We start from the raw sequence: 57671 nt of genomic DNA on the forward strand, positions 1-57671 counted from the left end.
CGTCCACCGTCGTACCATCGGCCAAGTCCCCGAAATCCTCCCACCATACCACATCGGTATCGCTTTGGTCAGATTCTACGGTCCAAGTGAAATTCGTGATTAGGGGTAAAGACCCTGGTTTAGAAACTGTAACCACAACCGTGTATACACCATTTCCGTTTATACCACCAGAAGAGGCTCCAATGTCAATAGTACCGAATATTAGTCCATTTGTAGGCTCTATACTTATTCCGCTAGGTTGACCTTCTATTGCATAGTTAAAGTTAACTGCGGGATTGCCACCGGTGGCGGCAACCCCAAAACTACCCACAGTATCTTCCTCAAAGTTGAACTGATTTACAATAGGATCAACCTCAACCGGCGGAAATTGTGGGGCATCACTATTAAGTTGTAACCATTGGGTAGTGGGTACCAAATCTGAAGTACCATTGATCCCACCGCCCGAAATAAAAAGTCTATTCCCAAAAGCTTGTGCTACGGCGGACTGTCTAGGGTTATGGAGGGTACAGATGTTTGACCATTGATTTGTCGAAGGGTCATATTGGGTTACATCGTCACTGAAAACACCATTTTCTTCTTGCCCACCTACAATGATTATCCGCCCATCGAATACTGTAGTGCCTGGTTCAAAATGGGAACGCACCGCGGGAAGATCAGCGACAGGGGTCCATGTATCCGTGGCACTATCATAGGCTTCCACCGTGGTAACCGGTTCCCTAGGGTTTAAATGTCCAATCTGTCCTCCTATAGCATATACAATACCATTCACGGTCTCAGCGCTATGATGGTTTCTTGGCACCAACATAGGAGCCGCCGTAGCCCAACCTGCCCCAAGGTTTGTGACGTCCAATGTAAAATGATTTCCTATAACAGTTTCGACATCATCCTCTAAACCTCCAAAGAAATGAATGATGTTCCCATTAAGTGTTGCCTCCCCAGAGGCTACGGCCATAGGTAGGTCCGGCCCTAGACTCCAGGTATCGGTAGCAATATCATAGATATGCACCCTCTCTGATATAACGGTATTTGAGGAAAGGTTTCCCACGATACCGCCAATCAACCATATCTGATTTTCGGCAACAACACTACCCATATGGGTTAGTGGTTCCGGTAAATCGGCTCCAACTGTCCATGTATCATTAGAAATATCATAGATTTCAAGATGGTCATTGGCGTTAATGCCTGCTGACCATCCTCCCATAACATAAATCTTATCATCAAGAATCTCACTTCTGGCTTGAAAGCGACTGAAATTCGCATCTGCCGCATTATTCAGCAAACAGAGAGACCCCCCCATTATCGTCCATGTAAAAGAAACCTCATCCGGTAAAGACCCTGCTTTTGCAACCGTTACGGTGACGTTGTATATTCCATCTCCATTAGTTCCCCCAACGGAGGCTCCTGAATCAATGATACCAGATATTTCTCCCGTGACTGAATCAATTCCAATTCCCTCAGGTTGACCAGCAATACTAAAAATAAAATTTGCTGATGGATCTCCACCAGAGGCCATCGCTGTAAGCCCCGAGACGATACCACCCATCTCGTTGAATTGATTGGCTATTGGACTTGCGGTGATGATGGGAAAATCAGAAGGCGAACTGGTGTATAATTCCAAAGCGGATAGCTTGGGTTGGTCTACACCATCTGGGCCCAAGGCATCAAAATACAGATTCAGCTCCCCATCTGTGATCGAGACCAAAAAACTTCTAGTCACTTGGCTCTCTGCGCCTACCTCTGCAAAAATATCGTAATCATCCAAAATGAGAGATCCTTCAGCTGTAACATCAAAGATTCTGCTTCCCACACCGCCGGAACCACCTCCATTAGCACCAAAATAGATTTCGGCAAAATGGAGTACCACCTCATACTCTCCATTGGGCACTACAAAATCATAGGAAAACTCCTCCGGGGGATTGGAACTTCGTTCCGTTTGATAAAGTGGTGAGACACTTGCGTTGGTATTGGCAAACCCATTACCCCCTGTAAAGTTGGAGTCTGCAGAAAATACTATTCCATTTAGTGTTACTTGAGGGCCACCAGCATTGATCCTCAATAAAGGCTCTCTAGAAGGAGGGGATGATACTCCGTCAATAGTAAGGTCAATATTCAAGAAACCGGAATTGTTGTATTGAATCTGCAACGTGATCGGGCTGCTTGGAAGACCGTTGTATGAAACCGCTAATTCATGGGTTGATCCAGGAAGTAAAAGTTGATTGACTAAATTTCCATTCGGGAAACTAAAGTTCTCCGAACCCGTACCCAAAACCTGAACTGAATTTATGATAACCCCAGTGTTTCCATCAGCAACTTGTATGTTTATGGCCTCCTGTGAACCTGTTGCATTAAAATTCAAAGTACTCGGGCTTTGAACAACACTTGGAACCAAAGGGTCCCCTACAGGATTTGCCCCACCTAAACACTCCAAGTTATGTTGAAATCCTCCTGCGGGAGCCAAATCCGAACCGGCAGTGATAAAAACCCCATCGCCAGAGACAATGGCTTGGGAAGCCCTTCTACCGAAATTCGTATCTTGTAATCGACGCCATGTTTCAGATACAGGATCAAACTCTTCAGATATAGTAGTAACCGCATCTTCTATAAATTCCCCGTCAACAATTTGATCTCTAACCGAGCCACCTACAGCAATAATGCGATTATTGAACATAGCCAACATCGCTCCAATTCTTGGGGTTGGCATATTTTGGGCAGCATCTAAGGTAGACCATGTCTGCGTGGTAAAATTATACACATCAACCTGGGCGATTGCCGGGGCAAATATTTGAGTGCCTCCAGATTGACGCCCCCCCATGACATATAGATTGTCATCCATAACAATTGCCTGAAAATGATCCCTTGCAATAGGAGCATCCTCTAAAGGGGTCCATGTTCCTGTTTGGGGATCATATTCATCAAACCACGGCACATACCCTCCATTATGACCATTTGTGTTCCCTCCTACAATATAGAATCTACCGTCATAAACCACCACACCTGCTGCCCCTCTACGTCTATTTTCTGGGATTTCCGGGCCTTGGATCCATTCTTCATTGGCTGGGTCAAAAATCCAGATATGTTCCGTAGCGATATCATTTGGAAAATTATCCCCTGTCAAGGAAGCCAATATCCAAATCAAACCGTTGTACTCCACACATTGAAAGTGGTTCAACAAAACTGGTGCGGATTCTGGCAAGGTACTCCATGAGTTTGTGGTGTAGTCATATACATCAACATTGGCACTTTCCCTTCCTCCTATGAGGTAAAATCGGTTTCCTGCCTGTACAAATCCGTTTTCATGTCGTGCCGAATAGTTTTCTTGGTCATCTTTGTCAACCCACGCCAAATTGGCGTTATCCGTTTCACCGGTATCTTCTAAATTCACATTCAAAAAATCCCAGGTACCTTCTACTTCCACCCCAGGAGCGTTTGAAGTCCCTATGAGTCCCACGGCTAAATCCAATGTGGTGTTTTGTAAGGCGGTAAGGATTGCACCTTCTGCCATAATCGTACCCAATGTTTGGCGGCCGTTGCCATCCAGGTTATACTCCAAGATGATCTGGCCAGTTTGAGGATTCACCACAAAAAAGAACACGACATTACCCGTGGGACGTTCTCCTGCATCCATTGCAAGGCTAATCGGTGCCCTAGGTATATCACCTATCTCTTGTTGCGCAAAGATGCCACTTGGTGTCAGTACGAACTTGATGTAATTGCGCTGCGTACCGTCCCCGATGAACAATCCCAATTCCCCATTTGGTGCCATGGAATTGCCATACAATTGAAGCGGTTGATTAAAATTCCCAATGGAACCTGATACCGTAAATATTCCTGTACTACTATCGACTTGGATGCCGTATTGAAACCCTTTTTCTTGGGTGTTTGCCAATCCTAAGGCCGTACCTGAAGTCATTTGCATGGTCATCGCTCCGATAGCTCCACCCAAAATATCATTGGGATTAGGGTCATTCGTATCATCACGCCGGTCAAGATAATCCAACCAATTGGCTCCAGATGCACCATTATTCATAAGCCCCGTCATTCCTAAGCCTAAAAATCCGCCTAAATGGGTATCGGAGAAAAGGCTATTGAAAACGGGAAGAGTGAAGGCATCACTACCACTTGTAGTTGGGTCGCCCAACTGAAAAGGGTCTTCTGCATCAGGGATACCATCTGCATCGTCGTCAGGATCGTTAAAATCTGAAACCAATTGCCCGCCTACAGAAAAATCAAAGTCGTTGGGTCGTGCGCCCCCGTTACATATATCCGTACCATTATCCAACTCATCTTGATTTGTGTAGCCATCATTATCATTGTCAGCTTGTGGATCATAATTAACATCACCTTGGACCAAACATTCCACAAAGTCTTGGGGTTCTAAAACGCTGATGGACCCCCCAAGCATACCAACCCATATAGTGCCTGGAAAAATATCCGTATCGCTATTGCAACTTACCCCAAGGGCATTACCCCCTAGACCTGAAGCAAAATTTGGTGTAAATTCTGCTGACAGACCGTTCTCATCTAACTGTACCCGCCGTAGAAGGCCATTATTCACCCCTGCAATCAAGTCTCCCTGCATGGCACCGTTAAAATTAGAGGCTGTGTATTCATCTATCCCATTCGTATTGGTACCCCAAATTACCACAGGTTTATCCGTCGGACCGTCTGGATTGGAAAGTCTTGGACCTCGCCAGTCGCCCTCAACCGTGTTCGCAAGGGCTAATGGTACCGGAGGCCAATCTGCGGGGAGACCTATGTTTGGGTCCGTTGTCGACCCAAGAGTACTGCCATCTGGGTCGTACAACTCTGTACGGAATACGGCATTGGCCGTACCAAACTGGTCTGGTGCGGTAAAAAGACCTGCTCCAGAGGGATTGGCACGTATTGGATTAGGGTGGCCCGCATAAAAACTTCCAAACAGATAGTTTTGGATATCAGTGGTAATCAGTTCCAGATGGTCTTCATTATTTATCTGTTCACTACCTGAAGCTGATGAGCTACCAGGTTCTGAGGGGTCATAAAAATTTGTGGCATTGCCGCCCCCTTCGTTGGTGGGAAAACCGCCCCAACCTCCATTGGCACCATTGTCGGTAACGTAGACCGCCCCACTTTGGGTTACTACTAAATCATAGGCGTTGCGATACCCCGGTGAAAAAATCTGTACAGGCCCCCCGATGACTAGCTTTGCTTGATTTAATCCATCGTTGCCTCCCCAGGGGTCATTTATATCAATAGGGGAATAGTTCGCATCTTGTGGGTCTTCAGATGCAGGATTGCCCAAAATATCTATGTTGGGTCTTGTTGGGTCGTCCAACGTGGGTAGGTCGTAAATATAAGCTCTACCATTGTCATTTAATATCGGCATTTCTTCCAATGCTGTCAAATCTATTGAAAGTACTGCAGCAGATAGGGCATACTCCGTTAAAAAAGCGAAATTTACCGAGGGTGCTCCGGCGTTTGCATTACCTCCCTGTGCGACAATGAGATATTCCCGGCCGTTTATGGTTGTAAATTCCAATCCGTTGTTAGCATGATTTTCCTCAGAACGTGGAAGCCCCCTAACAATATCAACGGTATCCCAACCACTACCATTCCAAGTTAATCGTGTAATCACCCCAGAGTTGGTGTCTAAATCCACATCCCCGTTTCCACCATTGAATCCGCCACCGATTCTAAAGTCACTAGAGTTTACGTAGATAATGGGTTGTTCTGAAGTACCCGCTACCGTAAGCCCCGTAGTCTCGCGCTCCACGCCCGCAAAGGAAGTACCGTCATCGTTGTGGTTGGCAATCGACTGAATACCGTCCAGTACCTCGATAGCAGTTACCTCATAGTCCGTCGCACTGTTGCGTGTAACCGTCAAAATCTTGATCAAACCAGGGTATTCAGCGACATAAAGCCTTCCATCCGGACCAAACATCAAAGAGGTCACTCCATTGGAAACATCCCCTAAACCGTTAAAATCAAGCTGGGTCTGTGTGAAACTTTGAGAAAATACCTTTGAAGAAAATAAAAGAATCAGTGCCTGAAAAACTAAAATCCCCCGGAAGTAATTTTTTTTCATATCAATACTTTGTTTAGGTTCTTTGGGGGAGTTACGAAGATAAAATCCCTTACAAGATTGGGAAACATAGGATAAATCTATTAGACAAATAGCCATTAAAATCGGTGAATGTCATGTTGCCCAACAATTCTTATGGCCAATGATTTAGATACCTTGTTACAAATCATTAAATCGTAAAAATCTATTTTTACATCAGATTGTGAAGAGGTTTTTTTAGTCCTCTGTTGAAAATCTTTTTTCAAACCTTATTTTTATCCCAAATTTTTTTATGTTAAGCTTTTTTTCAAATAAGGGGTACCTTGTTGATGTCCTAGCCGGACTTGTTGATATACACAATCATATATTGCCGGGAATCGATGATGGTGCCAAGACCCCTAATGATTCATTGGAACTTATAAAAGGGTTTGGTGAGTTTGGTGTCACAAATTTTTTATGTACACCTCACATTATGCATAATTACTACCCTAATACCCCTGGCACTATACAGAGCTCTTTCGAAATCTTGGAAAAAGCACTTGAAAAAAAAGACATAGGTGGTGTATCTATTTATCCAGCGGCAGAGCATATGATTGATGATAATTTCGAACAATTATTACATAAAGATGAGGTTATGCCCCTGAAAATGTATCATCTGTTAATCGAAATGTCTTTTTTACAGCCCCCAATAAATTTTAAAATAGCGTTGGATAAAATTATTTCCAAAGGACTCTTTCCTATATTGGCACACCCTGAACGCTATATATTTTTGAAGAGTAATTCAAGCCGATTTTTAAGTTATAAAAAAAAAGGTGTCTTATTTCAGGTCAACCTTTTGTCATTGGCCAATTATTATGGAAAGGACGTAAAATTAAAAGCAATCAAGCTCATGGAAAACGATCTCATTGATTTTGTGGGAAGCGATGTACATAATATACAACAGCTTAATTTTCTTAAAGAGGCAACTGTCACAAAAAAGACGGCAAAAAGACTTGATATAATCATCAATAGAACCATTGAACAGTTCTATTAATAAATCTTAAGTAAGAATAGGTATAAAAAAAGGGAAAAATGTACATTTTTCCCTTTCCCATTATAAGAAATATTTTGGGTTTAATTCTTTACCAAAAGCTCAATGCCAATAGGATCGCCTTGGTTCATTTCTATTGTTATGTAATAAAGTCCATCCCTCAGGCTTGATATTGGAATAGTATATTGTTCACCGTCGAAAATTTCAAGCGGATCAAATGAGCCTAAAAGCCTTCCTGTAGAGTCGTGCAGTTTAATCCTGATAGCCATGTTCCCGATTGGCAGGTTCACGACTTGAAGGGTCGCAAAATTTGATGCCGGATTGGGTGCAACAATAGCAGCCATTTCCACCCCTAATGTTGTATTATCCATTACTTCGATAGTTATTGATGCAGAATCTGACAACCCCTGTCCATCTTGAACTGTAAGTGTTACTTGATACGATCCCGAAACTTCAAAAGTATAGGTTGGATTTGCCTCAGTAGATAAATTACCGTCACCAAAATCCCATGAATAACTTACAATACCGACATCATCAGTTGAGCCAATACCTGTGAAAGTGACTTCTAATGGTGCGTTACCACTAATTGGTGTGGCTTCCACCATGGCAACAGGCGCTTGATTGCCACTCGATTCCGTAACCTGAATAGTAACTTCATCAGAATCAACAAGCCCTTCCCCATCAGTAACCAGAAGTTCGACAGTATACATTCCTGGTGAATTGAAAATATGGGTAGGATCAGCCTCCGTGCTGGTTCCACCATCACCGAAATCCCATAAATAGCTTATTATACCCACATCGTCCGTCGAGTTACTTCCTGTGAAGTTAACTTCCAATGGAGCATCTCCATTAATCGGCGTGGCCTCGGCCGTAGCGACTGGGGCTTGATTGCCCCCCGGTTCAGTAACTTGAATGATTACCGTTGCCATATCCGTCAATCCTTCATTATCCGCCACCGTCAATATTACATTATACGTACCTACAGTGTCAAACGTATAAGTAGGATCGGCTTCGTTTGAGACACTGCCGTCGCCAAAATCCCATGCATAGGATATTACGGCAGAATCATCGGTTGAGTTGCTACCCATAAAGCTAACCTCTAATGGAGCATTCCCATTAAGTGGTGTAGCCTCAGCAATTGCGACAGGCGCTTCATTAGGCAGTGGTTCATCGACTGTAATCGTAATGATATCGGTACCCATGAGCCCTTCTTCATCCACTACGGTCAAGGACACATTATAAACACCCGGAATTTCAAAAGTGTACACTGGGTTAATTTCTTCGGATGTTATGCCGTTCTGAAAATCCCAAAAATAGCTGACAATACCCGAATCATCTGTTGAGCCAGTAGCATCAAAAATCACTGGTAATGGGGCTTCACCTTGGGTTGGGTTCGCAGTCGCAAGGGCCGTAGGAGGTTGATTTCCGGTACCTGACACCGTAATGGTAACGGTATCCATATCAGTCAAACCTTCTCCATCGGTAACTATCAATTGAACACTATAAACCCCTGGAGCATCGAAGATGTAAATAGGACTTTCTTCCGTAGAGGTACCACCATCAGCAAAATTCCAAAAGTAAGATGCCACGGCAACATCATCCGTCGAGTTACTTCCTGTGAAGTTAACCTCAAGCGGTGAGTTACCGTTCAATGGTGTCGCTTCAGCAATGGCCATTGGGGGTAGATTGGGCTGATTTACCGTTATAGTCACTTCATCTGTATCTATAAGTCCTTCTTCATCGGTTACCATGAGCGTGGCTACATAAGTACCTGGTACCATATAAGTATAGGTAAGATCCGCTTCGGTTGAGGTACCTCCATCACCAAAGTTCCACATATACTCTAGAAAACCAACATCATCAGTAGAGTTACTTCCCGTAAAAGACACGTCTAAGGGGGCATCACCGCTGATTGGTGTCGCTTCGGCAACAGCTACTGGAGGTAGATTGGAACTATTCACCGTTATGGTCACCACGTCTGTGCTTACAAGCCCTTCGATATCAGTAACACTAAGAACCACATCGTAAATGCCAGGTTCACTAAAGATATAAGTAGGGCTGACTTCGGTCGATGTTCCTCCATCAATAAAATCCCAAGTATAATCCATAATCATAATGTCATCGGTAGAAGCATTACCATCAAAGACAACTTCAAGCGGGGCGGTTCCCTCGACAATATTGGCAGATGCCACAGCAGTTGGGGGTATGCCCGTCCCTTCTACGGTAATTGTGATACTCTTTGTATCTGAGTTGCCATCTATATCGCCTACGGTCAAATCGACACTGAAGGTACCGATTGTATTGAACGTATGACTTGGATCGGCATTGGTAGAAGTCGTTCCGTCTTTAAAATTCCATAGATAACTTGTGACCCCGACATCATCCAAAGAATTGCTTCCCGTAAAATCTACCGTCAATGGAACGACACCATTTATAACATTGGCTTCAGGTACGGCTATTAGATCTCCTGGCTCGCCTACATACCATACAAAATCAATGGTCTCGTCATTTGGCGGATCACCATCATCCGTAACCATAACAGATACGTTGTACGGGCTATTTTCCGCCGCACCTGGTCCATTAGTATCCCCATTCCTCTGGGATTCGGCTGCATCCGTGAGATTATCGGTATTATAATTGAACCCATAAGTATCTACTTTATACAACGCCAAGCGATCTATTGCGTGGCCCAAAGAACGTTCTGAAATCTCCATTGTATACGTTCCCGGATTCACGAACCATACATATATGGAGTGTGGATCGAAATCACTAGTACGTGCCTGCCAATCATATACTTGGGAGTTTCCCCCACTCCTATATATTTTAAAAAAACCGTTCGAACTATTGCCGATGGGTTCCGTACCTAAATCTTGATTTATAGGAGTGTTTGACCCATCTAGTTCAGCAGTTTCCAAACCAATAGTCTCGCGTCCACTATCTCCGGGGAATACTAAATCCGTTGTATTATTGGACTGTAGTAAGTTAATGATATCCAATTCGCTACCTGGGTTGCCAAGGCTTTCGTCAATTCCGAAAAACCAAACGTCGTCATTATTAGGAAATTTAAGCCAGTTATCATTTTCATCAGTGGAACTTGTTCCGCTATAAAAACTTCTCCAATTAACCCGGTACACTCCTGGTGTACTTATTGTGATATCATAAGACAAGGTGGTACCATTTTGATTTCCAAAGCTATTGGTATTTGCGATAATACCGGTTTCACCATTCAGATTTGTAATATCCCAGCCCGTTGTATCCGTTGACTCCGCTTCTATGATGACCAAACCGTTTTCTTCTTGAAAAGGTTCATCCATACCACCTTCAATGATTCCATCATCAATCACGCCAGATATGATACCGGTATTTGGATCAATTAAAAGATCGGGAGGTAAACCACTAGCGCTGTAAGAGGTAACATTAGCACTGGTAGCCTCAATCTGCAAAGATACTGAATCTCCCTCATAACTGTATTGGTCACCAGGATTGGAAACCCCAAATGTTACGTTAGGATTATTGGTGAGTGCAATACTAACGGAGCTTGAGTTGTTGAAATTGATGGTTAAAATAGCCGTTTTGTCCGCTTCATTGCCCGTCAGGGAAACATTAAGGGTGTGCATTGAGCCAGCATTTAGCAAGCTATTGGTCAACTCACCAGATTCGATGGAAAAATCATCGGCATCGGCCCCTGTCAATTCCATTGACCTAATAAAAATACCCGTATTACCATCAGTAACATTGATATCGACATCTACTGCCGTATTATTATCAATAACCACCGTATTTGGCACAGCCAAAATACTTGCTACACTCGGGGTACCAAAAGGATTATCATCGCCTAAAAACTCCATGTTTTTTTGGTTACCACCACCCCTATTGTCTGCACCTGCCAGAATATGAATCCCAGGCCCCGAGACAATAGCCTGGGTACCATGACGCTCAAAATTCATATCGGGCAAACGCTCCCAAGACTGGGTCGTCGGATTATATTGTTCCGTAATTTTAAGGGCATCATCCGTATTGACCCCGTACACCAATTCATTTTGGACTTCCCCACCAATGACCACTAGTTTATCATCAAAATTAACAGCGGCTGCACCACCTCTAGGTGTAGGAATATTTTGATCAATGGGTAGCGTACTCCAACTTTCCGTACCAAAGTCATAAACATCTACTTCGGCAATGGTAGGTTTCCAGACACCACCAGTACCACCTGATAGCCTACCGCCTGCCGCATACAGCTTGTCACCAATGAGCACGGCTGCAAAATGATCTCTGGCATTTGGGGCATCGGCCAATGGGGTCCAAATACCCGTTGCAGGGTCATACTCATCAAACCAATTGACAAAGCCACCATCATGCCCATTAGTACTACCTGCAACTATGTAGAATTTATCATTGTAAACTACCAATCCGGCAGAGCCTCTTTGCCTACTTACTGGAATTGCCGGTCCCTGAATCCACTCTTGGTTGGCAGGGTCGAACATCCAAATAAATTCCGCAGGGGTCTCTGATGGAAAATTATTGGTTTTCAACGCTCCGATTACCCATATCAGACCTTGATACTCCGTTGCCTGAAAATGGTTAAACTCAAAGGGGGCCGAATCGACCAATGACATCCAAGAATTTGATGTGTAATCGTAAACATCAATGGTCTGGGCATTCTCACGCCCCCCCATCAAATAAAATTTATCCCCAGCTTGTACGAAAGAATTCTCATGCCTCGCAGTGTAATCCTCATTTTCGTCTTTATCGGTCCACAAGAATTCTGAGGTTATGGTCCAAGTGAATGATTTAGTGGACGGAGCTGACATCGGTTTAAATGCCGTAACCACCACTGAATGAACCCCATCGTTATTCGATCCACCCGTCGCCGCTGTTATATCTATCGTTCCGGAAATTTGACCTGTAACCGCATCAATAGAGATGCCGTCGGGTTGACCAGTCATGTAATAGGTAATTTCATCAGTTGCATTTCCACCAATGGCAGATACCGTAAAGTCCAATACATTGTTTACTTCATTGGTCTGATCTTCGATATTATCGAGAACTAGTGGATTTGATGGATCGTCAACGAAGATTTCAATTGCATTGACCAAGGGATTTTCAATTTCGTGGGCAAAAGAAATGTTCAACTCACCATCAGCCACGGATACCGGGTACGAAAGCATACCTCCTATTTGATGACCAAATCGTTCAATTATATCCAAATCATTTTCTACGATGGCCCCTTCAAGCAAAATATCAAAAACACGATCTCCTATTTCATCGGCCCCGTCAAAGCTATTCCCTACATAGAGATGAACCATATAGTCGCCATTTTCCAACGGAACCACATATTCCATTTCAGGATCCGTGGCTTCATCATAACGTTCTTCCGCAAAAATAGTATCGAATGTGGCCGCATCGATATAAGCAGGTATCGAAATATGTCTGTTTTCAAAAATTATTCCACCAAAATCTTCTATCAATCCTGTATTGACTGAATAATTATTTCCTGATTCTGCACCTTCCAGGGCATTATCCTCCCAATTGGGCCCTGCATCCGATGTTAAAATAGCACTACCCCCTGCATTGATTCTGTAGGCAAAAGGCTCTACTACATTCCATATGAAAGTGGTCGTCACTTGGTCACTCGTCAGCCCATCACTATCATCGACGGTGATGCTTACGGTGTAGGGGCTATCCGTAAAAGCGGATTCGTCAATGGTACCCCCGATTTGACCATTTGTGGGCTCAATAAATAACCCAAGAGGCAATCCAACCGCCGAAAACTGTAGATTTCCGTCACCACCTACTACCTGAACACCGAGGCTTCCATCCAATTGTTCCCCTGCATTATTAATCTGATTGGCCAAGGGATATACATATAACGGCGTTTCAGTATCAGGAGCATCCAAAATTTCTATACCATTCACTAACGGATTTTCGATAATACCATGTAAGAATTGAATGTCCAATGAGCCATCAGTGACGTTCAAAATATGCGAAATCACGGTACCGACATTATTTCCATAGGTGCCCGACAGATCAATATTGCTCAATAAGGGAAGGGTTAAGCCCTCTATATTGACATCGAAAATACGGTCACCAGCATTGGCTGTTCCCGAAAATCCGTTACCCATATAGAGGCGGATCTCATAATTACCTGGTTGTGGAACAGGAAACGAATATGAAATATTGGGATCACCCGGTTCATTATCAAATCGCTCGGATTCAAAAATCAAAAATGGAGTTGTCGAAGCATCCACAGAACTATCCGTACTGGAAATATCCCCGGAAAAAGATAGGTTATTACCCGGCGATGTAAGATATTGCGAATTATTGCCTGTAGAGTCTTCTTCCCAAGGAATATCCCCATCTATGGCAACGACCTCTCCCCCGCCAGAATTAACCCGGTATAAAACCAAAAAGCCATCGGTGACATCGACCGAAAACGTATCTTCGACAAAAAGTCCGTCTCCGTCAGTGGCCCTTATTGTAATCGTTGTTGATTCAACGGTAGAAGGATATGTCAGTGTTAATAAATTACTTGCAATATTCGCTCCAATGGCCGTATTTGTATTACTTTCTACCGTGTAGGTCAAGTTTTCAACGCCATTGTCGTCATTAAAATAATTGTTCAGGTCAATATCCTCATTTTGCGTATTGACTATTCGGGCTAAATCAGGAATCTCTTGTGCTACTATGGGCACTTCGCCTAAAACATTTAAAAAATCCCATGAACCCTCCAATTCTTTACCTGGTGTATTAGAGGTGCCAATAAAGCCGACCGCCAAGTCTAAACTACTGGTCTGAATGGCCTGTAACACGGTTCCGGTCGCATTCATAGACCCCATGGGAACCCGTGAATTCGTATCTAATTGATATTCCAACTCAACGACACCCGTGATAGGGTCTATTATAAAATAAAAGCGAATAGTAGCTGTTGGCCTATTGGCAACCGGAATATTTGCTTGAACAGGAGTGCCCGGAACATCATTAATTTCCTGTAAGGCCGTAAAACCGTCCGTGGTAACCACGAACTTAATGTAATTGCTTTGGGTTCCGTCGCCTATAAAAATGCCCAACTCACCATTGGTAACCCCATCTGTGTTTTCATATAAACGCAATGGTCCGGTAAAACCGTTCATACCTGCTATTACGGTAAATTTACCCGTTGTATTATCTACCTGTACACCATATTGATACCCTTTTTCTTGGCTATTGGCCATACCAAGTGCCGTCCCTTCGGTCATGTATGAAGTCATAATACCTGGGGCTCCGCCAAGAACATCGTTCGGATAGGGACCGACATTTGGAACATCCAACCAATCCATCCAATTCCTACCCGTATCCCCATTGTTCATAAGACCGGTCATACCCAGACCAAATATACCCCCAAGACCTTGTTGGTTATTAAATAAATCATTGAAAATCGGTAAGGTAAAGGCATCGCTACCGCCATTTGTCGGATTACCTAGTTGAAACGGATCATTGGCATCAGGTATATTATCATTGTCATCGTCGTCGTCGTTTAAATCTGAGATTAAGGGTATTCCGCCAGCCGCCTTATCAAAATCACTGGGTTGGGAACCTCCATTACAGACTCCGGTATCATTATCCTCCTCGTCTTGATTAAGATATCCGTCAGAATCACCATCAGCAGAAGAGTCATATCCTACATCACCTGGTTCCAAACATTCTAAAAAGTCTTGTGGTTCATATACCAAAATAGTTCCCCCTCCAGGATTTTGGGAACTTGTTCCGCCCAGCGTCCCAATCCAAATGGTACCAGCAAAGACTTCATCATCACCATTACAGGTTATGCCTAAGGCATCACCACTTATACCACTTAAAAAGGTTTGGTCTAAAGATTGTAAAGTACCGTCATTTTCTAACTGAACCCTTCTAATATTACCGCCGTTATGCCCTGCCAATAAATCACCTTGCATGGCACCGCCAAAGTTGGAAGCCGTATATTCATCAATACCATTAGTATTGGTTCCCCAAATAGCAATTGGATCGTCATCGGGACCGTCAGGATTTGCAACTGTTGGTCCTCGCCAATCCCCCTCTACCAGATTGGCCATCTGAACAGGAGGCCAGTTGGCAGGGAGGCCAATTGCTGGATCCATTGTAGATCCAGGTATCGAACCGTCAGGATCATAAATCAGTGTCCTGAAAACCTGCGAAGTTCCATTATCGGTATACAAACCGGCACCTGTGGGGTTTGCCCTAGTTGGGTTTGGATGCCCTCCATAATAAGAATTGAACGTATAGTTTTGGATATCCGTCGTAATCAATTGCAAATGATCTTTATTGTCAATTTGCTCACCATTGGACGGTGACTGACTTCCTGGTTCACTGGGTAAATAGTTATTGGTGGCAGAACCGCTACCTTCATTCTCAGGGAAACCACCCCATCCGCCATTAGCTCCATTATCCGTTACATATAGTGCGCCGCTTTCGGTCAAAACGAGGTCATATGCGTTTCTATATCCAGGTGATAGTATTTGCACTGGGCCGTTTGGATCGACTATGGCCTGGTTCAACCCATCGTTCCCCCCCCATGGGTCATTAACATCCACCCCGTTATAGCCTGGGGAGTCAGAATCCGTTATACCATTTACATTAGGTCTGGTAGGGTCATCCAATGTAGGTAGGTCGTAGATATAATTTCGTCCATTATCATTTTGAATGGGTAAGGCCTCAATTTCTGATAGGTTAATGGCCAAAACCGCACTGGAGAGCGCATATTCACAAGTAAATACAAAGTTGGTAGAAGGGCTTCCTGCATTGGTATGCCCCCCTTGGGCGACAATAAGATAATCATCACCTCCTATAGTAGTAAATTCAAGTCCATTGGTAGCATGGTTTTCCTCAGACCTTGGAAGTCCACGTACTATGTCCACTACATCCCATGAGCTGCCATTCCATGTAAAGCGGGTAATAACCCCAGAATTCGTATCCAAATTCACATCACCATTTCCCCCACCGGTGCCAGCACCAATACGAAAATCACTGGAAGCTACATAAACAACAGGGTTTGTAAGTGTACCCACTACGGTCATACCAGTGGTTTCCCTTTCTATACTAGAAAAGAAAGTACCATCATCATTATGGTCTGCCATGGTTTGGATACCATCAAGTTCTTCATAATTTGTTACGACGTAATCTGTGGGTCCATTTCGTTGAATGGTAAGAATCTTGATCAAACCTGGGTACTCCGCTACATATAACCTGCCATCAGGACCATACATTAATGAAGTAATTCCGTTTGAGACATCACCAAGCCCATCAAAATTCAACTCACTTTGGGCAAAATTCTGGGCAACTGTTTTGGAACAAATCATGAATACCAAAAATAGCGCGCATGACAGCAATCGATTGGGGTAATTTTTTTTCATAGTAACAAATAAGTTCAGCAATTTTTTGTACACCAAATGGAGCGGACGTACGCGCAAAAATACTTCAATGTGGGTTCAAGAGAATGGTCGGAAGCCTATTATTCGTTCAATTCAAATTCTTTATCGATAAAATACCAAGACCTAGGTAAAGTGGCCATATAGGCTCAAAAAACAAAGAATTCAACTACAAGATTTGAAGACTATTGAAAACAAAACCAACCTGTGCAATGTTATTTTGGGTTGTGGTGTTAAAATTCCCACCACTTTTTAACTACCTGACCATAGCCGTAATCATACTTGCCTCTATAGCCAAAATTGTTCAACTTCACGTTATTTACCACGAAGGATAGTCTTTTTATTTTACCCTCTTTATGTAATTTCATGGGGAATTCCAATGCCTTGATTTCGTTAACATTAGCGCGGGTAACATAGATAAATTGATCCGCATGTTCACTAATCAGAAGAGTGTCTGGAACTATTATTAATAGAAGTGTATCAACAAATATGAAGTCTTGTTATTTTCTAGCATGTACAAGCAATACATCAACACTTTGACCCATCAACTACCCGATAGGATTCGGAGGCACCGTACTATCAAAAAATATATCAATTGGATTGTTCATCAAAAGCAAAAAAATCTCTTTAAGTTCAGGCTATCACCGAACAAAAAATAGGTCAACCCTTAATCAGCTTGGACTCAGTCAACTTATCCACATTTTTCGCTGTGCAAGGCTTAAATAATTTGGGGTTTCGAATACTGGTCCCTAAAGGAAATCCTTTTTTCAGTATTGGCATGTGTTCTCAGAAAAATCAATGAAACACGGGTCTTTACATCACCGGACAACAGAGATAATGAATATTGGTTTTGCCAAATATTACTTTAATTTTTAAGAAAACAGTTAAGATTGGTCTTCAATGTTTTTAAAGATTGAACCAATAAGGTATGTCAATCAATTTTAACAGAAGTATCTTCTTTTTTAAATTTTGGTCATTTTGCCAAAACAGGAATATCACCTCTTAACTTTACCGAATTAATCTTATTGCCGATTTAAGGTGCAAATAATTGGATTAAACTTATAAAAAACTGGAAATCATTCCTTGTAGGAATATTATCGAAATAGGAAGTACGCTAAAAATCCACAAAAAAAGGGTCGAACCCTAAAAAGTCCGACCCTTGGTTTTTTCAACTAATATATTTAGCCAGATAGTATCTTTAATTTATTGAAAATCAACCTGATTCATATATTCTTCAATATTTTCATAACCATCACCATCAAAATCTCCCCGATAGCTTTGGTCTAAATTTCCAAATTGTTGTATTTCCCATGTATCGGACATACCATCGTTATCAGTATCATAATCAGCTGGTCGGGTATTGGATGGTATGCTCGGCAAGACCCAGTTTGAAGCCACTTTTGGATTGTAGTCCCTATTATCGCGCAGAATGGAAAGCATTTTCATATCAAAAGAATCTCGATATTCTTGAACTTCTCCGTCATCGTCAAGATACTTGTAAGCGCCAACATTCCCCTTAAGTACTAGCCTATTGAAAGCATCTTGTGCCGTAGTTTCAGTCCAAGGATTAGGTACTGTGGATGGGAATTGTGTAGCTGCTAAATGCACAGGGTCAGCAATCCTATCCCTATCTGGATTATCTATCCAAAGAATTGTATTGTCCTCCGAATCATTGCCTTTGAGATTAATTATCCCTGAATTGTATCCGTTTATTTTAATAGATCCATTATACACGTTTCTTCGTGTAAATACTTGTGGTACATCATTGGATTCAAGACCTCCAATCCATGAGTATACGCCATTGGTTCTTTGATAGTAATTACCCAGGTGGTTCAATCGAATATCATGGTAAACCCTACTGGATTTGAACTGACCATCGTGAAGCACGTTATTGACTACTTCCCCAAACCCATCAAAGGCCATATTGGGGGCACGTGAAGTTGATATTAGTACGTTATTCAAGTAACTAATATTATCAATCAGTTTTTCGGGATTGTTCGGCCGGTCGGGATTTACTTCTGTGTAAAGCCCTGTATTTCCATCAGCAAAGAGCCCATATTGGAAGGTTTGTCCCTTATTGGTACAAGGGCAATTTGGAGCCGTGACGTGTTCTTGTCTAACCGCAGAACCTGCAATTTTATCTGGTGCAAAACTGCCAGAGACATGATCAAGCATCAAATCGTTGACTGCTGTGAAGTGAAATGCCCACGTCTTGCGATCGTCCTTTGTCGAGAGTACACCATCTCTATTCAAAATAGGGCGTGACCTTAAATAACGTATAATAATATTGCCTTGATCGGGATTAAAGCCCCCTATTCTGAAAGTTCCTCCTGTCAATGTAATACCACCCCGAGGTGCAGATTGCCCAAAAACCGTTTTCCCACGAACATATATTCCCTGTCCATTTCCTTTGGGCCAATTACGAGTTCCTCCAACTCCAATATCAATATTTCCGCTCACATTGAATACAATATACCCTACATCATGAAGCGTTAAAGCATCTTGAAGACCGCCAGTATAATAGGCATCATTACCACTGCTTTCAGGATGTAATGTCGCAGCAACGGAGTCATCAAGGGTATCGACTATGTATAGAATTTTACCTCTTCCTCCCGTTGCATTGGAACCCCCACCAAAAGCCGTAGGAAATGCTTTCAATGGTCCAGAATTGGACGGTTCGCTTTCTTCATCTGTTGGCTCTGTGGGATCCTCAGAAACTTCGTCGCCATCCTCTACTTCACCCGAATCCGTTTGCTCCTCAATTACCTCTAAGAATAAATCAGAATCCTTGGCACATGATGTGGTCATTAATAATGATAGTATTAAGCAAAAAACCATAAATTTGAAAAAGAAGGGATTTTGGGGCACCATTTTTCTGTAGATTAAGATAAAAAAGATTTTACTAACATTTGGGATGTAAAATTAGAAAAATCCCAGGATAATCGTTTAAAACCTATATTTTTTCGATGAAATGCACTTCATTTGAAGATTTTTGGGTAATAGTGGCACGAATTGCAGTCAAGAAGTTTTCCAAAGGTTGAGAATTTAGAAATGGTTCCGTAGTTTTTTCTGACACGTGTATACTCAAGTCTAGAGTTGAAAATTACTTATCCAACATATAATAAAATGTATATAGCACGTTATTAATGAGGTAAAATGCAAAGCAAGTGGGTAATGCATTCGGTGGTATAAGAATTGATACAGTGTTAGGTTCAATTAATTAATACCATTGTTTAAAACCTGATATCAGGAATATAATATCGAGATAATTTTATGAAGGAAAGACAAACTATCATCTATATCATATCAAATCAACGATCAGGATCTACACTAATAGAGAATGTCCTTTCTAAGTCTTCCCAAATTGTTTCAGTTGGGGAAGCAGCTCTTTTGAGCGGCCATATTCATAAAACCGGACCGGGTAGTAATTGGGATTGGAATTGTTCTTGTGGTGAAAGTCTACTAGAATGTGATTTTTGGAATAGAGTTTATAAAAAAATGGGGATTTCAAATCCGCTAGAAATCTCCAATACCATGATTACGGCTCCTCGAGGACAAGATAAGCATGCACAAAAATTAAAGAACGATAAGGTAAAATCCTTGATGAATAGGGTTTATAACGCTGTCTTTGAAACTTCAAACTGTAATGTCTTGGTTGATTCTTCTAAGTTTGCATTTCATGGCACTTCACTTTACAAAGATTCTCTTTTTAATTTTAAAATTATCTATTTGAGAAGGGATTTAAGGGCGGTATCAATTTCAAAACAGAAGTGGTGGAAAAGATACGGTGGGGAGGATAAAAGTCTTTTAAGGTTCCTATTGTCAAATTATTTACATAGAATGAGATATTCATCAATACTTCGAAGTGTAAAGAAAGAAGATGTTTATTTCATGAAGTACGAAGAATTTTTTGAGAATCCTCAGAAGATTTTGGACGAAATGTCAGGCTTTTTCGGCTTTGACGTATTTGAGATGCCAGAATATATGGAACTGAATAATGATCATACTATAGCGGGCACTCCTAACCGATTTGAGAAAAGAAAAATCAAATATGATGACAAATGGCGTAGTACCGCTAAAAAACACCCCCTATTCAATACTTTAGGTTACATACTTAACAAAGTCGGATGAGTCTTAGTGGCAAAATCAAGCACGCGGGTAAATGGCAATCATTTTCCGTATTGTCCTTAAGCGTTTTACAGATTCTTTACTTTTCCGTCATGACCAGGATTTTATTAAAAGAAGACTATGGTCTTATGGCTATTATAAATGCAATAATTGGCGTTGGGAACATTTTTATACAGGGCGGGATGGGTTCTGCCCTAATACAAAAAAAGGAAATAAATAACAGGCATATTAATGGCGCCTTGCAAACAAGCATGCTTTTAGCAGTCATATTGTATGCCATTTTTTATATTACGGCTCCATATATTGCTTCAGTTTACAATGACCTCAGATTAGATCATCTAATTAAAGTATCGTCCTTAAACATCATATTACTTGCGTTGAGTAATATTTCAGTCAATTTACTTTTTAAATATTATCACTTTAAAAACGCCGCGATTGTCCAGATAATCGCAAGTATAATCGGTTATGGCACTGGTATTTATTTGGCTATGAATGATTATGGAGTATGGTCGCTTGTTATTGCTACCCTAATCACCTCCTTACTAAGTGCTATTGCCATGTTTTATTTGGCTCCTATAAAAATCAGTCTGAACGTACATTATAAAGAAGCCCGTGAGTTGTTTGGTTTTGGTTCAGGTATGATGTTATTGACATTTAGCAATTTTTTATCGAATAGGGGGCTTAATCTGATTTTCGGAAAAATCTTTGCACAGGATATATTAGGTATCTATGAAAGAACCTCTAGGGTAAAGGATATTCCCAGTCAATTTCTAGCAAAGATTATAAATCAGGTTATGTTTCCGGTAATGTCCGAAATTCAGGATGAAAAGGAACGGTCGATTAGAATTTACAAGTTTGGGTTGGGATTAAGTAATTCTATTATGATTCCCACAACGGTTTTACTCGTTTTTTTTTCAGCTGAAATTGTCCAAATTCTAATGGGGACAAAGTGGTCAGAGGCCGTAACACCTCTGCAAATTATGTTGCTAGTTTTGACTTTCAGTAATTCGGGAAAAATGACGGATACGGTTATTAGGGCCCAGGGTTTAATTTATAAAAACGTTACTCGCAAGTACATTTTCGTGGTAATCATACTAGTTCTTTCCGGTGCATTAGGTTATCTATACGGAATCAATGGAGCTGCCATCGGAATTGTTATCAGCCATTTTATAAACTATGTGATGATGATCGTTTTAGTTAAAAATGTTTTCAAGGGAACGATTAAGGAATATTTTTTCAAACCCTTTATAGCAGGCCTAAAGTTAGGCATCTATCTTGGGGTCTTGATTTTTGGATATAATCATTTATTCAACTTATGGGGTAAAACCGACGTCATTATGTTTATTGTATTTATGGCAGTTCTGTTGCTACTGTGTGCCATTTTGGTAAAGTTTAAACCAACTGTATTTGGGGAATATTTAGAAACGACAATCAGAAATACATTGAACATAAGGTAATACTGTTGTTTTAAATATAGTAGGGTTATAAATATTTTGAGTTTTAAATATGGAAGAGCAATCACCAATTAATTTCTGGGGCATAGGAGCTCAAAAAGCAGGAACTTCCTGGTTATATTACAATTTAACCAAAACACCGGGTTTCGTGATTCCCCCTGTAAAAGAAATGCATTATTTTGATAGAGATACGAAATATCCGTCGCCAAATACTCTATCCAAAACCCGGGCCAGAGATAGAATTACCAGTTTCGCGTACTTAAAAAAGGCCGCAAGGTCCATTACATCAACAATTGTTAAAGGGAAATTTAAGAATCTCCCTTTTACACTTAAATGGTTTTTCTCGGATTATAGCGATGAATGGTATATTTCAGTCTTTGCACCTTTAAAGGGAATAAAAGGTGAGATAACTCCCAGTTATTCAATGCTTAACAAGCAGGATATATCTAGAATGCATGCGATGGCTCCTGACGCAAAGTTAATTTTGATGCTCAGAAACCCTATTGATAGGGCATGGTCTCATTTTAGACATACTAAAAAAGGTATTAAAGGATTTAAACTTGAAAATGTCAATGAGGATGACATCATAGCTTTTATGCAAAGTGAAGGACAAGAACTAAGGTCGGATTATGTACGTACCATCAGCAACTTTACCAGTGTTTTTCCTAAAGAGAAGCTATTGATTGGTTTCTTTGATGCCATAATGGATTCTCCAGAGCAATTGCTTAAGGAAGTAGTACACTTCCTTTCATCCAAAAACGAATTTGAAGAAGAATTGAAAAAATCACGGAATACTAACGATTCGGCAATAAATAAGGTGGTGAACAAATCAATAGAACTTGATTGTCCCCCCACGGTTTTGACCTTTTTAAAGGAAAAGTATCATGATATGAGTTTAGATCTTGCCAACCTATATGGAGGCTATTTTAATAAATGGTATTTTGAAACCTATAATAAAACTTCTGAAAACGAAGACAATAGACTATTCCCAACTATTATCATTCCATAACAGTTAATCATGAGCAACTATGAATTAGCAATATTATTGTGTGAAATTTGGCCATCCCAATGACAACTAGGTATTTACAGAGACGTTATGATTTACTGATTTTAGTATTATGATACATCATAACATACAATAAAACTTTTCAAACTGGGTGATATTGTTTAAAAACGAAGTTACATCTTGTAAGGTTGATTTGAAACCTGAAAGATTATCAGGGGTTTAAGGCCATTTTGTTAGTCCTAAAATTTAGTAACGACCGTCGTCTTTTGATGGATTTTTTTTGGCATCCATATATTGAATGCATTCAAAATAGGAGAAAAAATCCAATCAACTTCTTTATTTGTAAAGATAACCATCGATTTGTTTTCGCTAAAAACAAATCAGTCTAAAATTGGTACCATTTCTTCTTTTTACCACCGTAACCATACCCGTATTTTCCTCCGTAACCCAAATTGGAATACTTTACACCATTAACGATAAATGACAGCCCTTTTAATTTTCCTTCCTTTTGCAATTGGATTGGGAATTGAACAACATTTTCCTCTGTAATACCTGCTCTAGTGACATACAAGGTTTGATCGGCATTTTTACTAATTAGCAAAGTATCGGAAACCAGCATTAAGGGAGCCGTATCCACGATGATATAGTCATATTTTCGCTTCACATATTCGAAAAATTCATCTACTCTTTCATTCATTAACAATTCTGTAGGGTTTGGTGGGATTCTCCCAGCAAACGCAATGTCAATGATTTGATCATTAGCCAGAATTGATGTAATAATCTCCTTGGGAGTCAAATCGCTAGTAGAAAGAAATTCTGTTAACCCTTTATTCTTAGCATTCATTTGGGATTTAGCCAATTTATCTACATTCTTACCATTGTAAAACTCATAGACTTTTGGATTCCTGATATCGGCGCCAACGAGAAGAACTTTCTTCTTGGCGTTGGCATAAATCATGGCTAAATTAAATGAAACCAAGGTCTTTCCTTCACCTGGAACACTTGAGGTGACAAAAATGGAATTGCCAAATTCCCTCCCATTTGATTTTAAAATATAATCCAAATTTGTTCGAAGAATTCTGAGGGATTCGGCCAATACGGTACGTTCATCCATTTTAATTAAGGTTTCTTCTTTTCTTGAAATCTTTGGCAGTTCAGCTAGAACAGGAACATCTCCGGTTAATTTTTCTAGATTGGTTTTATTGTGAATCTTATTATCAAATACCTCATTAACATAAATTATCGAAAATGGTAATAATAGTCCAAATACAATGGATGCCAATAAAACAATCTTTTTTTTTGGCGATACCGGAATTTTACTGACCAAATAGGCATCATCGATGATTTTAGATTTCGGTGATGCAGAAGCAAAGGTAATTTGTGACTCCTCCCTTTTTTGCAACAGATATAAGTATAGGGATTCTGTAGTCTGTTGCTGTCTACTTATATCCCTGAGGGCACGCTCATTTTTCGGTGCAGAATAAATCTTCGAATTAATTCGTGAGAGTTGACCGCTAAGACTATTAACCCTAAGACTGAGATTGTTTTCCATACCATTTAAACTGGATAACATACTTTTCTTTAATCCATCCAGTTGCTGATCAAGATTAACAATTATAGGATTCTTTTCATTGGAACTCTCCAACAATCTCTTTCTCTCAAGGGCAAGATTATTGTATTGGGCGGTAGTACTTGAAATAGTAGCATCAGACAAACCAACATTCGCAGGAAGTAGTTCGTAGCCTTCTTCATTCTGCACTATGTCTTTCATTGATGACGCAATCTCTAATTGTACCGTTGCATTTTGCAATTCCTGCTGATTGGTAGCACCGATATTTAAATTTACATTGGTTTGTGCAGTAATATCGGCAATACCACGTCCTGATTTGAAGTCTTCTGCATTCTGATCTACCTCAGAAAGGTTTCCATAAATATCTGCAATGCGGTCATTAATAAAGTTAGCCGTACGGTCTGCAATAGCTTTTTTATCATTAACTGCATTTTGGTTGTATCGCTCAATTAACGAATTAATTATGTCTTTACCCCTTGACTTAATGGCATCCTCTAGGGAAATAGTTATAATGTTAGAAATATCCCCTGAATTCACTAAAGTAATCGCATTTTGATAAAATTCTGCCATAACGGAGGGAGAGATTACAGTGACTTTGTATTCCTTTTCATAGTTCTTTGGGAAATTATCTTGGGTTGGAGTTATTATGATTTCTCCAACTACAGAACTAATTTTCTCACCAAACGAATGGCTATTGCCATAATCCCCACTTTCGGTGCCATACAGAAACGATGTTTTATTGATTGGTTTCAAATAGAAACTCACATCATCCAAAGAATTTATTAAGGTATCGGGGGCTAAAAAATTAATATTGAAAGGTGGTTTATCATACAATTCCGAATCACGAATATTTCCTAGTGCCCTAATTTTAATATTTAAATCCAGTTTCTCAACAACACTTATCATATTCGAACGAGACAAAAAGACTTCCATTTCATCCATGACCTTTGCTTCTCCCGAACCGGATAAAATTCCTAGGTCTTTAAACGGGTTAAGAGAAGGGCCTGAAGACTCTTCGTCCAAAATTCTAATCTTAGCTTTAGTCGCATATTTAGGTACGGTATAACGAATATAAATTAGACCCAAACAAACACAGAGAAAAACACTTACAAAAAACCAGACCTTATTTTTGAGATATGGTTTCAACAACAGGTTAAAGTCAACCCCGGTATTAACGTAGCTTTTAACATCCATAGATATCGATAATGTTCTAAATTTAGGGCTAGTTTCTAGTTATGATTATCACAGTAGATGTTATCAGAACTGAGATCAGAGAAACGTATAATCCTGCCCTGGCATCGATTGAAGTTTCTTTTATTCCAGATTTATTGGGCTCTACATAAACCACGTCATTTTGGGTTAGATAATAAACTGGTGATTTAATCATATCCTTAGAAGTTAAATCAATTCGGGAATAGACCTTAGTACCATTAAAGTCCCGAATAACCAATACATTTTCGCGGACACCCCTAATGGTCAAATCACCGGCAAATCCTAAAGCCTCTAAAATGGTAACCTGTTCTCCACCAACCGGGTATGTACCAGGATTATTAACTGCACCCAGTATCGTAACCGTAAAATTTCTAAGTCTAATGTTTATAATTGGATCTTTTAAATATTCGGATAGTTGATTACGTAATAATTGGCGTAAATCTTCTGGAGACAGTCCCTCGACTTTTAGTTTACCGATAACAGGAAAATCTATCTCCCCACCTTGATCGACCAAATAGTCCACTTGCTCTGCTTGAAAGCCCCCTTCCGCACGTCCTCTGAAAAGGTTGAACGGTTCACTTGCTTCAGGATTAAGGGAAGATACGTGAATTGATATTAAATCATCAACTTTAAACTTTGGGACAAAGGCGTTGTCATTGACTAAGGTTTCAAAATTTCCGGTGTCCTGAAAGTAAACTACCTCTTTTCTAGAAGCACATGAAGAGAGTAGAATCAATAAACATATGACCATCATCCTTTCGAATAGCATCAAATTATTTTTTTTCATGAAATAAGAGATGTTAAAAATTTAATTAAACGTGCTGTGGGCTTCACCTGCCGCAATTTTGCCTTCAAGTTCAAAAGTAGTGTTTTCTTTCTTATCCAATTTGCAAAACTCAGAGTTGTTCGATATAAATTCTGGAACAATATCCTTCATTAGCTGTACCGTATTGTTACCAAAAAACATATTAGCTACGCAAAGCTCGTCAACAAGAGATTTAAGTTTGTCATATTCCATTTCTCGAGCCTTACTAATTTTTATTTTTTTATGATAGGTAGGAAGTGTATTCTCTCCATTTGCCAATAACTCTTCGTACAATTTTTCTCCTGGTCTTAAACCTGTAATAACAATATCTATATCTTCTGGATAAAGCAGACCGGACAATTTTATCATATTTTTTGCCAAATCAAAAATCTTAACCGACTCACCCATATCAAAAATGAAAATTTCACCACCGACACCCATCGAACCTGCCTCTAGAACCAGTTGGGACGCTTCGGGAATGGTCATAAAATAGCGAGTAATATCCTTATGGGTAAGCGTAAGCGGTCCACCGTTTTCGATTTGTCTTCTAAATAATGGGATAACCGATCCATTGGAACCCAGAACATTGCCAAATCTAGTAATAATGTAACGCGTAGCACTATGTTGCTGTAGGCAGCTCACATAAATCTCAGCTATTCGCTTACTAGCACCCATTATATTTGTTGGGTTTACCGCCTTATCAGTAGAAACCAATACAAATTTATCTACCTCATGTTCGGTTGATAAATCGGCAATGTTTTTTGTACCCACAATATTTATTCTAATTGCCTCATATGAATTTTGCTCCATTAATGGTACATGCTTATATGCCGCTGCATGGAACACCATATTTGGTTTGTATTCCTCAAAAAGAATATTCATTCTTTTTTTATCCCTGACATCCCCAACAATGGGGATAAAGTTGTGAAACCCCTTTTGTTTTAACTCTTGTTGCAGGTCATACAGGGCTGATTCGGCCTGGTCGATAATGATTAATGTCTTATACTTGAAATTGCATATTTGTCTAACCAATTCACTACCTATCGAACCCGCTCCTCCTGTTACCAAAACAGTTTTGTTATGCATTTCCTTTTCTATATTCAAATTATCAAGGTCAATAGGTGCTCGATTTAATAAATCCTCAATTTGAACATTCTTTATTTGTGAAACCTTGAATTCCCCATTGATCCAATCCTGAACCGGCGGCGCGATTTTAACTTGTACGGGTAGATCCACTAATCCTTCAACCAACTTTCTAAGTTCATTATTGTTGATTTTATGAATTGCAACAATGATTTCCGATATATTACATTTATCGATTAGGTATTCCGTTAAATCCTCTCTTGAATGCACGGGGAGCCCATTGATTCTCTTTCCCCTTTTTTTCTTGTCATCATCAATAAACCCAACAACTTTGAAGTTTGTGGCCGTATGATTGGTAAGGGCATTATACGTTATAATACCCGATTCCCCAGCGCCATATACAAGTACATTCTTAAAAACCTTGAACCTTGTGACCATACCGTGATACAGATTTTTAAAAATATATCTAGACGTTGTCAAACCGACAAAACTGATCAAACTATGGATAATAATTATTGAAAGCGGTATGGTAAACCCATTTAAATAAGAAAATTGCCTATTAAGGATAACAATGAAAATAACCAAAATACTTGAAATGCATATCGCATTGAAAATATTGTAAATGTCCTTAATTCCCGTATGTCTTATAAACCCCTTGTAGGATCCGGTAGTCACAAAAGCCAACATGGCCATCACAACAACCACGGGTAATTGCATCAAAAGTTTAGATACATCAAAATTAAAAGAGAGATTGAATCTAATAATGTATGAGAGTATAAAGGAAAATGCGATTACCAAGGTGTCAATGGCAAAAACCAACCACTTCGACGCATATCTATGTGAATTTCGCAAAATGTATTCTTTCAACATTGATTTAATGTTTTTAAGATTAAGGATGTTATTCTGTCTAAATCTTCCTCAAGTAAATTAGATCCACTAGGTAAACAAAGACCTCTAAGGAATAAATCGGATGAAGTTCCGTCGGTGTAAGACTTAAAGTTTTTAAAAACTGGTTGTTCATGCATAGGTTTCCACAGCGGGCGTGACTCTATATCTTCTAGCTGCAGTTCAAGCCTAATCTTTTCCCGTATCTTAAAAGAAGGAGTAAGGATACAGGTCAACCAACGATTACTTGAAAAGCCTTGAGGCTCGTCTAAAAAATTGACTGTGCTGAGTTCTCCTAATCGTTTTTTATAGTAGGCATAGTTGTACCTTCTAGCTGCCACCCTATCATTCAAAACTTCCATCTGACCACGGCCAATACCAGCAATTACATTACTCATTCTATAATTATGACCTACATGGGTATGCTCATAATGGGGCGCATCGTCTCGAGCCTGTGTTGCCAAGAAAACCGCCTTTTTCCTTATTTCAATGTCTTTAGTGAGAAGTGCCCCACCGCCGGAAGTCGTTATAATTTTATTTCCGTTGAAAGATAATATTCCTATATCACCCAAGCTCCCACATTTTTTTCCATTGACAGAACTCCCAAGGGCTTCGGCACTATCCTCAATCACTGGAATTCCATATTTATTAGAAATTTCAGCCACCTCTGCATGCTTATAGGGCATCCCATATAAATGAACCGCCACAATGGCTTTTGGTGGTTTTCCATTCTTGATGCCATTCAAAATAGCTTCCTCCAACAATTCGGGAGAGATATTCCAAGTATCCTTTTCACTATCAACAAAGACGGGATTAGCCCCTAAATATGTGATTGGATTTGCACTTGCAGAAAAGGTAAAACTCTGACAAATAACGTCATCACCATGTACAACTCCTAAAAGTTTTAATGCCAAATGAATGGCCGCAGTACCTGAACTGAGTGCCGCAGTGTGAACTGCACCTTCAAAATATCGTGATATTGCCTCTTCGAAGCCATCAACATTAGGGCCCAATGGAGCTATCCAATTGGTGTTGAACGCTTCATTTACGTATTCTTGTTCTGTTCCTCCCATATGGGGGGAAGACAACCATATTTTGGTCTTTGTAATCAAAGTCTTTGACAAAATTTAGATTATTCAGTGTTCAAATGTAATCATATCAAAGGCTGAGAAAGTTATATTTCGTTAAAGGAGTAAAATTATCGATTAAATGATGATTACAAGCATGAACTGTATTAACAAATTTAAACCGTGTGTCAATGAACGAAGTTAAGGTGTCGTACAGCTTTTTTTCAAGGCAATAATGCGTAGTTTTTAAAGTTATTATAACCTTTGCAAAAAGAAACCTAAATCCACAAATGAAAAAAATCCATAAAATTTGCTGTATTGGGGCAGGTTATGTAGGGGGGCCTACTATGGCCGTCATTGCCAGCCAATGTCCCGAAATCGACGTTACCGTAGTTGATATCAACCAATCAAGAATTGATGCTTGGAACCAACAAGACCTAGACAAATTGCCAGTTTACGAACCTGGACTCAAGGAAATCGTAGAGAAAACGCGTGGAACAAATTTATTTTTCTCTACAGAAGTCGATGCAGCTATAGACGCTGCCGAGATGATCTTTATTTCGGTAAACACACCAACGAAAACGTACGGAAAAGGCAAAGGACAAGCGGCCGATTTAAAATATATAGAACTTTGCGCCAGAAATATTGCGAAAGTAGCGAAAACGGATAAAATCGTCGTAGAAAAGTCTACTTTGCCTGTAAGAACGGCAGAAGCGGTAAAAAGTATATTGGATAACACTGGAAATGGAGTGAATTTTGAAATATTATCCAATCCTGAATTCCTTGCGGAAGGGACCGCAATCGATGATTTGTTAAAAGCAGATCGTGTACTTATCGGTGGAGATGACACCCCTAGTGGATTGGAGGCCAAGGCGACCCTAAGTTGGGTGTATGAACATTGGTTAGAAAAAGACAGGATTTTACAAACCAATGTATGGTCTTCGGAACTATCTAAACTGGTTGCGAATGCTTTTTTAGCACAACGGGTTTCTTCCATAAATTCCATTTCTGCGCTTTGTGAAAAAACGGATGCAAATGTGGCCGAGGTTTCAAGGGCTATAGGAAAAGACTCTAGAATCGGGCCTAAATTCTTGAGTTCTTCAGTAGGTTTTGGGGGTTCTTGCTTTCAAAAAGACATTTTGAATTTGGTATATATTGCAAAATCCTTTGGTTTACCCGAAGTTGCAGACTATTGGGAGCAAGTAATCATCATGAATGATTACCAAAAAAGACGTTTTGCAGAAAATATCATTGCTACGCTATACAATACGGTGTCGGGTAAAAAAATTGCTTTCTACGGTTGGGCCTTCAAAAAGGATACCAATGATACGAGGGAATCGGCCGCAATCTATGTGGCAGACGCCTTATTGGATGAACAGGCCGAAATTGTGGTTTATGATCCCAAAGTATCCGCTGAAGTGATTTATAACGATCTAGATTATCTTAATACTAGAAGTCCTGAAGAAAACAGGCGCCTTTTGAAAGTAGTCAGCAATCCTATGGAAGCTGCCAAAGACGCCCATGCCATTGCCATATTGACGGAATGGGAAGAATTCAAAACCTACGATTGGAAAAAGATACATGAGCATATGCTCAAACCCGCTTTTCTCTTTGATGGAAGAAGAATCTTGGATAAGCAGGAGATGGACGCATTTGGATTTAAATTTTATAAAATAGGAGAAGCGTGAAAGTTCTTATAACGGGTGCAGCCGGTTTCATAGGATATCATTTGAGCAAAAAGCTTATTGCCGAAGGGCATGAGGTTTTTGGCTTGGATAACATCAACGATTATTACGACCCAAAGCTGAAATTTGACAGACTTAAGGATTTGGGTATTTCCCAAGAAGATTCCCAGGAGTTTCATAGAACTGTCACCAGTGGCACCTATGGAAACAAGATGCGATTTGTTCGAATGGACCTTGAAGATAGGGAAGCACTGCCCCGTATTTTTCAAAAAGAAAAATTCGAGGTTGTTTGCAACCTTGCCGCACAGGCAGGAGTGCGCTACAGCCTTGAAAATCCTGAGTCCTATGTTGACAGCAATGTTGTAGGTTTCCTGAATATTCTGGAATGTTGCCGGCATCATGAGGTCAAACATTTGGTTTACGCCAGTAGTTCCAGTGTATACGGATTAAATGAAAAAGTTCCTTTTTCCGTTCAAGACAATGTGGACCAACCTATTAGCTTATATGCAGCAAGTAAAAAAAGTAATGAGCTTATGGCCCATACCTATAGTCATCTATACGGTTTTGCCACAACCGGATTACGCTTTTTTACGGTTTATGGCCCATGGGGTAGGCCAGATATGGCACTATTCCTATTTACCAAAGCCATTTTAAATGACCAACCTATCAATGTCTTTAACAATGGTGAACTAGAACGGGATTTCACCTATGTAGATGATATTGTTGAAGGGGTGTATCGGATTATTGATCAAAAGACCAACGAAGACAAGGCAAAATATCGCCTTTATAACATCGGTAACAATAATTCCGTGAAGCTCATGGATTTTATAGATGCCATTGAAGGCAGCTTGGGGATAGAAGCCAAAAAAAATATGTTGCCCATGCAACCAGGTGACGTAATTAGAACCTGGGCGGATGTGAATGATTTGATTACTGACTATGGTTACAGTCCAAATACTCCTGTAAAGGAAGGTATAGCAAATTTCATATATTGGTATAAAAATTATTATTCCAAAGCTTAAGGTTTAAGCTAGTTAAAGGTGAAAGTCAGTTTTAGTAACTTTTAAGCGGGTGAGGTTTTTATGCACTAAAAAATAGATTTTTTTAATTATACCTATCGCACGTGTTCGTTGAGGCTGTTATTATTTTATTTGGGATTAAATCAATTTGGTTTTATTTGGAACCTATCCTAATCTTTTATATCCCCGTTATTTTCCCTGTCACCTACAACCGAAATATTATATTTTGAGATGACCATTAAAAGATGATAAGACAGCTTCTGAAGTCCTTACCAAATAGCCTTTAAAAAAGACTTGGCAAAGTTCTGGTACTAAGAAAATATATTTAACTTTTACCATAAAAGGAAAAGTGATGGAAAACCGTTTAATTTTAGTGATTTTAAATCATATCACATTATGAAATTGAAATTCATAATTATTGCCATTTTATTGGCGGTTGATGGTGTCTTTATCCGATTTAAGATAGGTGGCATCAGTTATGATCGGCTACTGGAATTTATATTTTTCTTTATTTTATTCAAAGATTTCATTTTTGAATTAAAAATAAACGCATTTCTCAGAAAGTGGTGTAGAATAATACTTCTTTTGGCCTCTATTCAACTTTTGTTTAAGCTATATCTATCAATTATTGGGGAAATAGAATTTCAATTTGTCTATACTCCCTTAATAAAGAGTTTTTCTTTCATTGTTTTTTCGTTCTTATTTTTAATTCTAGCTAAAAAAGGAGTTAAGTACTTGAATATTATCGTTCTAATTCACTTTTTGATTCTCGCATTTGCATTTTTACAACATCCTTTTTCTCCAATCGCGGATCAAATGCTAGAGATAAAAAAATTACTTTATGTAAGTGCGGAATCAGATCGAATAGCCCAAGATTTGATAAGGGAAGAAGCCAAAATTACTGGCGGTTATGGTAACGCGTTTAGACTGGCAGGTCCATTTGCAAATACCATAAATTTTTCTTATTTCGCATTCAGCAGTTTTGCACTTAATTTATTTCTTTTTTTAAAATATAGGGGAAAGCCCTATTTATTTCTACTGATCTTATTGTTCATTGCCTCTATCCTCTCACAGACGCGCTCACTTTTACTAGCGGAAGTCTTTTTGGTTTTCGGATATCTGTTTTTTGCTCCACTTAAAAAACACTTTTTCTACAAGATTGGAATCGTAATCGGCGCAATTATAATGATATCAACGATTTATACTGCAGGTGATGCGCTTCTTAAAGGCAGTACCAGTAGAATAGCCAAAGCAAGTTCCGCTGGGCATTCCGATTCCAGACCATTATTATGGATTACGGCATTGTATGCAGTTTCCAGTAATCCTTTTGGTCTTACACAAGCCGATTATCAAACCGCGCGGCAAGAAATGTTCAGGGTATTTGGAAATTCAGATATACTTTATCTCTGGCCACATAACGGTATTATTAATATTGGTTTTCATTACACCTTTTTTGGTTATTTCATATTTGCCTTCTTGGTCGCCATGCTGCTAAAAACCATAAACAAAGTCAAAGAAAAGAAAATAGTATCATTTTTTCGACTTGTGCTTATTGCATACGTTATTCAAACCAGCTTTCATAATAACTTTATTCTTGAATCGGACTATGCGTTTTTAATGATTCTAATGCTAATTTCGTTAGAAGCCGGTAATGGAACATACAAGGTGCAAACTGTACTAAAAGAGAAAGACTTACATTCAACTAGGATGGCAAAACTTACAACCACTAAATTCTAATACATTACATGATTCGAAAAAAGAATAAAATTCTCTTAGTCCTACCATCATTACGGGCGGGAGGTGCTGAAAGGGTTATTTCCTTTGTAGCACAAAAACTTGACCGAGACATGTTTGAAATAACCCTTCTTGTTATTGGCCATAATAAGGATTCTTCATTTACTCCAGAAAGTACCAACGTAGTCTTTTTAGAAAAAAATCGTGTATTATTTTCTTTCATTCCTATTTTTTCCTATCTCAAAAAACATAATCCTGATATCGTATTAAGTACTATTGGTCACGTAAACACTTTGATGGCTTTGCAATCGCTTTTATTTAAGAAAATTATCTTTATCGGACGAGAGGTCAATGTCATAAGCGTTTTTTCAACAATTCAACCATCAAAAAAATGGTATTCCATAATAAATACAACAAAATATTCATACAGACTTCTAGATATAATCCTATGTCAATCTAAAGATATGGCGCAAGATTTGCAATTGAATTTTAATATTCCCATAAAAAAAATAAGAATTATCAATAATCCGATTTCGAGTTCATTCTCCTCTAAATCACGGTACCCAAACAACGAAATCCCTAAATTCATTACAGTTGGAAGTCTAGTAGAAAGAAAAGGACATAAAAGAATTTTAGATGCCCTGTCAAAATACGATGGACCTTATCAGTATACCATTATTGGAGATGGTGACTTATCAAGCGAAATTTTACATTATGCAGATGAAAAAGGAATGAGGAGCAACATAAACCATATTCCATTCACCAAAAATGTATCGAATTACCTTAAGACGGCAAATGTATTTTTACAAGGTTCTTTTGTAGAAGGTTTTCCTAATGCTCTTCTCGAAAGTTGTGCATGTGGCACACCTGCTGTAGCTTTTAACGCTCCTGGAGGAATAAATGAAATAATTGAAAATGGAGTAAATGGTTTTATTGTCGAGAATGAAATCGAATTTGTAGATAAGCTCAATTTACTCTTAAAGAAAAAATTGAACCCAGAGGTGGTTAGTTCAACTGTGTTCAAAAAGTTTAATAGTCAGCAGATTATGAAAAATTACCAAAATTTATTTTTGGAAGTACTACAAAAAAAATTATGAAAGTATTACATTGTATAAATTCACTTTCAATGGGTGGTGCTGAACGATTAGTAGTCGATCTAGCTCTGTTCTTAAATAAAAAAAATATCGAAATAGATATTTTGATTTTAAAAGGTGGGGAATCACCTTTATTAGAAAAATTAGATCCAACTACAAATATTCAAGTTTTTTGCCTTACTCAGAAAGGCAGCGTTTATAACCCTATTCATATTTTTAGACTTAAAAAGTATTTTGAAAAATATGATATAGTACATGTGCATTTATTTCCTGCATTATACTGGTCAGCATTAACAAAATTCTTTGGTGGTAAAAAAAACAAATTGATTTTTACGGAACACAGCTCAAACAATACAAGAAGAAGGTATTGGCTGCTCAAATATATTGATAGAAAAATATATAAGCGGTTTGATGCGATCATCACTATTTCAAAAGCTGTGGATAAAAACTTAAAAAAACATTTAGGTAAAAAGTTCAAAAGTAGAATACATTTAATCTACAATGGTATAGATGTTAATACTATTCTAGATGCAGAAGGATATTCGAAAACAGAAATCGACAACTTACCAGAAGAAGCCAGAGTCATATTACAAGTATCAACCTTTAGGTATCCGAAAGATCAAAAAACAGTTATTTCAGCAATGAAATTGCTGCCCAAATATGTTTTTTTACTTCTTGTTGGAGATGGAAATTTGAAACAAGATTGCGAAAAACATGCGAAAGATTTGAAAGTCGACGACAGGGTGATATTTTTAGGTCTGCGAACCGATGTACCGAAATTACTTAAGACATCAGACTTTATAGTGTTATCATCTTATTATGAAGGCTTATCCTTATCGAGTATCGAGGGTATGGCATCCGGTAGCCCTTTCTTAGCCACAAATGTCCCCGGTCTTACCGAAGTGGTCGAAAATGCAGGATTACTATTTCAACCAAAAGATCATCACGCATTGGCAAAATTGATTATTTCATTACTTGAAGATCCTATTTTTTATGGAGAGACCGTGCATAAATGCATCAATAGAGCAAAAGAGTATGACATCGATTCAATGGCAGTAAAATATATAAACCTCTATAATACATTGTGAACAAGAACAATTTACAAGGAGTTGACCACTTTTGATAAAATCAAAGTACAATGAACAAGAACATACTACTATTAGCATCCCTAGCTAATTCCCTGTTGAACTTTAGGGGCGACTTTATTGTTGCTTTACTCAAAGAAGGTTACAACGTATATGCAGCGGCACCTGAACTGCCTCAAGAGGTCGCTGATAAATTGACAAAATGGGGTGCAAAACCCTTGACTTTTAAATTGGATAGGGCCGGTTTAAATCCATTGAAAGATTTCAAGTCGATTCTTGAACTTAAAAAGTTGATATTGCATTACAACATTGATATGGTTTTTCCCTATACCATTAAACCCGTAATATACGGATCTATTGCAGCCAATCTTGCAAAAACACCGGTGATTTCTTTAATAACGGGATTGGGATATACCTTTAGTGGAGCCTCGGTCAAAGCCAAACTACTTCATCAGATAACGAAAAGAATGTATAAATTTTCATTAAGAAAGAACAGCTTGGTCATCTTTCAAAATGAGGATGATTTAATACTATTTAAAAAAAATGGTATTCTTTCTAAAAATCAAAGAGCGACCATAGTTAATGGTTCAGGCGTTAATTTGAAGAAATTTCCTTTCCGTGAAATAACAGTGACTTCACAAAATGTAAAATTTGTTATAGTGGCACGGTTAATCAAAGAAAAGGGTATTCAGCTTTTTATGGACACGGCGGAAGAACTCAAAAAGACGTATCCCCTAGCAGAATTTCACATCATAGGTGGTCAAGCAGAACCACCATCTGGAATTAATGTTGATGTCTTAAAGCGGTTACATGATGACGGTACGATTATTTTTCACGGACTTAAAGATGACGTACCAACATTTTTAAAGAACATGCATGTTTTCGTATTACCTACTTATTACAGGGAAGGTGTACCACGTTCAATCTTAGAAGCCTTATCTGTTGGCTTGCCCGTTATCACTACTAGAACCCCCGGTTGCAAAGAAACCGTCATCACAGGGAAAAATGGTTTTTTGATTCCGCCTAGAGATTTGAATGCATTGATAGATTCATGCCGTTACTTTCTTGACCACCCTGACGTGATTCAAGAAATGGGTCAACAAAGTAGACTTTTAGCAGAAACAAAATTTGATGTAACCATAATCAATACTTTCTTGATAGAGCATATCAATTCGGCCTTACATGTGAAAAGCATGTCTAAGCAGTTGTAAACGGTATACAAATTCAAAAAACTGATAGTACTATGAAAACGGTCATGATTTTAGGAGGTTCTAAGGGAGTAGGAAAAGAAATACTTTTATCCTGTATAAGTAAAGGGTACAATGTTGCATTCTGTGGTCGAAATTCCAATCTTGCCAAAGAAATCATTGCATCTACCAACGCAGAAAATCAACTGTATTTTCATAAACTAGACCTAAACAACATCGAAGGCATAGAACACTTCTATAAAGCAACCATAAAACGTTTTGAAAAAATAGATGCCTTGGTTTTATATGCAGGCATCACCCCTGTTGCATCCATACTTCAAACTGAAGAAGAAGTATACGATAGTGTGTTCAATATAAATCTGAAAGCGCCGTTCTTTTTGCTGAAACATGTATTGAAATCAATGATTGAACAACAATCTGGTTCTATCCTATTCTTTGGATCTGCACATATGGATTATGGCGAAATTGACCGGGCTCCATATGCCCTGACTAAAAGTACTTTGTATACATTATCGACACATATAGCCCATCATTACGCAAAATATGGAATAAGATCTAATTATTTAGTTATGGGTTGGACCAATACTGAGGGTGAAATTAACCTTCGAAATAAGGAAGGTGTCAGCGAAGAAAAATTGATGGAGAAAGCATCTAAAATAATCCCAATGGGTAGAATGCTCAAGCCTACGGACCCTATACCAGCCGTTATGCATTTTATCTCAGATGAGTCGGCAATGACCACAGGCTCAATAATTAGGGTAACTGGAGGGGAATATATTTAAAGCACTATGAATCCGAAATTAATATTGCATTTTAACTCCGAATTACTTGAAGGTCCTGTTTTTGATAAAGCAAATAATCTGCTCTATTTTGTTTCCATATTGGATAATCTCGTTTATTGTTACAATCCTGAGACCAAGGAGGTTTTAAGTATATGTCTGGATTCTCCGGTCAGCTGTGTGTACATTCTAGACAAGAAAAAAATATTGGCCTCTTCCAAAGATGGCTTTTTTAAAATAGATTTTAATACGTTTCAAAAGAAATTCGCATTCCAAATCGGTATTGGGGATTTCGTGCGCTATAATGATGGTATACAAGATTCAAAAGGGCGTTTCATTATCGGCACAATGGGGTATCCTGAGGTAAGGAAAAATGCAGGTAACGTTTTTTCGTATTATAAAGGGCAATACAAAAAAGTCATAGAAAATACTACCATTTCCAATGGTATGGCATTTTCAAAAGATGGCACCATTCTCTACTTTATAGATACCCCTACCAAAAAGGTAGCCAAATATTCTTATGACATGGAAACAGGCGATGTTTTGTTTGATTCCAATGTAATCGAATTCACTGGGGAAGGAAGCCCGGATGGAATGTGCATGGATGCGGAAGGAATGCTCTGGGTCGCCGAATGGGGAGGCGCATGTATTTCTAGATGGGATCCTTCAAATGGGCAAAAAATCGATGAACAAAAGTTACCCTGCACAAATGTAACTTCTTGTTGTTTTGATAATTATAACAACTTATATGTAACTACTGCAAAATCAACTTCTGAAAACAATATTTACGGCGGAGGTTTGTTTTATATTGAACTCAACAAACAATGAACCAATCGGATACAGTGGAAATAAGCGTTATTGTACCTATTTATCGTATTGAAAAATACTTATCAAAATGTATTGACAGTCTTCTTGATCAATCATTTACTGACTTTGAGCTGATATTGGTGGATGATGGCAGTCCGGATAATTGCCCAAAAATTTGCGATGATTATGCAAGAAAGGATGCAAGGGTAAAAGTTGTGCATAAAGAAAATGGTGGACTCTTAAGTGCTAGAAAAGCTGGATTGAAAAATGCCAAAGGAAAATATATATCTTATGTTGATGGCGATGATTGGGTAGATAAATTTTATTTAGACACTTTGTACAGGCTTGCTGAGGCCAATAATTCTGACCTTGTGGTCACAGGTCATTTTAGGGAGTTTGATGGGAAAATAGAAACGATAAAACCAAAATCGGCGGGTGTTTATGACCACCGAAAAGTACAGTCCTTAATTCTACCAAATGCCATATTCAGTGGTCGTTTCTGTGAGCATGGTATATCAACCTATGTTTGGAACAAACTGTTCAAAAAGTCACTTCTGATAGACATCCTTTTTGATGTACCCAACGAAATTATCATGGGTGAGGATGCCGCCATAACGTATGCCTATCTCGCCATTTCAAAAAAGGTTACCATAAGCCGTATTCCCACATACTACTATAGACAACGACATGATTCCATAGTAAAATCCATAGAGAATCCTCAGATTGAGTACTATAGACTAGGGTTATTGATGAATTTCCTGAAATCAAAACTGAGTAAGGTGCTTGACAAAGAAAATCTTGACAAACAAATTACTTACTATCTGTACTCCCAGATTCTGGTTCGGTCGGGAGGATTGATTTTTAACAAGATCGGTGAATTGGTATTCAATCCCTTTTTGAAAGTAGAATCCAAATCCAAAGTAGTGGTCTATAGTTCTGGCTCTTTTGGACAGCACATCTTATCCACTAATGTCAAAGCCAATTTCTTTGAGGTGGTCAGATGGATAGATCTTGATCATCACCCATTGCATATTGGCAAAAATTATGTACAACCCATCAGTGCCGCCAGCAATGTTGATTTTGATTATTTGATCATAGCCACAATAAGCCCTACAAGCCATGATGCAATTAAAGAGGAGTTAGGACTTATGGGCATTGATAGAAACAAAATTGTAGAGATCAACACCAATGAGCAGGAAATCAAAAAATTGTTGACCACCCTAAAGTTTGATGATCAATTTAAATTTCAAGAAAAATTAAATGGAGTGCAATAAACCTTCACTTCAAACCCCAGTCTATTAAGGTCAAAAACAAACAGCATATGAAAAAAATTATAATATTAGGAGGAAATCCTGAAACAGGAGTTTTGGTGGATATTGCGGTTCGCATGGGTATATACACTATTGTGGTAGATCCAAATCCCAATGCCCCGGCAAAGAAAAATGCTTCCGAATCGTATGATATTGACGGTTTTGATGTTGATGGCATAGTTCAATTGGCAAAAGAACTTGAGGTAAATGCCATTTTGGTGGGTGTAGCGGATATTCTGGTAAAACCATATTATCAAATATGCGCAAAGCTCAATATACCTTATTATGCAACTCCTAAAGCGGTTGAGGCCTTTTGTAGTAAGGACGGCTTTAAAAAATATTGTGAAGAATATGACATTCAAGATATTCCTGGGATATATCTAGACAAATCAAGTATCGATAAACCAGAAAATCTAGATTACCCATTGATGATCAAGCCTGTTGACAGCGGTGGGGGTGTTGGGATGAAAATTTGCCGTGACGATGAAGATTATAAAGAATCAATCAATACTGCCCTTAAATTTTCAAAAAAAGGGGTTGTTCTGGTAGAAAAGTATATGGATTGCGATGATATGGCTGCCTATTATACTTTTAGAAATGGTGTTCCCTACATTTCAGCTATCTCAGATAGAATTACCACAAAAAGGCAAGGCGATGCGAGTCCTGTTTGTATTGGAGCAGTGTATCCTTCCAAACATTCAGATTTGTTTATAGAACAAGTACATCCAAGGTTATGTGAACTCTTTAAAGGGTTGGAAATCCAAAATGGAGTACTCAATATTCAATTTTTCGTTGAAAATGGTGTAGTCTATGCCTATGACCCCGGCTTTAGATTGCAAGGGGAAGCGCCGCACATACATATCGCCCATATCAATGGATTCGATCACAGGGAAATGTTGGTGAATTATGCCTTTACTGGGGTCATGGGAGAAGATGATTTTGCCAGAAAAAATGATTACAAGTTCAAAGGAAAGATAGCTTGTACCATTTGGGTGCTACTAACGGACGGCGAGATTGGTTCCATTGAGGGCTTGGATGAAGTAAAGAACGATCCAAATACCATATTTGTATTGGAACGATTTAAAGAAAGGGACACCGTTCAAAAAGAATGGTTGGGAACTGAACGACAGGTCTACTCTAGAATATATGTAGTGGCCGAAACTATTGAGGAAATCAATTCTAAAATAAGTACTTTTAAAGAGGTTTTGAAAATCAACGATATCAATGGAGAGAATATGATTTTGGAATGGTTGAAACCTTTTAGGGCATCTGACTATTCCTAATCAAATTGAAAACATCATTTTCGAATCGATTTTAAATATGGTGTTCTATTATTTGGAAATACCTAGTTAACGTGAGTTCGACTTCAGATTTGTATTTTAATAAGGATAAAGACCAATAAATTTAACAGCTGTCACCTCTAGCTCAGTCGAGAGGCCCTTAAAATCAAGAACGGTGTGGGGGTCTCGACTGCGCTCGACCTGACAATTAAACATAAACCATTGAAAGTTCATGTCGAACCCACGACAGTTAGATTTGGGAACTTCGTCCCCGTTTAGCCGTTTTATGGACTACAGGAAAATCTATGGTTTTTAGCACATTGTTTTTCACAAAATACTGCTTATGCTATGGAATGTTCTTGACTTAGTTAAGGACACTATTGGTCGATATCATAAAAATTATCGAAATTACTTTGAAACCATATGGGTTTTAGTCCCTAAAAGCTATAACTACTTGTCCACAAGAATTCAAAATTTTCTTGTATTAAAATTCGGTTTCAGATGAAAAAGAATGCTAGGAATATTGTTTTAGAAATTTTCAAGGTTCTTAACAACCTACTTGATTAATAGCAAGTTCTTATAGCAAAACAAGGTCTACTTAGAAATCACATAGTATCAAAATAAGTTTTAAAGGGGAGCAGTTGCTCCGTGCTGTTGATTCCGATTATTTTAGTGATAACGGAATCATGACTATCAACAAAATCAAGACACTGATGAATCTCTTTCGTACTATCACTAACATCTTTTGAAATCAATTTTCCCGCAAAAAAAGGTCTTATTGCTATAAAAGGAAGCTCATTTGCAAAAGTAGCGTATTCTAATTCTTCTTTATTTAGATATGAGATAATCCCATCAACTTCTTCAAATTCCATTACCTCCTTAGCAAAAACCACGGAATAAGGAAAACTGAAAATGGATTTCACCTTACCTTGTTTCTTGAGCTTCGATAGGCAAGATTTTATTTCCTGTTTTTGGTTCTCAAGTGTAGCTAGCCTATCTTCATCATTAATCGGTTTTGATCTCACAAGCCATTGTAATACATCTATTTGCCCAATATCCAGTGCTTTTAATTGATTTTCTACCCTTTGCATCAATTTTTTAGTTGAGAATCCGTCATCATCCTCAAAATGGGGAGATGCCAACTTTACGATATGTTTAATATCGGTTTTACGGGAAACCGTTTTTAGTGCACTTGTATATAGGCTGTATGAATTGTATTCAAAGGAAGAATGATGGGTAGTTATCCCGATATCGAAACTACTTTCAATCAACTTTGTCACTTGTTTCGCAGTGAGTGACTTATCATGAAACCTCATAGTACCCAAAGAAATACTACTGAGATTTAGCTCTTTTATTAGTCCTTCCAATTAAAGCCCGTTTTCCATATAAATCGATCATTGGTCTTTTTCACATCATAGGAAGTCCTACCATGAAGTACTAAGTCATCCCACCAAAGTACGGCTTCACCTGGATTTAGTGTCACTTTTTCAGCCATATGGGAATGTGCCACATAACCTTGTAAAAAATCAAAAAACTCTTTGTTTAGTAATTTATGTTCTTCGGTTTCGTTTGGATCAATACAATAGTAATTATAATTGAATTGGATTTGTCCATCTTCCTTGATATCGATAATTCTTTCAGACCTATATTGTTCGGCCTTGCTGTATTTAATTTTATCGGAAGTTTTTAATTTTTCCAATAGCTCAGGGGCATTTTCTTCCATATATTCAATAAGAACAGGACCATCTATAAATGTCGTTGCACCACCTTTAACGGCCTTATTGATACAGTAAAATATCATAATATCCGCAGCATTGTCATGACTATACGCTCCATCGGTATGCAAGGGTTGCGCATTTTTACTGTGTCTAAATGCAGCCATATCCGGCACATCCGCATCATATCTTATCTCCAACCATTTTTCCCCGGTGGTTACCCCCCCTTTGGTAAAATCTTCACCGATACTCAAAGGTTCTCCGACATTTTCCGTGAATAAATCATAGAAAGCCCTGAGATCCCCCAAATACCATTCAGGTATGATCTTTATTACTTTATATTTCTTAAGAGCTTCTCTAACTATCTTTGCAGCCTCAAGAGGATCGTTGGTTCTTAATTTCACTTCCGTTATAAAATCCATATTATTAATTTTTTCCATTAAAAAATACCGCAGTGGCTTGACCATCCATATTTACATCCGAGAATTTAAAAATTTTAACCCCTGTTAAAAAGAGTATTTTCAAGTCCAGAAAAAAATTGGCATTGTCAACATACCAAACATCAAGTTCGAATTTTTTGGTCCAATTAAGGTTGTTTCTACCATTAATCTGCGCCCAACCAGTAATTCCTGGTTTTACATTATGTCTTTGCTTTTGAAAGTCATTGTACGTACCAAGATACTCAGCAGTTAGGGGTCTAGGCCCAACCAAGCTCATATCACCTTTCAAAATATTAAATAATTGTGGTAGTTCATCAAAAGACATTTTCCTGACAAAACTACCCAGTTTAGACAAGCGTTCGCTATCTGGTAATAATTGCCCATTTACGTCTTTTTTATTGTTCATCGTCCTGAACTTAATAATATTGAAGACACTCTGTCCCTTACCGCCACGAGCTTGCACAAAAAATGGTCTTCCACCATTATTTACAAATAGAATCGTTGTTATAATTACGAAAAAGGGTAAAGAAATCAACAGAAGAAGTAATGCAAACAAATAATCGAAAAAAGGCTTAATCAAATGATGATACATGACTAACGAGTATGTTTAAAAATTTTATATCAACCATATCTACGGTTATTTTCAAATTTCCATTCGGACGTAAAATTACGCCAAAAAAAAAATCGCACAAGCAAAGTACTTTAAAATGTAGATTATTTCGGTAAACAGCTCTTCAATCAATAATTGATACTAATCAAGATTAAAACCCATGTAAAAAATACTAAGGGATGTTCATAATGTGTTGGGTTGGGTAACTAATATATCATTAACTCCAATAATTGGATAAAATGATTACTCGTCCTTTATTATAAATTGAATTGTTCTGACTAGTTCCAAGACCATTCCATGTTTACTTACATTTTTAAAAAAATGGACCGGAGGCAGATTTATATGTAGGGTATTTCGAACTGTCCCCTGTTTTTCGAAAAATAACGTTCCTCTTTTTAGCACGAATTTTAAGTCCCATGGTCTGAAGTAGTTTAAACAAGCGCATATGAAAATCAAAAAAGGAACTCCTTGGAGCGACAAGTGTATGTTGAAATTAATTTTTGCAGTTCGCTTAATTGTGGAATTTAATCGAATAAAAATCTATTAAAAGCCGTAAATATCAAAATAGAAAACCTAATTTTATCATGATTAAGGCATTCTGGGAATCTGATAATAGGAGATGGCCTTTGCACCATTGAGTGGCACACAATTGAAAAGAGACAGTGTTTTCGGCAAAATGAAAAAACCCAGTGTTACGAAAAGTCATCAAGGTTGGTTTAAGGTTAAATATGCTTATGATTTTTTGTTAGCGCGTCAAGGGAACCAAAGTTTAGATTGATTGGGATTGCTTTTTTTAGTTCTTCATGAAACACAACAATAATGGGTCATAAATAACGTTTTTTTACCGTAAAGAGATTACTTTCCTATGCTGACATTTATTGTACCCCTTAGAAGTAAAACTGTGACTTCTGACTGGACTTCTGTCACACGTCTTTTGAACCGAACCTTAAATTCCGTTTGCAATCAGTCAAATGAAAATTTCAATGTCATCGTGGCATGTCATGAAATACCTGAAACGGAGTTTACTAGTAATTCAAGAGTAAAATTTTTACAGGTGGACTTTCAACCGCCTATATTGAAAAATGAGGCATCAGATAGGTGGGTAAAAGAAGCGGATAAGGGCAGAAAAATAAAATTTGCCGTTGATTATGCCAAAAGTAAAGGTGCGTCATATATAATGACAGTTGACTCTGATGATTGTATAAGTAATAAAATATGTGATTTTGTTGCTAAAAACACAAAAGCATCAACTGCCGGTTGGTATGTGAAAAAAGGATATCTATACCCCGAAGGCAAAAAATATACGTTTTTGAACTTAAAAAATTTCAACACGCTTTGTGGTTCTTGTGTAATCATAAAACCTCATCTTGTCGATTTTATGTATGGCGAAAACTTCTGGTTTGATCATGAAAGAACAATTTTTGATGGCAATCTATCCTTAATCCCACTTCCGTTTCCTGGTGCCCTATATAGTATGCTCAATGGGACAAATCATGTACTTGATCATGAGGAAATGAGAAAAAGAATAAGTATCAACGACTTTAGCAGGAAATCCATCCAGACATTCTTCAGAAGGCTAGGAAAATATGTATTGGTTCCAACTGCATTTATCAAAGACGAGTTTTCAATTCATTACAGTAATTGAGTTAAAACGCTTCCAATATCCCTTTTGTAAATAATCGAAACCCAAAAAAAGTGATACCCCTCATAGAGAATTTTTTGCCATATCCCTCGTTCGTTAAATGACACTAATTGTGGCTTTCACGCACATTTAAAGCAATACGAAATTAAAGTAATTTAACACATCGTAATTTAATGTAAGAACCAAGACAAAGCATTTTTTTTCCATTTTAGAAAGAAAGATAGAAAGTATCTATTCTCATTAGAACCCGTCTTTAAAAAATGCATCTACATTCTTCAACCTACAATAGGGTAATTATATCATCGGACTTTGATTACCATAAATGTATTGTATTATAGGCTAAGATTATACCACCATACCAGCTGCCACTGTTTCATTCGTATTTTCATCAATCAAAATAATACTTCCCGTTATCCTGTTATCCCTATAAGAATCTATCATCAGGGGTTTTACCGTTCTTATTTTTACTTTACAAATATCGTTCATCCGTAATTCTTTATCATCAAACTTACGTCCCAGTGAATTTATATCGATTTTATAAATTACTTCTTTGATTATTGCAGTCTGTTCATTTGTTGTATGCTTTACCGTATACTTTGTTCTAGGTTTAGCAGTTTCACTATTTAACCAACAGAGCATTACTTCCATTTCCTGAGATGGTTCAGGCATATTTTTTGACCTAACAATCATGTCCCCTCTTGCAATGTCAATATCATCTTCCAACGTAATAGACACCGACATAGGGGCAAATGCTTCCTCAATCTCCCCTGCAGGACCTTCTATCGCTTTTATCGTAGAGGTAAACCCTGATGGAAGTACTGTTATGGGCTCTCCAGTTCTAAAAATCCCACTGGTTATACGTCCAGCATAACCGCGATAATCTATAAATCCGTCACGTTGGGGACGTAATACGGTCTGCACTGGAAATCGGGAATCCACTTTATTGATATCGCTACTGATATGAAGTGTTTCAAGGGTATGAAGGAGTGGTGCCCCTTTGTACCACGCCATATTTTCTGAACGATTGACCACATTATCCCCCAAAAGGGCACTTATAGGTATAAACCTAACATCTTTTACCAATAATTTCGTGGAAAAATCCTCAAATTGTTTTAAAACTTTATTGTATGCTTCTTCTTTAAAATCGACCAAGTCCATTTTATTAATACATACAATCAAGTGCGGGATTTGAAGCAATGAAGCTATGAAAACGTGCCTTTTTGTTTGCTCTATCACCCCATGCCGGGCATCAACCAAGATGATAGCTGCATTAGCCGTAGAAGCCCCAGTGACCATATTCCGTGTATATTGAATATGTCCTGGTGTATCGGCAATTATAAACTTTCGCTTTGGCGTGGTAAAATAACGGTAGGCAACATCAATGGTAATACCCTGTTCCCGTTCATCTCTCAATCCATCTGTAAAAAGTGCCAAATCCACACCTTCATGGCCTTTTTGTTTACTCGTATTTTCTATAGCTTCCAGTTGGTCTTCAAATATTGATTTTGAATCATAAAGCAGACGTCCAATAAGGGTGCTTTTACCATCATCAACACTTCCGGCAGTTGTAAATCTTAGTAATTGGTTATCGTGTATGCTCATAGTATTTATTTCAATTTTCTAAAAATAACCTTGTTTTTTGCGGTCCTCCATAGCTGTCTCCGATCTTTTGTCATCAGATCTATTGCCCCTTTCGGTTTGGCGCATTGCTGACACTTCTTCCACTACTTTTTCAAGGGTATCCGCGTCAGATTCAATACCTCCGGTAATGGTGATATCGCCAAGGGTCCTGAAACGTATTTTCTTGGTTTCGATTTTTTCATTATCCTCTAAAATCAGAAATTCGGATTTTGGTATCCATGAGTCGTTTCTCCATACAACTTGGCGCTCATGGGCCAAATACAATGAAGGGACTTGTATTTTCTCTCTAAGTATGTAATTCCAAACATCCATTTCTGTCCAATTGCTAATGGGAAAGACCCTAAAATGTTCTCCTTCAAAATATTTTCCATTGAAGAGATTCCAAAGCTCGGGCCTTTGATTTTTTGGATCCCACTGGCCAAAATCATCTCGATGGGAGAAGAATCGTTCTTTAGCCCTCGCTTTTTCTTCATCCCGCCTTCCGCCTCCTATGGCACAATCTATTTTGTTAGATTCTATTGCATCAAGAAGTGTGGTAATCTGAAGGGCATTACGGGTCGCATTTTTACCTTTTTCTTCAGCAACCCTTCCTTGATCTATCGATTCTTGAACAGAACCTACAATTAAACGGGCACCCAATTCATCAATAAGATCATCTCGAAACTTGATGGTTTCAGGAAAATTATGCCCGGTATCAACGTGCATTAATGCAAATGGAATCTTACATGGATGAAATGCTTTTTTCGCCAAATGGGTTACAACAATGGAATCTTTTCCTCCTGAAAAAAGAATAACAGGCTTTTGAAACTGCGCCCATACCTCTCGCAAAACATATATTGCCTCTGATTCAAGCTCATCAATATAGTTCAATGAGTAATTGTACTCGTTCATATTTTTATTTTAAGTGTTTTTCAATCGCTTTGTATATCATTTCAACTGATTCTTCAATTGAGTTGTTCTCAGTAACTTCCACATGAGGACTTTTTGGGGTTTCATATGGAGCTGATATTCCAGTCATATTCGAAATCTCTCCTCGCCTTGCCTTGGCATATAGCCCTTTCACATCACGTCGCTCACACACTTCAAGACTTGTATTAACAAAAACCTCAACATAGTTCTCAGTTCCAACTGCATGCCTTATGGCTTTTCTATCTTTTTCATACGGAGCCACGAATGCAGCCAAGACCACTAAGCCTGCATCTATGAACAACTTAGATATTTCAGAAATCCTCCTTATATTTTCAGTTCTATCTTCAGGGCTAAAAGAAAGGTTTTTATTAATACCACTTCTAATATTATCACCGTCTAAAGTGTAAGTATGAATACCATTATCATGTAATCTTTGTTCCACGGCATTTGCAATTGTTGATTTTCCAGATCCCGAAAGACCTGTAAAAAAAATTAAAAAAGAACTGTGCCCATGAAGTTTTTGTCTTTCAGTTCTCGATATTTTATAAGTATGGGGAATTATATTGTTACTCATGATCTAACTAATTTTAGGTCCAAAATTAGAAGTTTTAACTTGGTCATCCTTATCCTTTGATTTTATTTTTTGCTTTTTAAAGGTAGAGACGGTCTTTGACCTCATTTTTTTCAATCTCCTCTTGATAAGACCAAAATTCAATCGATACCAAATTCTTTCATGAACATAATAAAGAACCATTTTAGAAATAACCTCAAAACCACCTATTTTCAACCCTACCATCGGATTTCCTGAGATTAACCATGAAAGTAAAATGGTATCCATAGTGCCAATAAAACGCCATGAAAATGTTTTGGCCAAATGCCTTCTTTTACTTTCTGGTATGGGAATTCTTATCCAAAGGCGCTCATGAAAATAATAAAGTACCATTTTGGTAAAAACTTCAGCGGAACCAATTTTCAAACCTGTCAATGGATTACCGGTAATTATCCATGAAATAACAATGGTGTCCATTGTACCCAGAATTCGCCAGGTAATGGTTTTCGCAAGGTGTCTTTTGTACGAAATCTTAGCCATCAGTTACTAACCAGGAAATATGGGTTCAAAAGATTCTCTTTGTTGTATAACAGGGAACGGTTTGTGTCTTGGGCAATTACTTTAAGACCGACGGCACTACAAATCGCTTGACCCGCGGCAGTATCCCATTCCATGGTAGGTGCAAATCTCGGATAAATGTCTGCTTTACCCTCTGCCACTAGGCAAAATTTAAGTGAGCTTCCCTTTGATACAATTTCTACGTTCCCGTATTTTGACTTTAAATGATTTACAAAATTCGCCGTATCCTCATTCATATGAGATCGACTGCCCACAACCCTTATTGTACCGCCAACACCCATTGAAGGTGATATTTTATTTTTGATATCAAACAGCGCTCCTTTAATGTTATGATTTTCATCAAGTATCACTTTTGACGCCCCGTCCATTTTAGCATGCGAAAAGTAAAGTTCCCTAGAAACAGGAACATAAATCACTCCCAATATAGGGTTGCCATTCTCGACAAGTGCAATATTCACTGTAAACTCACCATTCTTCTTTATGAACTCCTTGGTACCATCTAGTGGATCTACCACCCAACATGTGCCCCAATCTTTTCTAGTTGAAAAATCAACTTCCTTGTTTTCCTCACTTATTATGTGAATTCCTGTATTATCAAGGAAACCCATGATAACTGAATTGGAGTTTAAATCAGCCTGTGTAAGTGGTGAATCATCCTTTTTGCCCTCAAAGCTTATCTTATCGTCCTCATATATTTTCAGGATTTCTTTACCCGCTTCTATTGACGCTAGAATGGCAATGTCCAGTAAATCAGACATTGATTTTGATTTTTTTGTATTGGTTTTCAAGTTGATCATCAAAGATTTGTTAACAATATAGTTAGTCTTGGGCCCAAATTACTCCGAATTCGGACCTTCTATTTTTACCGTGTTTTTCTTCGGTACAATACACCCCATCATCACAATCATTAGTCAACTCTTCTTCGCCTTTGGCTTCGCCCTGCAACCTATTAACGGCCACCCCATTTGCCGTCAAATAATCTATAGTGCGTTTGACACGCCGCTCTGATAACCATAAATTGTACTTGTCAGATCCCCGGGCATCCGTATGCGAGGCTATTTTCAAAATCAAAGAAGGGTTTTCATTCAAAATCTTGGTAAGTTTATCCAACAATACCTTATCCTGGGTATTTAAATATGAGGAATTCAAATCAAAATACACAAGACCCAATGCACTGATTTCTTTTTCGACCAAACTCCGTTTAGCCTCTTCTTCTTCAAGTCTTTTCTTTTCTAATTCGGCAAGTTTTGCAGCTTCTCGTTCCCTTTTTAAGCGATCTGCAAGCTCTTTTGCTTCTCGCTCTGCTCTAGCAACTTCCGCTATGGAATCTTGTACTCGTTGTTGTTCTTTTTCAAGTTCTTCAAGCAAGGTAAGTTTTTCTTCTCCTTTACTGGATAAACCCTTCTCAATTCCAAATCGATATACCACACCAGCCGCATGTTGAATATGGTTGGTAGAGTTTTCTGAGTTCATCGTCCACTTACCCATAGAACTAAAATCCAGTCCCCATTTATCAGAGAACCATGTTCTGAAACCAATATTGGCATTGTACGTTCCGCGACCTTGGTTATTGGCATCGGTGTAGCCAATACCGACCCCTACATAGGGATCAAACCACCCCGTTTCTCCAATAATTTTGTTCAGGTCATAGTTTGCCCTGATATCAAGGGCATAATAATTAATATCTTCCATGAGAATATCCCCATCTACGATATTACCCTCTTGATAGCGGTTAAAGGCACCTATCGCTTCCAATCCCAAACCGCTTTTGAAATACTTACCGATACTTAATCGAGATGGGAAAGGGACTATATTCCAATTATCACTGAAATTGAATACATCGGAAAATTCAGAACCCGCATCATCAACGGCATTAAATCCAACTCCAAAAATCCAAGAACTTAAGACAATACTGTCTTTTTTAGTGATTTTCACATCTTGGGAGTGACTTAAGTCAGTTGCTAATAAAACAACGCCAAGCATCAAAAGCTTTTCTAACCTCATAATCGTGTAATTTGGGGATTACCGGAGCAAATGTAATGCAAAATGGCGTATTGGATGAAAATGTACTTTTAAAGGCAGGTATTCTCGATTAGTTGCCCAAAGAAAATAGGCGCCTATCGTTTAATAAAAGAAATAGACTTACGATTTTTTACCATTTTATAAAGACAAAATGGGTGAGAAATAGCAGTATTACTTGGTTCATTGGGCTCTGCCCTAACTACAATTGTGATTGTATCCTCAGTTTCCCCTTCCTTAGTTAAAAATAATCTTTTAACGTTTTGATGTGCCCCTCCATAGGCAAGAACGACCACTTCTTTAGAAAAATCAATATTGGGAACTGGAATACCCGGTTTCCTGGTCTGGTTCACTTTCCTAAAAAAATCATTCAACGATTTAAAATCGGTGATGACCAAGGTCTGCAGACTATCAGGGGTGTAATAGGAATCTTCAACCAATGGGGCCAATACGATACCTTTTTCATTCGTTTTTTCCGTTTCATCCAACTTTTGGCTTTTACAACAAACAGCAAAGAACACGAAATGTAAAGAAAACAGTACCCAATTTTTAATAGGAAGTCTTATAACGCGACTTATAGGCTTTTTCATATACTTCTTCATATAGTGGAAGGATGTTCAGAATATCAAAATTCGATGCCACATGACGTGCATTCTGCTTAAACTCTTGTAAAAGCTTTTCATTGCTTAAAAGCTTGATTGCATTGTTCGACATGTCCTTGACGTCGCCTACTTCACTTAAAAATCCGGTTACCCCATGCTGGTTTACTTCTGGAATACCCCCTGTATTACTTGAAATTACAGCCACCCTGTTGATCATGGCCTCTAAAGCCGCTAAACCGAAACTCTCTGATTCCGATGGTAATAAGAACAAATCTGAAAAACATAAAATACGATCTATTTCATTACTGTTACCCAGAAAAAGCACTTTATCCATTATACCTAGTTCTTCACATAGCAATTCGGCATGTTCTTTTTCAGGTCCCTCCCCGACCATAATAAGTTTCGAAGCCACCTTTTTTTGGACCTCAAAGAATATCTTCACAACATCAGGGATTCGTTTTACCTTCCTGAAATTACTGATATGCGTTATTATCTTTTCATCTTCCCTTGCCATTAGCGAACGTTGGCAATCGGTATAGCCTGAACTGTATTTATTGCTATCAATAAAATTCGGTATCACCGAAATATCTTGTTCAACCTTAAAAATGTCAAGCGTCTTGCGTTTTAAATCCTCAGAAACCGAGGTAACCACATCTGATTTATTAATGCTAAAAGTGACCGCAGGTTTGTAAAAAGGGTGATTGCCTACTAAAGTAATATCAGTGCCATGAAGCGTTGTTATCATAGGAATGTATATCCCTTCTTCTTTCAACATTTTCTTGGCCATATAGCCCGCATAGGCATGGGGTATGGCATAATGTACATGCAACACCTCAATATTGTAAAGCTTAATGGTATCTACCAACTTGCTAGATAGCGCCAATTCGTAAGGTTGATACCTGAATAAGGGATATTCGGGTACATGGACCTCATGAAAGTGAATATTATTGCTTAAAAGCTCTAGCCTTACGGGTTGACGATAAGTGACAAAATGTATTTCATGTCCCCGTTCTGCCAGGGCAATACCTAATTCCGTTGCAACGACCCCGCTTCCACCAAAAGTTGGATAACAAACGATAGCTATTTTCATAAGGTTAAAATTAGGCTATTATTAATGGATTAATTGATAATGGAATCATAAATCACTTGTTGGATCCGTGTTCGAAGGCCGGATTTCACCAAGAGATTGTTGGTCATCGTAGGATAGGTGCGATTTGATAGGAAGACATAGACCAACTCTTCTTCGGGATCCGCCCAAGTATAGGTTCCAGTAAAGCCACTATGTCCAAAACTTTTAGGGGAAACACAACCACAGGTCGGTCCTTTGTCTTTCAGCTGGGGCTTATCAAAGCCCACCCCCCTTCGAACATCTTCATGACAAAAATAACAGGTATTGAACTTTTTAATGGTTCTTGACTCTAAAAAGCGTTCGCCACCGTAATAGCCGCCTTGCAGGTACATCTGCATTATTTTGGCCACATCATTGGCATTGCTGAAAAGTCCGGCGTGACCACCTACCCCACCCTGCATGGCCGCACCCATATCATGAACATACCCTTGAACCGTTTGATACCTGAAATAATTATCTTCCTCGGTGGGGATTATCTCTGATTTCTTATGCCTATTAATAGGATTATAGGTCGTTCTTGTGGCTCCGAGTGATTTATACAGAAAATCATTGGCCAGAACGTCCAAGTCATTTTGATAGGTGTCTTCGATATACTTTTTAAACACATAATAAGCAACATCACTGTAACGATAACGGTTCGATTTCAACTCTTGTCGACCTATACGATTGTATATCGAGTCTTGGTATACATTCGTCAAATACATACCATCAAATACTTTTATGGAATACTCTTCAGTAGGAACATTTTTATAAAACTCTTGGGATGGCCTTCTATCCTCATTTAGGGTGCTGACATAAAAAGCAATCCACGCGGGCAAGCGCCCATAATGCGATAAGGCTTTTAAAACAGTAACATTTTTAAGGTCAGAGTCTTTATATTCGGGTATTAAATCTTGAAAGGTATCATTCAACCTCAATTTGTTCTCCTCTTCCATTTTCATGATCAATGGAAGTGTTCCCAAAATTTTGGTCAATGAGGCCAAATCATACAAGTGCTCTTTGCTAACGCTATCTTTCGAATTGTATGTTGGTTTGCCAAAACTCTTGTTGTAAATGATTTTCCCCTTTTTGGCGACCAATACCTGTGCACCGGGAAACATCATGGAATCTATCCCCATTTGCACAAGACTATCCACTCCAGTCAATTTTTTGGAATCCAACCCAACACGTTCCGGAATACTGTAGCCTAATCTGGCTATCCCTTTAACATGCTCTCCTGAATTAACGGGAAAAATCGAATTTGCCGAAACCGGAAGTCTTCCATTCACGGCAATGGCCCCAAAAATCGCCTGTGCCGTTTTCTCTTGGGCGACCCTACTATTTTGATAGCCAACGATAACGGCATCAATTTGATCAAAATTAATGACATCCAACAAGGCGTAAGGTTTTGTGAACACGGCCAAAATGGTATTACTGGTTCGCATCCTAGAAATTTCTTGAAGCCAAAAAAGTTCATTTGCAGAAAACTTATGGGCTTTCCAAGGGCTTTCATTACTCTTATGAAGCCCAATGATCACTAAATTAAACTGCTTCAATTTTTCTTTATACGAAGCAACATCCTTAGCCGAGATCTCGGTTACCTCACCATATCTTTTTAAGGTGTTCAAAAAATGTTCCCCTGATTCCTCCCCAAATCTTACGTATGCGATTTTCTTTTTCTCCAATTTTCGCATAGGCAGTAATGAAAACCGGTTTTTAACCACGGTAATGGCATTTTCAATGGCACTCTCGTAAACTAGATCATCTTTTACCGTATTCAAGTCATGGTAAAGACCATCTAATTTAATTGGTCGGTAATCATTCAAGCCGACCTTATATTTTGCCATCAAAATTTTCTTTACGGATTCCGATAGGCGTTCTTCGGTAATTCTTCCCTCTCGATATGCCTGTAATAGCTTATTCTTGGCATTCATCAGGTCTACCGGCATTAACAACAAATCGTTTCCTGCGAGAAAAGCGGAAAGCTCCACTTCACCCTCAGGGGCGAATTCTGAAACCGCCTTCATATTCAAGGCATCAGTAAACACCAGACCTTCGAAACCCAATTCGTTCTTGAGTTTCTCGGTTATGATTGGTTTTGATAAGGAAGACGGAAAGCCTTCACGACTTTCTAAGCTCGGTATATTCAAATGGGCTACCATAACGCTGCTCAGTCCTGCCTTTATCAACTGGCGATAAGGATACATCTCAATACTATCTAAACGTTCTTTCGTAAAATCTAAATAAGGTAATGCATGATGTGAATCCGTAGCAGTGTCACCATGACCCGGAAAGTGTTTTCCTGATGACAAAACCCCAGCGCTTTCGAGTCCCTTCATAAACGCAATGCCCTTTCTGGTTACATTCTCTCGGTCTTCCCCAAAAGAACGATTACCGATGATGGGATTTTTAGGATTGATATTGATGTCAACATCGGGAGCAAAATTGATATGAACCCCCAATCGCTTCGCGTGTTCTCCAATTCGACGCCCTACCTTTTCCACAATGCTATCGTTTTGAATTGCCCCCAAGGTCATATTCCATGGAAAAGCATATGTCGAATCTAATCGCATTGCCAACCCCCATTCGGCATCCATACCTATCAACAACGGTGTTTTTGAGGTTTTTTGATAGGTATTGGTCAGTTTTGCCTGACGTACGGGTCCGCCTGTTGAAAAAATAACCCCCCCTATATGGTGTTCCTTTATCAGTTGCCCGACTTTTTCCGTTGCGGATTTATTTTGACTTGATGCTACGCTTACCATAAAAAGTTGCCCGATACGTTCTTCCAATGACATGGCGGCGTACCTCGCATCTACCCAACTTTGTTGCGCCAAAATATCCGTTGTGTACAAAGGGTTGACTTGTGCCAGGGCAATAAAAGGAATCAATAAGAAAAAGGCTAAGTAAAAATTTCTCCGCATACTAAATCGTCTAGGGAATCAACTTATTGCAGTTAAAAATATTGTATTTCATCGAAGAAATTCATAAAACAAAGGGAATATCAAGGTTTTTAGGATAAAATTCACATAAAGCGTGCATGCCAGCTTTCAGAGGCGGGTACCTCCCAATTCTCAAGGTACTCTTGTTTGGTAGCAACCAAGTTGTTAAAAACAATCGTGTTCTTTGAAACGGCCCTGTCTTTGGCCATTTTTTTAAAATCCTTTAAGTTTTTGTACGCGATATACTCACCTTGCTTGTACGAAACATTCATCTTATCTAAAAGATCGACTTTGAATTTCTCCTCCAATGATTGAATGAAATGTACTGAGGCATCAATAGAACAGCCCGAAGCGCTAGCCATGGATTGATCAAGACCAATTACAATGAAGCGGTTGTATCGTAATTCATACGCCGCTCGTAGACTACTTCCATGTGCCGTCCATTCTTCTAAAAAACCGGACAGTCCATTTTTAACCTCAACGACTTCCTCATCAGAAAAAGTCCTATTGCATTGATAGATCCATATTCGGGATGTATCGGGTAACGATTGAAAATCAACTAACATTTAAATGGAGTTTGCAATTAATTCCGCTACATCCAAAACGGCGATACTAGCTTCTTTTTCATGGGCTTTAATACCATCGGTCATCATCGTATTGCAATAGGGACAACCGGTGGCTATGATATTGGGATTGGTCTCTAAAGCGTCTTTTGTTCGCAATACATTTATATCCATATCACCCTTTTCGGGCTCTTTAAACATTTGTGCACCTCCGGCACCACAACACAAGGCCGTTTTTTTATGCCTTTTCATTTCTACGATATCGGCATTGGTCTTTTTGAGTATTTCCCTGGGTGCATCATAAACGGCGTTTGCCCTACCTAAATAGCACGGGTCGTGAAACGTAATTCGTTTTTCCTTATAAACCCGTCCCTCTAATGACAAACGACCACTATCCAATAACTCTTTGATATACTGGGTATGATGCACTACATCATACTTTCCACCCAAGCTTGGGTATTCATTTTTCAACGTATTGAAAGAGTGTGGGTCACAAGTAACGATACGCTTTATTTCATAACCGTTCAACACTTCAATATTCATCATGGCCTGCATTTGGAACAAAAACTCATTACCGGCCCTTTTGGCAACATCACCGGTACAGCTTTCTTCCGATCCTAAAACCGCAAAGTCCACACTGGCCTTATTCAATATTTTTACAAATGCCCT

At 38.7% G+C, this 57671-nt stretch carries 36 protein-coding genes (1 of these 36 running past the window's edge); 15 read left to right on the forward strand and 21 right to left on the reverse strand.

The annotated features are described in order from the left end of the window. Nucleotides 1-6064: Kelch repeat-containing protein (locus tag AACM45_RS18305; protein ID WP_339144455.1), on the reverse strand; the 6064-nt coding region annotated here is incomplete at its 3' end. A gap of 268 nt (nt 6065-6332) precedes the next feature. Between AACM45_RS18305 and AACM45_RS18310 the strand changes: the two genes are divergently transcribed. After that, the gene (locus AACM45_RS18310; protein ID WP_339144457.1) at nt 6333-7073 is read left to right on the forward strand and encodes a tyrosine-protein phosphatase; all 741 of its coding nucleotides are present in this window, start codon (nt 6333-6335) and stop codon (nt 7071-7073) included. A gap of 80 nt (nt 7074-7153) precedes the next feature. Here AACM45_RS18310 and AACM45_RS18315 read toward each other — a convergent pair whose 3' ends face one another. Both AACM45_RS18315 and AACM45_RS18320 read right to left on the reverse strand, forming a co-directional pair. Further along, nucleotides 7154-16456, reverse strand: coding sequence for a PKD domain-containing protein (locus AACM45_RS18315; protein WP_339144458.1), 9303 nt, complete (start codon nt 16454-16456; stop codon nt 7154-7156). A 1218-nt stretch (nt 16457-17674) separates the two neighbouring features. Then, entirely contained in the window at nt 17675-19279 is a 1605-nt protein-coding gene (locus tag AACM45_RS18320; RefSeq protein ID WP_339144459.1) for a hypothetical protein, read from the reverse strand. Between the two features lie 465 nt (nt 19280-19744). Here AACM45_RS18320 and AACM45_RS18325 point away from each other — a divergent pair, with 465 nt between their 5' ends. Genes AACM45_RS18325 through AACM45_RS18335 form a run of 3 tightly spaced genes read left to right on the forward strand, consistent with a single transcriptional unit; the run spans nt 19745 to nt 23062 of the window. Continuing rightward, entirely contained in the window at nt 19745-20602 is an 858-nt protein-coding gene (locus tag AACM45_RS18325) for a sulfotransferase (protein ID WP_339144461.1), read from the forward strand. Further along, nucleotides 20599-22056, forward strand: a complete 1458-nt coding sequence (locus AACM45_RS18330) for a lipopolysaccharide biosynthesis protein (RefSeq protein ID WP_339144462.1) — start codon at nt 20599-20601, stop codon at nt 22054-22056. Before AACM45_RS18325 ends, AACM45_RS18330 begins: the two co-directional genes overlap by 4 nt. A 49-nt stretch (nt 22057-22105) precedes the next feature. Then, complete coding sequence (locus AACM45_RS18335; protein ID WP_339144464.1) at nt 22106-23062, forward strand: sulfotransferase; 957 nt, start codon at nt 22106-22108, stop codon at nt 23060-23062. Between the two features lie 382 nt (nt 23063-23444). On the opposite strand, the gene AACM45_RS18340 is transcribed toward AACM45_RS18335, so the two are convergent. From AACM45_RS18340 to AACM45_RS18355, 4 genes are read right to left on the reverse strand one after another with little or no spacing between them, the layout of a single operon-like run. Next, on the reverse strand, nt 23445-25823 hold the full coding sequence (locus tag AACM45_RS18340; protein ID WP_339144466.1) for a GumC family protein: 2379 nt from the start codon (nt 25821-25823) through the stop codon (nt 23445-23447). 28 nt (nt 25824-25851) lie between these two features. After that, entirely contained in the window at nt 25852-26610 is a 759-nt protein-coding gene (locus AACM45_RS18345) for a polysaccharide biosynthesis/export family protein (protein WP_339144467.1), read from the reverse strand. Between the two features lie 39 nt (nt 26611-26649). Next, nucleotides 26650-28599 carry a polysaccharide biosynthesis protein gene (locus AACM45_RS18350; protein ID WP_339144468.1) on the reverse strand — a complete coding sequence of 650 codons (1950 nt, stop codon included), beginning with the start codon at nt 28597-28599 and terminating at the stop codon, nt 26650-26652. Beyond that, nucleotides 28593-29687, reverse strand: coding sequence for an aminotransferase class I/II-fold pyridoxal phosphate-dependent enzyme (locus AACM45_RS18355; RefSeq protein WP_339144696.1), 1095 nt, complete (start codon nt 29685-29687; stop codon nt 28593-28595). Before AACM45_RS18355 ends, AACM45_RS18350 begins: the two co-directional genes overlap by 7 nt. Before the next feature lie 284 nt (nt 29688-29971). Here AACM45_RS18355 and AACM45_RS18360 point away from each other — a divergent pair, with 284 nt between their 5' ends. The 10 genes from AACM45_RS18360 to AACM45_RS18405 all read left to right on the forward strand — a co-directional run bounded on the left by AACM45_RS18360 (nt 29972) and on the right by AACM45_RS18405 (nt 41685). Beyond that, nucleotides 29972-31369, forward strand: a complete 1398-nt coding sequence (locus AACM45_RS18360; protein ID WP_339144469.1) for a nucleotide sugar dehydrogenase — start codon at nt 29972-29974, stop codon at nt 31367-31369. Continuing rightward, nucleotides 31366-32388, forward strand: a complete 1023-nt coding sequence (locus AACM45_RS18365; protein ID WP_339144470.1) for an NAD-dependent epimerase — start codon at nt 31366-31368, stop codon at nt 32386-32388. The genes AACM45_RS18360 and AACM45_RS18365 overlap by 4 nt, the downstream gene beginning before the upstream one ends. A gap of 813 nt (nt 32389-33201) precedes the next feature. Beyond that, complete coding sequence (locus tag AACM45_RS18370) at nt 33202-34122, forward strand: O-antigen ligase family protein (RefSeq protein WP_339144471.1); 921 nt, start codon at nt 33202-33204, stop codon at nt 34120-34122. Between the two features lie 8 nt (nt 34123-34130). Then, a complete protein-coding gene (locus AACM45_RS18375; RefSeq protein WP_339144472.1) occupies nt 34131-35216 on the forward strand; it encodes a glycosyltransferase in 1086 nt (361 codons plus the stop codon). Nucleotides 35217-35245: 29 nt separating this feature from the next. Beyond that, a complete protein-coding gene (locus AACM45_RS18380; protein ID WP_339144473.1) occupies nt 35246-36301 on the forward strand; it encodes a glycosyltransferase in 1056 nt (351 codons plus the stop codon). A 50-nt stretch (nt 36302-36351) separates the two neighbouring features. Next, the gene (locus AACM45_RS18385) at nt 36352-37509 is read left to right on the forward strand and encodes a glycosyltransferase family 4 protein (protein ID WP_339144474.1); all 1158 of its coding nucleotides are present in this window, start codon (nt 36352-36354) and stop codon (nt 37507-37509) included. A gap of 32 nt (nt 37510-37541) precedes the next feature. Further along, on the forward strand, nt 37542-38288 hold the full coding sequence (locus AACM45_RS18390; RefSeq protein WP_339144475.1) for an SDR family NAD(P)-dependent oxidoreductase: 747 nt from the start codon (nt 37542-37544) through the stop codon (nt 38286-38288). Between the two features lie 6 nt (nt 38289-38294). Further along, nucleotides 38295-39113: an SMP-30/gluconolactonase/LRE family protein gene (locus AACM45_RS18395; RefSeq protein ID WP_339144476.1), complete on the forward strand. Its 819-nt coding sequence runs from the start codon at nt 38295-38297 to the stop codon at nt 39111-39113. Then, nucleotides 39110-40366, forward strand: coding sequence for a glycosyltransferase family 2 protein (locus AACM45_RS18400; protein ID WP_339144478.1), 1257 nt, complete (start codon nt 39110-39112; stop codon nt 40364-40366). The genes AACM45_RS18395 and AACM45_RS18400 overlap by 4 nt, the downstream gene beginning before the upstream one ends. Nucleotides 40367-40413: 47 nt before the next feature. Beyond that, the gene (locus AACM45_RS18405; RefSeq protein ID WP_339144480.1) at nt 40414-41685 is read left to right on the forward strand and encodes an ATP-grasp domain-containing protein; all 1272 of its coding nucleotides are present in this window, start codon (nt 40414-40416) and stop codon (nt 41683-41685) included. 602 nt (nt 41686-42287) lie between these two features. Here AACM45_RS18405 and AACM45_RS18410 read toward each other — a convergent pair. Genes AACM45_RS18410 through AACM45_RS18420 form a run of 3 tightly spaced genes read right to left on the reverse strand, consistent with a single transcriptional unit; the run spans nt 42288 to nt 44429 of the window. After that, nucleotides 42288-43049, reverse strand: a complete 762-nt coding sequence (locus tag AACM45_RS18410) for an aldo/keto reductase (protein ID WP_339144481.1) — start codon at nt 43047-43049, stop codon at nt 42288-42290. After that, nucleotides 43037-43819 carry a TauD/TfdA family dioxygenase gene (locus tag AACM45_RS18415; RefSeq protein ID WP_339144483.1) on the reverse strand — a complete coding sequence of 261 codons (783 nt, stop codon included), beginning with the start codon at nt 43817-43819 and terminating at the stop codon, nt 43037-43039. Before AACM45_RS18415 ends, AACM45_RS18410 begins: the two co-directional genes overlap by 13 nt. A gap of 4 nt (nt 43820-43823) precedes the next feature. Then, nucleotides 43824-44429 (reverse strand): sugar transferase, encoded by a 606-nt coding sequence (locus AACM45_RS18420; RefSeq protein WP_339144485.1) that lies wholly within the window; start codon nt 44427-44429, stop codon nt 43824-43826. 883 nt (nt 44430-45312) lie between these two features. Between AACM45_RS18420 and AACM45_RS18425 the strand changes: the two genes are divergently transcribed. Continuing rightward, nucleotides 45313-46092 (forward strand): hypothetical protein, encoded by a 780-nt coding sequence (locus tag AACM45_RS18425; protein WP_339144487.1) that lies wholly within the window; start codon nt 45313-45315, stop codon nt 46090-46092. Between the two features lie 342 nt (nt 46093-46434). Here AACM45_RS18425 and AACM45_RS18430 read toward each other — a convergent pair whose 3' ends face one another. The 11 genes from AACM45_RS18430 to AACM45_RS18480 form a co-directional block, all read right to left on the reverse strand. Next, on the reverse strand, nt 46435-47691 hold the full coding sequence (locus AACM45_RS18430; RefSeq protein ID WP_339144489.1) for a sulfate adenylyltransferase subunit 1: 1257 nt from the start codon (nt 47689-47691) through the stop codon (nt 46435-46437). 18 nt (nt 47692-47709) lie between these two features. Beyond that, nucleotides 47710-48621, reverse strand: coding sequence for a sulfate adenylyltransferase subunit CysD (cysD, locus tag AACM45_RS18435; RefSeq protein ID WP_339144490.1), 912 nt, complete (start codon nt 48619-48621; stop codon nt 47710-47712). 4 nt (nt 48622-48625) lie between these two features. Then, complete coding sequence (gene cysC, locus AACM45_RS18440; protein ID WP_339144491.1) at nt 48626-49213, reverse strand: adenylyl-sulfate kinase; 588 nt, start codon at nt 49211-49213, stop codon at nt 48626-48628. Nucleotides 49214-49216: 3 nt separating this feature from the next. Continuing rightward, complete coding sequence (locus AACM45_RS18445; protein WP_339144492.1) at nt 49217-49729, reverse strand: DUF2061 domain-containing protein; 513 nt, start codon at nt 49727-49729, stop codon at nt 49217-49219. Further along, complete coding sequence (cysQ, locus tag AACM45_RS18450) at nt 49729-50526, reverse strand: 3'(2'),5'-bisphosphate nucleotidase CysQ (protein ID WP_339144493.1); 798 nt, start codon at nt 50524-50526, stop codon at nt 49729-49731. The genes AACM45_RS18445 and cysQ overlap by 1 nt, the downstream gene beginning before the upstream one ends. Before the next feature lie 61 nt (nt 50527-50587). After that, nucleotides 50588-51772 carry an OmpA family protein gene (locus AACM45_RS18455; protein WP_339144494.1) on the reverse strand — a complete coding sequence of 395 codons (1185 nt, stop codon included), beginning with the start codon at nt 51770-51772 and terminating at the stop codon, nt 50588-50590. A 113-nt stretch (nt 51773-51885) separates the two neighbouring features. Continuing rightward, the gene (locus AACM45_RS18460; protein ID WP_339144495.1) at nt 51886-52275 is read right to left on the reverse strand and encodes a hypothetical protein; all 390 of its coding nucleotides are present in this window, start codon (nt 52273-52275) and stop codon (nt 51886-51888) included. 61 nt (nt 52276-52336) lie between these two features. Continuing rightward, nucleotides 52337-53479, reverse strand: coding sequence for an N-acetyl-alpha-D-glucosaminyl L-malate synthase BshA (gene bshA, locus AACM45_RS18465; RefSeq protein ID WP_339144497.1), 1143 nt, complete (start codon nt 53477-53479; stop codon nt 52337-52339). 29 nt (nt 53480-53508) lie between these two features. Next, the gene (locus AACM45_RS18470) at nt 53509-56421 is read right to left on the reverse strand and encodes a glycoside hydrolase family 3 N-terminal domain-containing protein (protein WP_339144498.1); all 2913 of its coding nucleotides are present in this window, start codon (nt 56419-56421) and stop codon (nt 53509-53511) included. Nucleotides 56422-56522: 101 nt separating this feature from the next. Beyond that, a complete protein-coding gene (locus tag AACM45_RS18475) occupies nt 56523-57005 on the reverse strand; it encodes an ABC transporter ATPase (protein WP_339144500.1) in 483 nt (160 codons plus the stop codon). After that, nucleotides 57006-57671, reverse strand: partial view of a (Fe-S)-binding protein gene (locus tag AACM45_RS18480; RefSeq protein WP_339144502.1) — the 3' portion only. It continues 120 nt past the right edge of the window; only the last 666 of its 786 coding nucleotides appear in the window; its start codon lies off the right edge, out of view; it ends in the stop codon at nt 57006-57008.

Origin of the sequence: Croceitalea sp. MTPC5 (genome assembly GCF_036985505.1) — a bacterium.
Classification (GTDB): domain Bacteria; phylum Bacteroidota; class Bacteroidia; order Flavobacteriales; family Flavobacteriaceae; genus Croceitalea.

Excerpts from the sequence above, each read along its gene's own strand:
- AACM45_RS18340 (WP_339144466.1), bottom strand. The coding sequence starts at position 25,823 with ATGGATGTTAAAAGCTACGTTAATACCGGGGTTGACTTTAACCTGTTG.
- AACM45_RS18350 (WP_339144468.1), bottom strand. The coding sequence starts at position 28,599 with ATGTTGAAAGAATACATTTTGCGAAATTCACATAGATATGCGTCGAAG.
- bshA (WP_339144497.1), bottom strand. The coding sequence starts at position 53,479 with ATGAAAATAGCTATCGTTTGTTATCCAACTTTTGGTGGAAGCGGGGTC.
- AACM45_RS18430 (WP_339144489.1), bottom strand. The coding sequence starts at position 47,691 with ATGAGCATACACGATAACCAATTACTAAGATTTACAACTGCCGGAAGT.
- AACM45_RS18325 (WP_339144461.1), top strand. The coding sequence starts at position 19,745 with ATGAAGGAAAGACAAACTATCATCTATATCATATCAAATCAACGATCA.
- AACM45_RS18455 (WP_339144494.1), bottom strand. The coding sequence starts at position 51,772 with ATGAGGTTAGAAAAGCTTTTGATGCTTGGCGTTGTTTTATTAGCAACT.
- AACM45_RS18395 (WP_339144476.1), top strand. The coding sequence starts at position 38,295 with ATGAATCCGAAATTAATATTGCATTTTAACTCCGAATTACTTGAAGGT.
- AACM45_RS18420 (WP_339144485.1), bottom strand. The coding sequence starts at position 44,429 with ATGTATCATCATTTGATTAAGCCTTTTTTCGATTATTTGTTTGCATTA.
- AACM45_RS18425 (WP_339144487.1), top strand. The coding sequence starts at position 45,313 with ATGCTGACATTTATTGTACCCCTTAGAAGTAAAACTGTGACTTCTGAC.
- AACM45_RS18335 (WP_339144464.1), top strand. The coding sequence starts at position 22,106 with ATGGAAGAGCAATCACCAATTAATTTCTGGGGCATAGGAGCTCAAAAA.
- AACM45_RS18385 (WP_339144474.1), top strand. The coding sequence starts at position 36,352 with ATGAACAAGAACATACTACTATTAGCATCCCTAGCTAATTCCCTGTTG.
- AACM45_RS18355 (WP_339144696.1), bottom strand. The coding sequence starts at position 29,687 with ATGGGAGGAACAGAACAAGAATACGTAAATGAAGCGTTCAACACCAAT.
- AACM45_RS18330 (WP_339144462.1), top strand. The coding sequence starts at position 20,599 with ATGAGTCTTAGTGGCAAAATCAAGCACGCGGGTAAATGGCAATCATTT.
- AACM45_RS18345 (WP_339144467.1), bottom strand. The coding sequence starts at position 26,610 with ATGCTATTCGAAAGGATGATGGTCATATGTTTATTGATTCTACTCTCT.
- AACM45_RS18315 (WP_339144458.1), bottom strand. The coding sequence starts at position 16,456 with ATGAAAAAAAATTACCCCAATCGATTGCTGTCATGCGCGCTATTTTTG.
- AACM45_RS18360 (WP_339144469.1), top strand. The coding sequence starts at position 29,972 with ATGAAAAAAATCCATAAAATTTGCTGTATTGGGGCAGGTTATGTAGGG.
- cysQ (WP_339144493.1), bottom strand. The coding sequence starts at position 50,526 with ATGTCTGATTTACTGGACATTGCCATTCTAGCGTCAATAGAAGCGGGT.
- AACM45_RS18310 (WP_339144457.1), top strand. The coding sequence starts at position 6,333 with ATGTTAAGCTTTTTTTCAAATAAGGGGTACCTTGTTGATGTCCTAGCC.
- AACM45_RS18400 (WP_339144478.1), top strand. The coding sequence starts at position 39,110 with ATGAACCAATCGGATACAGTGGAAATAAGCGTTATTGTACCTATTTAT.
- AACM45_RS18405 (WP_339144480.1), top strand. The coding sequence starts at position 40,414 with ATGAAAAAAATTATAATATTAGGAGGAAATCCTGAAACAGGAGTTTTG.
- AACM45_RS18380 (WP_339144473.1), top strand. The coding sequence starts at position 35,246 with ATGGGTGGTGCTGAACGATTAGTAGTCGATCTAGCTCTGTTCTTAAAT.
- AACM45_RS18320 (WP_339144459.1), bottom strand. The coding sequence starts at position 19,279 with ATGACCACATCATGTGCCAAGGATTCTGATTTATTCTTAGAGGTAATT.
- AACM45_RS18445 (WP_339144492.1), bottom strand. The coding sequence starts at position 49,729 with ATGGCTAAGATTTCGTACAAAAGACACCTTGCGAAAACCATTACCTGG.
- AACM45_RS18375 (WP_339144472.1), top strand. The coding sequence starts at position 34,131 with ATGATTCGAAAAAAGAATAAAATTCTCTTAGTCCTACCATCATTACGG.
- cysC (WP_339144491.1), bottom strand. The coding sequence starts at position 49,213 with ATGAGTAACAATATAATTCCCCATACTTATAAAATATCGAGAACTGAA.
- AACM45_RS18475 (WP_339144500.1), bottom strand. The coding sequence starts at position 57,005 with ATGTTAGTTGATTTTCAATCGTTACCCGATACATCCCGAATATGGATC.
- AACM45_RS18470 (WP_339144498.1), bottom strand. The coding sequence starts at position 56,421 with ATGCGGAGAAATTTTTACTTAGCCTTTTTCTTATTGATTCCTTTTATT.
- AACM45_RS18390 (WP_339144475.1), top strand. The coding sequence starts at position 37,542 with ATGAAAACGGTCATGATTTTAGGAGGTTCTAAGGGAGTAGGAAAAGAA.
- cysD (WP_339144490.1), bottom strand. The coding sequence starts at position 48,621 with ATGAACGAGTACAATTACTCATTGAACTATATTGATGAGCTTGAATCA.
- AACM45_RS18415 (WP_339144483.1), bottom strand. The coding sequence starts at position 43,819 with ATGGATTTTATAACGGAAGTGAAATTAAGAACCAACGATCCTCTTGAG.
- AACM45_RS18370 (WP_339144471.1), top strand. The coding sequence starts at position 33,202 with ATGCTAGAGATAAAAAAATTACTTTATGTAAGTGCGGAATCAGATCGA.